The organism is Pseudoalteromonas sp. 2CM39R (genome assembly GCF_023161845.1).
In genome coordinates, this window is sequence record NZ_JALNTM010000003.1 from 634,386 (window position 1) to 692,056 (window position 57,671).

At 40.0% G+C, this 57,671-nt stretch carries 47 protein-coding genes (2 of these 47 cut by a window edge); 20 read left to right on the forward strand and 27 right to left on the reverse strand.

All coding sequences use genetic code 11. The annotated features are described in order from the left end of the window. Positions 1-148, forward strand: the 3' portion of a protein-coding gene (locus MTF66_RS10075; protein ID WP_138621661.1) for an NADP-dependent oxidoreductase. The gene continues 881 nt to the left of window position 1, outside the view; only the last 148 of its 1,029 coding nucleotides appear in the window; the start codon falls outside the window, past its left edge; it ends in the stop codon at positions 146-148. Positions 149-196: 48 nt separating this feature from the next. Further along, a complete protein-coding gene (locus tag MTF66_RS10080; RefSeq protein ID WP_138605766.1) occupies positions 197-814 on the forward strand; it encodes a glutathione S-transferase family protein in 618 nt (205 codons plus the stop codon). Positions 815-863: 49 nt separating this feature from the next. Here MTF66_RS10080 and MTF66_RS10085 read toward each other — a convergent pair whose 3' ends face one another. The 4 genes from MTF66_RS10085 to MTF66_RS10100 form a co-directional block, all read right to left on the reverse strand. Next, positions 864-2,399, reverse strand: a complete 1,536-nt coding sequence (locus MTF66_RS10085) for an HD domain-containing phosphohydrolase (RefSeq protein WP_010389475.1) — start codon at positions 2,397-2,399, stop codon at positions 864-866. A 19-nt stretch (positions 2,400-2,418) separates the two neighbouring features. After that, positions 2,419-4,533, reverse strand: a complete 2,115-nt coding sequence (locus tag MTF66_RS10090) for an ATP-binding protein (RefSeq protein ID WP_248527144.1) — start codon at positions 4,531-4,533, stop codon at positions 2,419-2,421. Positions 4,534-4,736: 203 nt separating this feature from the next. Continuing rightward, positions 4,737-5,405: a response regulator gene (locus tag MTF66_RS10095; RefSeq protein WP_138621659.1), complete on the reverse strand. Its 669-nt coding sequence runs from the start codon at positions 5,403-5,405 to the stop codon at positions 4,737-4,739. After that, a complete protein-coding gene (locus tag MTF66_RS10100) occupies positions 5,398-6,723 on the reverse strand; it encodes a DUF4118 domain-containing protein (RefSeq protein ID WP_138621657.1) in 1,326 nt (441 codons plus the stop codon). The genes MTF66_RS10095 and MTF66_RS10100 overlap by 8 nt, the downstream gene beginning before the upstream one ends. A 281-nt stretch (positions 6,724-7,004) precedes the next feature. Between MTF66_RS10100 and MTF66_RS10105 the strand changes: the two genes are divergently transcribed. Both MTF66_RS10105 and MTF66_RS10110 read left to right on the forward strand, forming a co-directional pair. Next, positions 7,005-7,658 (forward strand): TrkA family potassium uptake protein, encoded by a 654-nt coding sequence (locus MTF66_RS10105; protein WP_054201435.1) that lies wholly within the window; start codon positions 7,005-7,007, stop codon positions 7,656-7,658. Between the two features lie 2 nt (positions 7,659-7,660). Beyond that, on the forward strand, positions 7,661-9,025 hold the full coding sequence (locus MTF66_RS10110; RefSeq protein WP_138621655.1) for a TrkH family potassium uptake protein: 1,365 nt from the start codon (positions 7,661-7,663) through the stop codon (positions 9,023-9,025). A gap of 31 nt (positions 9,026-9,056) precedes the next feature. Here the strand turns inward: MTF66_RS10110 and MTF66_RS10115 are convergent, their stop codons facing one another. The 4 genes from MTF66_RS10115 to MTF66_RS10130 form a co-directional block, all read right to left on the reverse strand. After that, positions 9,057-9,359, reverse strand: a complete 303-nt coding sequence (locus MTF66_RS10115; RefSeq protein ID WP_171043253.1) for a YkgJ family cysteine cluster protein — start codon at positions 9,357-9,359, stop codon at positions 9,057-9,059. A gap of 154 nt (positions 9,360-9,513) precedes the next feature. Continuing rightward, positions 9,514-9,921, reverse strand: a complete 408-nt coding sequence (locus MTF66_RS10120; protein WP_075170061.1) for a substrate-binding domain-containing protein — start codon at positions 9,919-9,921, stop codon at positions 9,514-9,516. 11 nt (positions 9,922-9,932) lie between these two features. Further along, positions 9,933-11,006, reverse strand: a complete 1,074-nt coding sequence (locus MTF66_RS10125) for a porin (protein ID WP_138621653.1) — start codon at positions 11,004-11,006, stop codon at positions 9,933-9,935. Positions 11,007-11,112: 106 nt separating this feature from the next. After that, positions 11,113-13,053 (reverse strand): ATP-dependent DNA helicase RecQ, encoded by a 1,941-nt coding sequence (locus MTF66_RS10130; protein WP_138621651.1) that lies wholly within the window; start codon positions 13,051-13,053, stop codon positions 11,113-11,115. A gap of 234 nt (positions 13,054-13,287) precedes the next feature. On the opposite strand from MTF66_RS10130, the gene MTF66_RS10135 reads away from it, so the two are divergent. Further along, positions 13,288-14,592: an NAD(P)/FAD-dependent oxidoreductase gene (locus MTF66_RS10135; protein WP_138621649.1), complete on the forward strand. Its 1,305-nt coding sequence runs from the start codon at positions 13,288-13,290 to the stop codon at positions 14,590-14,592. Between the two features lie 195 nt (positions 14,593-14,787). Then, on the forward strand, positions 14,788-16,287 hold the full coding sequence (locus MTF66_RS10140; RefSeq protein WP_248527145.1) for a DUF2235 domain-containing protein: 1,500 nt from the start codon (positions 14,788-14,790) through the stop codon (positions 16,285-16,287). 68 nt (positions 16,288-16,355) lie between these two features. Here MTF66_RS10140 and nagP read toward each other — a convergent pair whose 3' ends face one another. The 5 genes from nagP to MTF66_RS10165 form a co-directional block, all read right to left on the reverse strand. Next, a complete protein-coding gene (gene nagP / locus MTF66_RS10145) occupies positions 16,356-17,651 on the reverse strand; it encodes an N-acetylglucosamine MFS transporter NagP (protein ID WP_138621645.1) in 1,296 nt (431 codons plus the stop codon). Positions 17,652-17,683: 32 nt separating this feature from the next. Continuing rightward, positions 17,684-18,811, reverse strand: a complete 1,128-nt coding sequence (nagA, locus tag MTF66_RS10150; protein WP_138621643.1) for an N-acetylglucosamine-6-phosphate deacetylase — start codon at positions 18,809-18,811, stop codon at positions 17,684-17,686. Beyond that, positions 18,812-19,810: a glucosamine-6-phosphate deaminase NagB-II gene (gene nagB-II / locus MTF66_RS10155; RefSeq protein WP_248527147.1), complete on the reverse strand. Its 999-nt coding sequence runs from the start codon at positions 19,808-19,810 to the stop codon at positions 18,812-18,814. Further along, a complete protein-coding gene (gene nagK, locus MTF66_RS10160; RefSeq protein WP_075170065.1) occupies positions 19,810-20,721 on the reverse strand; it encodes an N-acetylglucosamine kinase in 912 nt (303 codons plus the stop codon). The genes nagB-II and nagK overlap by 1 nt, the downstream gene beginning before the upstream one ends. A 163-nt stretch (positions 20,722-20,884) precedes the next feature. Beyond that, the gene (locus tag MTF66_RS10165; RefSeq protein ID WP_248527148.1) at positions 20,885-23,575 is read right to left on the reverse strand and encodes a family 20 glycosylhydrolase; all 2,691 of its coding nucleotides are present in this window, start codon (positions 23,573-23,575) and stop codon (positions 20,885-20,887) included. Positions 23,576-24,146: 571 nt separating this feature from the next. Between MTF66_RS10165 and MTF66_RS10170 the strand changes: the two genes are divergently transcribed. Beyond that, entirely contained in the window at positions 24,147-25,163 is a 1,017-nt protein-coding gene (locus MTF66_RS10170) for a LacI family DNA-binding transcriptional regulator (RefSeq protein ID WP_054201446.1), read from the forward strand. A gap of 112 nt (positions 25,164-25,275) precedes the next feature. Here MTF66_RS10170 and eat read toward each other — a convergent pair whose 3' ends face one another. From eat to MTF66_RS10185, 3 genes are read right to left on the reverse strand one after another with little or no spacing between them, the layout of a single operon-like run. Next, positions 25,276-26,688 carry an ethanolamine permease gene (eat, locus tag MTF66_RS10175; RefSeq protein ID WP_138621637.1) on the reverse strand — a complete coding sequence of 471 codons (1,413 nt, stop codon included), beginning with the start codon at positions 26,686-26,688 and terminating at the stop codon, positions 25,276-25,278. A 37-nt stretch (positions 26,689-26,725) separates the two neighbouring features. Beyond that, positions 26,726-27,598 (reverse strand): ethanolamine ammonia-lyase subunit EutC, encoded by an 873-nt coding sequence (gene eutC / locus MTF66_RS10180; protein ID WP_055011564.1) that lies wholly within the window; start codon positions 27,596-27,598, stop codon positions 26,726-26,728. Beyond that, positions 27,595-29,001: an ethanolamine ammonia-lyase subunit EutB gene (locus tag MTF66_RS10185; protein WP_138621635.1), complete on the reverse strand. Its 1,407-nt coding sequence runs from the start codon at positions 28,999-29,001 to the stop codon at positions 27,595-27,597. The genes eutC and MTF66_RS10185 overlap by 4 nt, the downstream gene beginning before the upstream one ends. A gap of 221 nt (positions 29,002-29,222) precedes the next feature. On the opposite strand from MTF66_RS10185, the gene MTF66_RS10190 reads away from it, so the two are divergent. Further along, positions 29,223-30,206, forward strand: a complete 984-nt coding sequence (locus MTF66_RS10190; protein WP_109875070.1) for a helix-turn-helix domain-containing protein — start codon at positions 29,223-29,225, stop codon at positions 30,204-30,206. A 331-nt stretch (positions 30,207-30,537) separates the two neighbouring features. On the opposite strand, the gene arfA is transcribed toward MTF66_RS10190, so the two are convergent. The 4 genes from arfA to MTF66_RS10210 all read right to left on the reverse strand — a co-directional run bounded on the left by arfA (position 30,538) and on the right by MTF66_RS10210 (position 37,044). Next, complete coding sequence (arfA, locus tag MTF66_RS10195) at positions 30,538-30,738, reverse strand: alternative ribosome rescue factor ArfA (protein ID WP_010389506.1); 201 nt, start codon at positions 30,736-30,738, stop codon at positions 30,538-30,540. A 175-nt stretch (positions 30,739-30,913) separates the two neighbouring features. Continuing rightward, positions 30,914-33,442, reverse strand: coding sequence for a TonB-dependent siderophore receptor (locus tag MTF66_RS10200; RefSeq protein ID WP_248527149.1), 2,529 nt, complete (start codon positions 33,440-33,442; stop codon positions 30,914-30,916). A 438-nt stretch (positions 33,443-33,880) separates the two neighbouring features. Beyond that, positions 33,881-35,038 carry an HDOD domain-containing protein gene (locus tag MTF66_RS10205; protein WP_055011569.1) on the reverse strand — a complete coding sequence of 386 codons (1,158 nt, stop codon included), beginning with the start codon at positions 35,036-35,038 and terminating at the stop codon, positions 33,881-33,883. Then, positions 35,035-37,044 carry an EAL domain-containing protein gene (locus MTF66_RS10210; RefSeq protein WP_138570282.1) on the reverse strand — a complete coding sequence of 670 codons (2,010 nt, stop codon included), beginning with the start codon at positions 37,042-37,044 and terminating at the stop codon, positions 35,035-35,037. The genes MTF66_RS10205 and MTF66_RS10210 overlap by 4 nt, the downstream gene beginning before the upstream one ends. Before the next feature lie 363 nt (positions 37,045-37,407). On the opposite strand from MTF66_RS10210, the gene MTF66_RS10215 reads away from it, so the two are divergent. The 4 genes from MTF66_RS10215 (at position 37,408) to hemH (ending at position 42,673) form a co-directional block, all read left to right on the forward strand. Further along, a complete protein-coding gene (locus MTF66_RS10215; protein ID WP_138570283.1) occupies positions 37,408-38,592 on the forward strand; it encodes an FIST signal transduction protein in 1,185 nt (394 codons plus the stop codon). Next, positions 38,589-39,998, forward strand: a complete 1,410-nt coding sequence (locus MTF66_RS10220) for a sensor histidine kinase (RefSeq protein WP_248527151.1) — start codon at positions 38,589-38,591, stop codon at positions 39,996-39,998. Before MTF66_RS10215 ends, MTF66_RS10220 begins: the two co-directional genes overlap by 4 nt. A gap of 239 nt (positions 39,999-40,237) precedes the next feature. After that, on the forward strand, positions 40,238-41,575 hold the full coding sequence (locus MTF66_RS10225) for an HD domain-containing phosphohydrolase (protein ID WP_248527152.1): 1,338 nt from the start codon (positions 40,238-40,240) through the stop codon (positions 41,573-41,575). A 78-nt stretch (positions 41,576-41,653) separates the two neighbouring features. Continuing rightward, positions 41,654-42,673 (forward strand): ferrochelatase, encoded by a 1,020-nt coding sequence (gene hemH, locus MTF66_RS10230; RefSeq protein ID WP_248527153.1) that lies wholly within the window; start codon positions 41,654-41,656, stop codon positions 42,671-42,673. A gap of 145 nt (positions 42,674-42,818) precedes the next feature. On the opposite strand, the gene MTF66_RS10235 is transcribed toward hemH, so the two are convergent. Further along, complete coding sequence (locus MTF66_RS10235; RefSeq protein WP_010389519.1) at positions 42,819-43,976, reverse strand: benzoate/H(+) symporter BenE family transporter; 1,158 nt, start codon at positions 43,974-43,976, stop codon at positions 42,819-42,821. Between the two features lie 368 nt (positions 43,977-44,344). Here MTF66_RS10235 and MTF66_RS10240 point away from each other — a divergent pair, with 368 nt between their 5' ends. Both MTF66_RS10240 and MTF66_RS10245 read left to right on the forward strand, forming a co-directional pair. Then, complete coding sequence (locus tag MTF66_RS10240) at positions 44,345-45,058, forward strand: hypothetical protein (protein WP_248527154.1); 714 nt, start codon at positions 44,345-44,347, stop codon at positions 45,056-45,058. A gap of 65 nt (positions 45,059-45,123) precedes the next feature. After that, positions 45,124-45,867 (forward strand): M12 family metallo-peptidase, encoded by a 744-nt coding sequence (locus tag MTF66_RS10245; RefSeq protein WP_010389522.1) that lies wholly within the window; start codon positions 45,124-45,126, stop codon positions 45,865-45,867. A 93-nt stretch (positions 45,868-45,960) separates the two neighbouring features. Here MTF66_RS10245 and MTF66_RS10250 read toward each other — a convergent pair whose 3' ends face one another. Then, on the reverse strand, positions 45,961-47,175 hold the full coding sequence (locus tag MTF66_RS10250) for an alkaline phosphatase family protein (RefSeq protein ID WP_248527155.1): 1,215 nt from the start codon (positions 47,173-47,175) through the stop codon (positions 45,961-45,963). Positions 47,176-47,328: 153 nt separating this feature from the next. Here MTF66_RS10250 and dgt point away from each other — a divergent pair, with 153 nt between their 5' ends. Both dgt and MTF66_RS10260 read left to right on the forward strand, forming a co-directional pair. Then, the gene (dgt, locus tag MTF66_RS10255) at positions 47,329-48,792 is read left to right on the forward strand and encodes a dGTPase (protein ID WP_010389524.1); all 1,464 of its coding nucleotides are present in this window, start codon (positions 47,329-47,331) and stop codon (positions 48,790-48,792) included. Between the two features lie 93 nt (positions 48,793-48,885). Next, positions 48,886-50,376, forward strand: a complete 1,491-nt coding sequence (locus MTF66_RS10260) for a hypothetical protein (RefSeq protein WP_248527156.1) — start codon at positions 48,886-48,888, stop codon at positions 50,374-50,376. 112 nt (positions 50,377-50,488) lie between these two features. Here MTF66_RS10260 and MTF66_RS10265 read toward each other — a convergent pair whose 3' ends face one another. Beyond that, a complete protein-coding gene (locus tag MTF66_RS10265; protein ID WP_171039104.1) occupies positions 50,489-50,653 on the reverse strand; it encodes a hypothetical protein in 165 nt (54 codons plus the stop codon). 67 nt (positions 50,654-50,720) lie between these two features. Here MTF66_RS10265 and MTF66_RS10270 point away from each other — a divergent pair, with 67 nt between their 5' ends. Then, the gene (locus tag MTF66_RS10270; protein WP_248527157.1) at positions 50,721-51,569 is read left to right on the forward strand and encodes an ABC transporter substrate-binding protein; all 849 of its coding nucleotides are present in this window, start codon (positions 50,721-50,723) and stop codon (positions 51,567-51,569) included. Positions 51,570-52,076: 507 nt separating this feature from the next. Here the strand turns inward: MTF66_RS10270 and MTF66_RS10275 are convergent. After that, complete coding sequence (locus MTF66_RS10275) at positions 52,077-52,361, reverse strand: putative quinol monooxygenase (protein WP_248527158.1); 285 nt, start codon at positions 52,359-52,361, stop codon at positions 52,077-52,079. Between the two features lie 2 nt (positions 52,362-52,363). Continuing rightward, entirely contained in the window at positions 52,364-52,579 is a 216-nt protein-coding gene (locus tag MTF66_RS10280) for a DUF2798 domain-containing protein (protein WP_138595457.1), read from the reverse strand. Between the two features lie 81 nt (positions 52,580-52,660). On the opposite strand from MTF66_RS10280, the gene MTF66_RS10285 reads away from it, so the two are divergent. Both MTF66_RS10285 and MTF66_RS10290 read left to right on the forward strand, forming a co-directional pair. Then, the gene (locus MTF66_RS10285) at positions 52,661-53,521 is read left to right on the forward strand and encodes a LysR family transcriptional regulator (RefSeq protein ID WP_282454062.1); all 861 of its coding nucleotides are present in this window, start codon (positions 52,661-52,663) and stop codon (positions 53,519-53,521) included. Positions 53,522-53,674: 153 nt separating this feature from the next. Further along, positions 53,675-54,025, forward strand: a complete 351-nt coding sequence (locus MTF66_RS10290; protein WP_248527160.1) for a hypothetical protein — start codon at positions 53,675-53,677, stop codon at positions 54,023-54,025. 344 nt (positions 54,026-54,369) lie between these two features. Here MTF66_RS10290 and MTF66_RS10295 read toward each other — a convergent pair whose 3' ends face one another. Beyond that, complete coding sequence (locus MTF66_RS10295) at positions 54,370-55,245, reverse strand: nuclease-related domain-containing protein (protein ID WP_055011583.1); 876 nt, start codon at positions 55,243-55,245, stop codon at positions 54,370-54,372. 406 nt (positions 55,246-55,651) lie between these two features. On the opposite strand from MTF66_RS10295, the gene MTF66_RS10300 reads away from it, so the two are divergent. Then, positions 55,652-57,181, forward strand: a complete 1,530-nt coding sequence (locus MTF66_RS10300; protein ID WP_248527161.1) for a DNA cytosine methyltransferase — start codon at positions 55,652-55,654, stop codon at positions 57,179-57,181. 41 nt (positions 57,182-57,222) lie between these two features. On the opposite strand, the gene MTF66_RS38590 is transcribed toward MTF66_RS10300, so the two are convergent. Further along, positions 57,223-57,671, reverse strand: partial view of a restriction endonuclease gene (locus tag MTF66_RS38590; RefSeq protein ID WP_248527162.1) — the 3' portion only. The gene runs 412 nt beyond the window's last position; only the last 449 of its 861 coding nucleotides appear in the window; its start codon lies off the right edge, out of view; it ends in the stop codon at positions 57,223-57,225.

Below are 57,671 nucleotides of genomic sequence, written 5' to 3' on the forward strand. Positions count from 1 at the left end.
AGACATGCAAAAGTGGCTACAAGACGGAAAAGTTCAATACCGCGAACATCTTGTAGATGGTTTCGAAAAAACCATCGGCGCATTTAACGACATGATCAGCGGGAAGAACTTTGGTAAAACCGTAGTAAAGATTAACAGCCCACTATAATAACATTCAGGCTGTGTTGTAATTCAACACAGCTCAATAAGGAAGAAAATGATTAAACTACACCATTTAAATAAATCTCGCTCTAAACGTATTATTTGGTTATTAGAAGAGCTTGAGGTTGATTACGAAATTGTTGCCTACCAGCGCAATACTGAAACTTTTTTAGCCCCTGATGAGCTTAAAAATGTGCATCCACTGGGTAAATCGCCAGTTATAGAAGATGATGGCTTAGTGATCGCCGAGTCTGGCGCCATCACAGATTACCTGATCACTAAATATGGCAAAGGTAAGTTTGCACCAGCCACAGGTACTGCAGAATTTGTAGACTATCAACAATGGCTTCACTTTGCAGAAAGCTCTGCAATTTTACCTCTTCTGCTAAAAATGTTTGTCCAGAAAGATGGTGCTAAAACGCAATTTTTAGAGGGCTATGCCGATGCTGAAACCGCTAAAGTAATTAGCTACTTTAACAGCCGCCTTGAAGGCAAACGTTATTTAGTGGGCGATACTCTCACTGGTGCCGATTTTATGATGTCGTTTATTGTTGAAATCGTTAAAAACGCTGGCCAACTAGGGCACTTTAAAAACCTAGTTAAATACGATGAGCAATTACAATCTCACGAAAAGTTTCATACTGCCAACGAGCTTGAAGCTAAATACGATTAATTTTATGTTCGCTTTGATTGTGGCTAACGCAATCAGAGCGACAACCTCGTTACTCAGGCCTGTCTAAATAAATTTGTTTAAACGCATTAAAATTCAATTCAAATAATTCAACCAACGTCGGATCGAAATGATTACCTGCGCCTTTAATTATTTCCGCCTTTGCTTCATCCATGCTCCAAGGCTCTTTGTAACAACGACGACAACATAACGCATCAAATACATCAGCAATCGCAGTAATTCGCCCCTCTAAACTGATCTCTTGCTGTTTTTTTGCGTGTGGATAACCAGCTCCATCCCAACGTTCGTGATGATCAATTGCAATGTTAGCAGCCATATCAATTACAGGATTAGCTGTTCCTTTGAGGATTTCCCAGCCTTTTGTGGTGTGCTGTTTCATAATTTCCCATTCATCAGCATCCAATTTAGCTGGCTTATTTAAAATTAAATCTGGAACTCCCACCTTTCCTACATCGTGTAACTGTGCTGCTAAACTAATTTTATCGCAGTATGATTGATTTTGATTATTTAGCTGCGCTAATAGTTTTGCATATAAACCAACCCTGATTACATGTGAGCCGGTTTCTTTGGAGCGTGACTCCATCGCTCCTCCCATTAGTGAAATAGCCAGTTGCTGGGTTTCTTCAATTGAATTAGCTAATAAGAGGCTTTCAAAGGTCAGTACTACATTACCCAAAAATAAATCTACTAGCTGTTGAGCTTCTTTTTTTACCGGCTGCAGCGACTGAAACGCTAAGATGGAATCTAAACCTTTTTGCGAATGATGAAAATAAACATAATGATCTTCTGCTATAAAATTCTGCTTAGTTTGCTTTGCCCTTAAAAAATACTCTTGATGTTTTTGTGGAATACTGTCAATTCCATTGCCCGTGAATAAATGTATGCCAGAAAGCTCTCCCTCAATCATCTGCAGCTTTTCATCTAACTGGCAAATACCAAAGACCTTAGGCGCATCAATATACAAATTGGCGGAGCTCATATTCAGTACTAGTTTTAGCTCTTCCATTACAACAGAGGTAAACTCAACCAAGTCACCAATTTGGGTAATAGTAGAAATTGCTATTATTAGCCTTTTTAAGTTGTGCCGATGGTTTTGTAGCATACAAATATCGCGATAGGCGCGCAAAGAGGTATAAAAAATCAATTCAAGATCTTGGCTTTGCAGTTGGCTCTTCGCTTTATAACCATCAATATCATAATCGCGAATAACACTGCGCTCTGGCGCAACCCCTGGCTGACCTGTGCGTAAAATAATTCGGCTATATACATTTTGTAAGTCTTGGCGAACAAATCTTGCAAAATCTAATCCTGCATGCTCAGTTTCCATTACTACATCTAATAAAATTAATGCATAGCGCTCTGAGCTTTGTAGTTTCTCTCTGGCCTCTGCCGCACTGTAGACACTATGTAATTCAATAGGTCGTTGCTCAAATTCAAAGCGCTTCATTGCAAGTTGAGTTACTTGATGTACAGATTCATCATCATCAACCACTAAGATTTTCCATGGTTCAACATGCTTGCTGTCGACCGCTTGTTTTACAACTTCATCATCTTGTAACCAATCCATAAACACACTCTACTAGTTATTAATTCGGTAGCGTTAAGGGGAATTGAATAAAAAAATAAACTCCCGTTGATTGTTTTTCCTTTATAAAAATTTGCCCCTTTAAGCGATGTACAACAAGGTTGTACACAATGTTCATTCCTAAACCACTGCCACCACCTGCTCTATTTGTGGTGTAAAAAGGATCAAATACTTTTTTTTCTGCCTCTTCAGTCATGCCTCTTCCGTTATCTTGATAATGAATGCAAACAGAATCTGAGTAGTCTATATGAACACTTATTTGCCCTTTTTGGCTGCCATTTTTAAAACCATGAATAATTGAATTCATTACTAAATTAGTGAAGATTTGTGCTAAAGCACCAGGATCAGAATACACTTCAGGCTCAGGCTCTTTCGCACTAATAGTAATGTCAACGGGTGTTGCTTTGAGGGTATGGTAAAGGCTTTTTTGCACCTCATTTAAATAACTACTTATATATAAATTACGTAATTCTTCGGTTGTTTGATCAACCGCAACACGTTTAAAACTGCTTATTAAACCTGCGGCGCGCTGCATATTTTTTAGTAAAATGTCACAACTTAAATCAACTTCACTAATAAACTCACTAAACTGCGTTTTACTCAAGGAGCCAGAAGCCACCTTGTTTTTAGTTTCAATCAGCATTTCTCTTAAATGCGACGTCGCAGTTACGCAAACACCTAGCGGCGTATTCACCTCATGGGCTACACCACTAACTAAACTTCCAAGTGACGACATTTTTTCTGCTTCAACAAGCTCTTGCTGAGTCCGACGAAGCTCTATGGTTTGCTCAACTAGAGCCTGCTCTGCCTCGTGGCGTTTACTCGACATTAAATTAATAGAATCACTTAAACGATCATAAGGACCGCGCTTTGAAACTGTTTTAGAAAAATCACCTGCTGCAATCGCAGAGCAAACCTGATCAATATCTTTACTGGCTTTAATTAAACGCTCAAAACTTCTAAACATAGTGCCAAGCTCATCATTTTGAGTCATATATTTTTGAACATGAATGGATAAATCGCCATTAGCTAACTGTTCAACAGATTTAATAGCAATATTAATACGCTTAGTTGTTCGGTTAATAAAATACCAAAAGAGTAAAAAAACCAGTAATACACTTGCAAAAGCCGCTGCCAGTAATGGTTTAAATTGCGCTTGAATAGGCCCAATAATATCGGCTTCAGAGCGGCGCACTATCACTGTCCAATTACCAGTGGCAACCTTGGCTTTATCAAAATAGAAAACCCCGGAATCAAAAGGATCGTTCGCAGATAGTATCTCTCTTTCTTGCCCCTGTAACTTTAGCTGTTTGGCTATACTTGCGTAATCTGTATCTAAAATGGCCTTCGTTTTTAATCCTGAATGATTTAATGTCGTTGCAATCACGTTGTCGCGCTGACTGAGTAACAAAACATCTATTTTTAATTGCTGCTTTATGGTTTGCAAGAATTCAGTGATGTCAGCGAGCGCTCTATCTACGCTTGCCATACCGACAAATTTATCATTAATGATAATGGGCGAACTTTGTTCAACCAGCATTCTTCCCTCGTAAACATAGGGCTCAGTGATCATCGTCTCTGTATTGCCATCACGTAAAAACTGTTGGCGTACTCCCTCATAATAAAGACTAGATTCCATGTCCACCAAGGGCTCAAGTAACAAGCGTTCAGAATCATTAAAGTCACGGTGCCAATAAGGTAAAAAACGACCGGTTTGATTTACATAAACTCCTTCTTTTAATGACGGAGCATTAATATAGGCTTGATCTTGATTATCGGCATTAGGCTCATAACCAAAAGAAGCCCCCACGAATGAAGGATTCATTTTAAGCACTGCACGAACAAAATTAATACTTGCCTCTCTATCACCAAACAACCCATTTTGCTGTGCTAAGGCCATAATTTCGGTAGTGCGTACTGCCAATTGCGTCTCTTCATTTACTTTTGCAGAAATAGTATCGGCGGTCTGACTCAAGTTAAGCTTTGCTTGCATAACAGCCTGATTAAGGCTGGTTGAATACCAGTAACTCAAAATACCCGCGATGATGAGCATAACGGGCAATGCCAAATACAGCAGCATTTTTCCTTGCAAAGAATGTATGAGTGTTAGTCGCATAATTTTAGGCTTAAACAAGCAAGCCAATGTCCTGAGGATTTGAAGTAGTAAGCTTAAAAATTAGACTATAAAAACTTTCTAGGCAAATGAATTGTGTAGAAATAAATGTGAAAGCAGGGTATTAAAATACCAGCTGCCTAGTAGATAAGATTGTTAAATAGGGTATGGTTTAAAGACAAAAACACTCTGCAAAACTTTTATTTTTAATCGGCCAATCGATAACCCACAGCTGGTTCAGTTAAGATATATTTTGGACTAGCGGGGTTAGCCTCTAATTTTTGTCTGAGCTGTGCCACATGGACTCGTACGTATTCAGGACGGTCTATGTACTGCGCTCCCCAAATATGGCTTAAGATTGCATTATGGGTAAGTACTGTATTTTTATTTTGAAACAGTAATAATAATATTGCGTACTCTTTTTTAGTGAGTTTTATCTCATTTCCAGAAGAGGTTACTCTGTGCTTTTGTGGATCTATTTTTATATTCCCGCAGGTAAATGCCACACTCGGCTGGCTCTGGTTACGTAATAAAACCCGAATCCGGGCTAGCAACTCATTGGCGCTAAACGGTTTGGTAATATAGTCATTTGCCCCATTATCAAGCGCAGTGACCTTTTCAACTTCGCCATCTCGAGCTGATAGCACTAAAACAGGTAAGGCACTCCATTGTCGAAACTCAATTAACCAGTCTTGACCATCCATATCTAGCAGGCCTAAGTCTAACAATACAAGATCGTAACTTTGCTCACTTAAACGTGCAAAACCATCTAACCCTTTATCACAAATACTTAGCTCGTAACCACTGGCTTGCAACAAGGTTTTTAAAAAGCTTTGTAGAGGGGGAGAATCTTCTAATATCAAGATTTTAGTCATTACTTTTTTCCCAGATTAACTTTGCGTGCGCCATATTTGCTTCGTTATTAATTGTTAATGTAAATGTGCCCTGGTGAAATTTAGCAACCACATCACAAATAATGCTGCCTAACCCAACGCCTTCATCGTTACTTGTTTGCCCTTTAATTACCAAGTTATTAGTTAGAAGTAACTGATAAACTACCTTTTGCTGATTAGTACTTTGCGTAAATTCAACGCTCACCTTTTTATCACCATAACGCCATGCATTTTCGAGCATATTAGCCAGCGCAATTTCTAACAAAGTCACATCCCCTTTGCATGTTGTCTGAGCGTCTATATTGGTATTTATGATAAAATCAGTGAGTTGCTGCTGTCTTCTAGCTTTAGCTTCACTAAGTAGTGCTTGTAAGTTTATTGTTTGCCAACTTAGATTTTCACCCATTTTATTAACTCGGCTTAACTCCATTACTTTATCAAAGTGCTCATTTAGTATTTTACTTTGCTCATAAATATTACTCGCTTGCTCTTTTATCACGCTGTCACTGAGGGTAATCTCATCATCTGCAAGCATGCTCGATGCGCCCATAATAGTCGCCAGTGGTGTGCGTAAATCGTGAGACAAACTGCGTAAAAGTGCATTTTTAGCGCGCTCTAATTCCGCTTGCACCGAAATAGCAGCCGACTGTTGGCGTAATAACGTTTTTTCATGTACCTGATAAAGAAGCGAAATAGCGGTGTCCGCAAAGGATTTTTGCCCTTGCGTTAACCGTTTAGTAAAATTAAACCCGCCCCAGCTAGGGTTAACTTCACTAAGCAATATAAAATCACTATTGCCCTGCGATGCTGCAGGTGTAAATGTACAAGATGCGTTTAAATGCTTGCTGATCCGCTGCACAAAGTGCTTTTTTTGTTCATCCAGCGTATCTAGGCTGTTTAAGTCTTTGGCCAGTTCGTACAAGGTGCGACTATTACTTGCATGTAATTGCACATCCCTAACTTTAGTACTGAGCTCCCCTGCCAATTGGCTGATCACAAAACCAACAATCAGCATAACCATAAAGGTTACTAAATATTCTATGTTTTCAATATGAAAAGTAAAATTAGGGGCAACAAAAAACCAATCTGTACACGCCACACTCACTAAGGTGGTCAGTATGGCAAGACGACGATTACTGCGCACAGCAACCCAAGTCACCCACAATAACTGAAGCATCACGATATCGGTGGTAGTAAACCAATTACGTACAGGGTAAATGGCAATAACCACAATTAATGGCATTATTACTGCCAAAAACAATGCGTTATACCAACGTGGTTTAGCCTCTGCCTGATTCATTAATTATTCCTCTAACATTTGAGAACCTAGATTACTGCCTTTTCGATATTGCCTCTATAAAGTTTTTATAAAGTTTTTTATCTGATTCGTTAAATCTTTATAAAGCTTTTAACGCCTACCTACATTGTTACTTTAATAACTCATATTCTAACTTCAGCAGAAGGAGTAATACGTATGTTGGGTTGGATAAAAATAGTGATGCTCACAGCCTATGTATTAACTGTTTATTGACCAGATGAACTTTACCACTTCTCTCTTTTAACTTTAATTTAGGTATCAACATGGCACATTTTACAGTGATCGGATTGGGTCGATTTGGCATTGCAGCAAGCCTTGAGTTAATTCATTTAGGGCATACAGTCACTGGGGTTGATAGTAACCCTAAACTAGCTGAAAAATATGTTGAGCATTTATCAGAAACCGTTGTTTGCGACTCCACTGATGAAGCCGCACTTAAAGAGCTTGATTTAGCGAGCAGTCAGGCCGTTTTAGTGGCAATAGGAGAAGACATGCAATCGAGCATTCTGTGCACCCTTGCATTAAAAAACCTAGCTGTTAAGCAAATATGGGTAAAAGCGAGCACTAAAGCCCATCACACAATTATTTCTAAATTAGGTGTAACACGCATTATTCATCCTGAAGAAGAAATGGGCGTGCGAGTTGCACAAGCGCTTAATTACCCTGTAGTGAACGACTATATTTCCCTAGGCAATGGCATATACGTTGTTGAAGTAAGTATAAAAGCGCACTTACATAAAACAAAACTAGGGCATTTACTAAAAGAAATGAAACGCACTGTAGACCCATTATTGGTTAAGCGCGCCAAGCAAACGTTTGCCAAACTTGATGATGACTTTGAGTTACTTACCTACGACACCTTACTGTTATCAGGTAGCCGAGTCGAATTAAACTATCTAGCTCCAAGGCTTTTATAATCATGGTTTTATGGCATCCCCTCAAAACGCCTATTGAGCGAAAAGTCAGTGGGCATAAAAAACTCAATGCGGCTCCACCGCTTGTTCTCTGCTGTAGTTTTTTAATATTAATAACGCTAGGGGCGTTGGCGTTAAAACTACCTTTTGCAACCTATGGGCCTATTTCATGGATACAAAGTGCGTTTACAGCAACCTCTGCGGTGACTGTAACTGGATTAGTTGTAGTCGATACTGGTTCAGTGTTTACTCCTTTTGGACAAGGCGTTATTGCGCTATTAATTCAACTAGGTGGTCTGGGTTTAATGACCTTTGCGGTTGTAACTTTAATGGCACTGGGTAATAAAGTTGGCTTTATTCAAAAAACAGTGACTAAAGCTGCTTTTAATCAAACAGATACATCTACTTTGGTAAATACCGCTAAGTCTGTTTTGCTGTTTGCGCTAATCGTTGAATCTGTAGGCATTATTATTTTAACGCTGTATTGGCTACCCGAAATGGGCTTACAAAAAAGCTTTTTTCATGCACTTTTTTATACTATTAGCGCTTTTAACAATGCAGGGTTTGCATTAAGTCCTAACAGCTTAATACAGTATGTAGAAGACCCCGTTGTAAATTTAACAATTACCTGTTTGTTTATTATTGGTGGCCTTGGCTTTACCGTATTAACAGATTTATATAAGTCAAAGCGTTGGGCTAAGCTCAGTCCCTACAGTAAATTAATGCTGATCAGCACTGTTATTATTAACGTTATTGCATTGTTGCTTATTTACGCAATTGAATACGATAATCCAAAAACACTGCAGCCGTTATCTGAAGTAGGTAAATGGCTAGCAGCTTGGTTTCAAGCCGTTACTCCCCGTACTGCGGGGTTTAATACCATTGCTATTGAAGAATTAAAAAATGCCAGTACCGCTTTAACTATGATGCTTATGTTTATCGGTGGCGGCTCTTTGAGTACAGCAAGTGGCATAAAGGTCGTTACATTTATCGTTTTAATACTAGCAACCTATAGCTACTTAAGACGTGACAAAGGCGTCACCGTGTTACGCCGAGAAATAGACAAAGATTCAGTGTATAAAGCATTAGCCTTAACCGTTATTTCAGCGGGAGTCACTTGGTTGGCTATTTTTACATTACTGGTCGTTGAAGATGCACCTTTTTTAGATGTTGCTTTTGAAGCGGTATCGGCACTGGGTACTGTAGGGCTTTCACGCGGTTTAACGTCATCGTTATCACCGCTGGGGGAGTTTATCATTATGTTTTTAATGTTTATGGGCAGAATAGGCCCGCTCACTCTCGCCTACTTTTTAGCAAGTCCACGCACTAAAAAACTAAGATACCCAAGCGCGCAACTCTCTATTGGTTAACAACACTAACGCGGGTAAATCAGCCCGCATTTTAAATACCCGCGTATTCACGTTCGGTAATACACTCATCAGACGCCATTTCGAATTCTCGACACGTTAATGGGCGATTTTCGTAAATAGTACACATTAACGTATTTCTATCGAGTGCTTGGCACCAACCATCGTCGCCGCGCTTCATTACTTCGCTGCCCCATTTATCGTAATCAATATACTGAAAAGGGACACCGGTATCACTAACAATACGCACTTCTAATTGGCAACAACACGCTTGGCAATTAGCACAAGTGACGGCGGTTGTATCGATATTTTCAACAGCAATGATTGAGTTTGACATACAGACTTTTGATAAATGGTATACAACCTATAGGATACACGAGCGAGGCAGCGGTGACAGTAAAATAACTGTCAGATTTTAAATATCGTCATAATGTAATTAACCAATTACTAAAAAAGCGTGCTGGTTAATCAGCACGCTTATTAGTTGTAGATTAAAAAGTGAAAACCACTTTAACGTTATCCGATACTGCTGATGAAGAAACAAAGCCAATGGTGTCAGGGTTCGCTGCGACCATTTTGATTACTTCACTGTCATTTTCTAACTCTTTAGGCGGTGTGCCCTTTCCTGTAAAAATCAGTTTTGACCAATATGCTTTTAACTGAGAAGACGTTTTATTGAGTAATTTACTATTAAATTGCTCGGTTGCAGCACTGCTTGGTTCTTGAGATATTGGAATGATCTTATTGCCATTGCTAAATGACTTTTCTTTTCCTGTATAAATTCGACTAATAACAGACTCATCAAAACTACTTTCATTTGAAGGATGCACGATAATAGCAAATTCTGCATAGGCGAAGTTAGTAAACAAGAATATTACACATAATATTAATTTTTTCATTTTACTTCTCCTTAAAATACAACATCGACACCAAGGGTGATTGCTTTACTATCACCGGCCACAGCTAAATCAAACGAATCATCTTTGACTCTATCGTATTGCACTTTAAATGCCGCTGACGGATGAAAATCCCACCTCACACCAACAGCAAATGTATTATGCTGCTCTGTATCACCCTCACCTTCTTGTTCAAAGTCTGAAAACATGACATAGGGTGTAATTGAATCAAAACGATAGCCCGCACTGATCATATAAGTATCGAGATTACCATCTAGGTCTAAGCGGTTCAGTTCACTTAAAACAAAAAAATCACCAAAATCAAGGTTTGCAGCTAAGCCATAAAATTTACCATCTCTGCTGTCTTTACCATCCCACAAAACGGGTTCACCCGCGCGAAAACGCTTGTTGGTATATTGCATGTGGGTCACTCTTAGTTCGAGCCAGTCACGATTAAGTAACAGTACGCCGCCTAACATATCTTCCCAAATTTCTCTTGTCGGCTCTTGAAAGAAGAAGTCTGATAACAGTTTGTTATCGTCATCATCTTCTTTACCGGTATAAACATTTGCAGATACTCCCCAGTCACCTACAGAGCCTGAGTAAAGTAAATTAACCCCCTCGTAGTTAAATACTTGCCATGTATAATTGTCAGCAGGGGCCCGCATCCATACATATGCATAACCTACATCGAAAAAGTCTGAGTAGTAAAATAGTGGTAAACGCTTCTTACCAGCTTGAACAGTCCAATTATCGTTAATATCGTAAGAAATATAAGCCCATTCAAAATTTGCCTCAAAGTCGTTAACTCCTCTGGCAACTAGCTGACCAGTTACAGAAAGGCCTTCACCTAAGTCCCCTGATACCTGTAATCCAATCAAAGACTCTGGCGAAAAGGATAAATCTTCAGTGTAGGCACTTACATTTGGATAGTCCGCTAGAAAGGTTGGTTCAACGCCATATTGCGGTACACCGGTGCCACTAAGCACTTTACCCGCATTAATACTCGCGAAACCTGAAATATTAATTTCAGCATAACTACTTGCTGATACAAATACCCCCAATAGTATAATTTTTTGCAGTTTCATTGATCACCTCATTATTATAATGGCCGTCATAGCCAAATTGAGTATAGTAAAGCGAGAAAAAGAAACAAAAAATTAACACTTTTTATTTTATACTGATTTTTTAATATTAATTAGGCGCCGACCTTGATAGCAATATTGCTTTAATTTCGCTGTAGCGCTGTTGCTCACACAATGCAAAACCACTTAGTTGGCGTACTTTATTGCGTGCAAATAGCGGCACACTCATTCCCGCCAAAAACCGACATTGGGTTTCAATGCCAACATTATGCACCCCTTTCGTTGCCATATGTGCCAAAAACTCATCCACCTTTTGATATATAAGCGCTGTATCAATCTTTGCAGGAGTGATTGAGTATTCAAGTTTGACCGCATGTCCACGGCACACACTACAATGCCCACATTGCTGTGGCGCATTCGCATCATCAAAGTAACGGGCTAAGTTATAGCTTAAGCAAGATTGCAGCTCAAAAAAGCGCACCAAAGCAGCAATCCGTTTTATTTCTGCTTGCTCTTTATCGGTAAAATAATCATGTAACTGCTGGGCAAGTGCAGGGTTATTAATCACCTCGCTATGCACTTTGTACACTTGAGTAATACGTTTGGTTTCAAGGGTGATAAGGTTTTTTTCTGCTAAGTAATCAAGTGCGGCTACCACACGTTTACGGTCAACCTGTGCGGCTTGCGTTAGAGAGTCAAAGTTAAGTGTACCCCATATTTTTTTAAAGTCGGTATGGCTAAATATTTGCGTTAAAAAAGCTTGGCGCTGCTGATCAAACTGATTAAGCAACTCATTTTTATCCACTAGAAATTTATACTTAAAATCGGCGTAGTACGCATATTGCGGGGTTATTGCACCTTGCATTTCCAATTGTACCAGTAAGGTTTTAAGGGCAAGCTGGCGAATATTACTTTCGCTAGAAAGACTATATTCTTGCATTTCCCATTGCTGTTGAGCTTGGCGAATATCGTTAATAACATATTCAATACCGCTGAGCTCTGGGGTATCGCCGTACACAAAGTTTTCGACTGTATTTAAGCCATCTAGATTAGCCAGCGTATAACAATTCGATGGGTTGCCATCACGTCCTGCACGGCCAATTTCTTGGCTGTAGTTTTCAATTGATTTAGGTAAATCGTAGTGAATTACAAAACGAATGTCTGATTTATCAACCCCCATGCCAAAGGCAATAGTGGCGACCACTACATTTATTTTTCCTGCCATAAAATCATCTTGAATTTGCCCGCGTAGGGTGTCTTCAAGCCCTGCATGATACGCCACCGCTTGCAGGCCCTGTGCGCTTAACATATTGGCCACTTGCTCAGCACTTTGCTGCAGCGTGACATACACAATACCGGGGCCGGTTTGCGCACGGACAATTTCAGTAAGCTCAGTATTTTTATCAGCCGTTTTAACACTCAGCACATTTAAATCTAAATTAGCGCGATAAAACCCCGTTTGCACAATGCATTGTGGATCAATAGCAAATCGCTCTGCCATATCGCGTTTAACTTTTTTAGTAGCGGTGGCGGTTAATAGTAGCACTAACGGAATATTTAGCTCTTCACGGTAACGCGGTAACTTTAAGTAATCGGGTCTAAAGTTATGACCCCACTCAGAAATACAATGCGCTTCGTCTACCACCAACATAGAAAGTGCCACTTGGCTAATAAACTCTCTAAAACGTTCGTTTTTAAAGCGCTCAACTGACACCATTAACACTTTAATTTTACCACTGCGCACGTCGTTCATTACCGTACTGCTTTGCATTTGATCTTGGCTTGAATCAAGGCTTGCGGCATAAATGCCTTTACTGTTTAAAAAACTTATTTGATCTTTCATCAACGCTAATAATGGCGATACCACCAAGGTTAAATGCGGTAAATGTAACGCAGTAAGTTGATAGCACAAGGATTTACCCGATCCAGTTGGGAATATAGCCAGTGATGATTGGCCATTTAGCAATTGCTCTATGGTTTGTTGTTGCCCTGCTCTAAACTGATTAAAACCAAAATGTTGCTCAAGAGACTGAACTAGCGAGGTACTCATAAAAGCGTCCTTTTTATGTCGGTGCCCATAAATACTGTAAATGCGCAGTAGATGAAATATTTGCATATCAGTATACAGCATATCGTTGGATTTATTGCTGACATATCCTTCAATTAGGCGCACACTATAGTCTTATAAAAGCATGCTTTGCCAAAATAATTTTTTGATACCCAAGTCATTTTAAAAATCAACGTACAGAAATTGCTTCGGTATATTATTTTTAAGGGCATAGTCATGGACAAAACCATACCAAAAATTGTCATCATAGGCGGTGGCGCTGGTGGGCTGGAGCTAGCAACTCAATTAGGGCACAAATTAGGAAAGAAACAACACGCAAATATATTACTCATTGATAAAAATCGCACTCATATATGGAAACCGTTATTGCATGAAGTAGCAACCGGCTCTATTGATGCCGATTTAGATGGCGTTGTATACTCAGCGCATGCGGCCAAGCACCACTATAACTTCCAACTTGGTACCTTTTGTAACCTCGATAACAATAATAAAACCATTACCTTAAGCCCTCTATATGACGAGTTAGGGCATCAAATATTACCTAAACGAACCGTTCACTATGATCATTTAGTTATTGCCATTGGTAGTGTCAGTAACGACTTCAACACCCCGGGTATTAGAGACCATTGCTTTTACCTTGATTCAAACCAACAAGCCGAGCGTTTTCAACACGCCTTACTAGATAACTTTACTCGCCTTCATCAAGACGACGACCCATTGCATTCATTAAACATTGCTATTGTTGGCGGTGGGGCAACTGGCGTTGAGCTCTCAGCTGAGTTGTATCATGTTTCTGATTTACTCAAAATATACGGTTTAACCAATATGTCGGCGAAACGCTTGCACATACATTTGATTGAAGCGGGTCCCAGAATTTTACCTGCGTTGTCTGAGCGAATTGCCAGCTCAGCTAAACGTGAATTATTAAGATTAGGGGTTACCGTACGAGAAAACACCCAAGTTAAACAAGCAACCGAGCATGGTTTTATCACTAATAATGACGAGCAAATAAATGCGGATATTATGGTGTGGGCAGCAGGGGTAAAAGCCCCTGACTTCATTAAAGAGCTAGACATATTTGAGCTGACACGTAGCAATCAAATAAAAGTGAATGATTACTTACAAAGTAGCCTAGACCCTCAAATCTATGTGCTTGGTGATTGCTGCGCGTTTACCCAAGACGATGGGACTCAAGTGCCGCCACGCGCACAATCGGCTCATCAAATGGCGCAATGCGTTGAAAAAAATCTAATTGCTACACTACGTGAGCAGCCCCTGAAAAAGTTTGAATATAATGACCATGGCTCACTGGTAAATTTATCGCGATACAGTACGGTGGGCAGCTTGATGGGTAACCTAACCAGTAGTAGCTTTTTTATTGAAGGTAAAATTGCCCGCTTTATGTATATTTCACTATATAGAATGCATCAGCGCGCTATCCACGGCAGTGCCAAAACCTTTGCTTTGTGGATCAGCGAAAAGGTGCTGCGTGTTGTTCGCCCAAAAATGAAACTACACTAAATAACCTGAACTCCGGATAATAAACATAAATATCATTTTGATTAAATATGTTAGTAAATCTCTTAACTAGATTTCAGGTTAAATAGCTACATCAGTCGCGGTAATAAATAAGATTAAACAAATATTTATTACCGCCGTCTTTAATTTTTCACAATTCCCATATAAATTTACATAAACCACTCACGGAATTTAGTAATGACCTTTAAAACGCTTATTTTTAATTTTGATGGTACCGGCAGTGAACCCCGCGACGCAGATCAGTTCAGTACAGAGCATTTTAAAGAAGACGCCAGTATTTCTAATATTCTAAAACTACACTTATTGCTCGGCGGTAAACTTGATGATTCACCCACTACCCCATTTTCACAGCAACTAAGCTTTTATTACCAAGGCATAGGCACCAAAGGCAGTCGTTTAAAACGAATTTTAAATCAAACACTTGCCCCACGTTCTGAAGATGTGGCCAGCATTTTGACTCAGGCTATCACAGATTTTAAGCAGCATTATCAAAGTGGCGATACTGTTCTACTTACCGGTTTTAGCAGAGGCGCTGCATTAGCAAGGCGTTTTGCTAAATGCCTAGAGCCATTAATAAATGAGCAAGTATATTTGTGTGTTTTTGACACCGTGGCCTCAATTGGCCTGTCAAAGATAAATAAAGCGACCCGTGGCGCAGAGCATGTGGTTTTTGAAAACCATACTATTGCCAATAATGTAGTTGGGGCCCTGCATTGTGTTGCGCTTGATGAGAAACGACGGGCCTTTGAGCCCACATTAATGAATCAACAAGCTAACATTACCGAGCTGTGGTTTGCAGGAGCCCACTCCGATGTAGGAGGAGGCTACTATCGCGATGGGCTTGCCGATATTTGCCTGCGTTATGCGCTTGAGTGGCTCATTGCTCAGCCGCTATCGGTTTCGTTATTAACCAGTCATGACATAGACTATGAAAACCTTTTACCTGAGAGTAATTTGGTTGCCCAAGACGATGTGACTGTTATTCCCGATCCACTGGCGCTAAGTCATCAACAAAATTACTTTTGGTTAAACCCATTTTTCAAGCTGGTTGATAGGCAGTGCTGTGTATTAATTAACGATGAAATTAGCCACAACGCTCCATTAATACATCACAGTGTTGCACAGCGAATTAATAAACTAACCAGCTATCGCCCTGAATCGTTAAAAAATATACATTATAAAATGATTTACAGCGATGACAGTACACTAAACTTTATGGGGCTAAGTGCTCATATAGTGCTCGCCAATCAAAATATGAGCTTACTGAGTGTTAATCAAAGCAAAGATGTGATGGTGTACGCTAGTGAAGCCTACAATGCTACCGGCTTAATGCTTGCCCAAGATGCAACGTATCGCTTTACTCCTTACCCTAACCAATTTTGGTATGACGATGGTGTAAAGTGCCCTCCTTCTGGCTGGCATCGCGATAATGTGCAACTCGGCGTTAAAGAAATCCCTATGGCATTACTTGAGCCATTTAGGCGTTTAGCCACGGCGCAGTGGTTTAGCTTAATAGGAACAATTGGCCAAAGCGATGACCATGCATTTGAAATTGCCGAAGGCGTTGAAATAACCATTAAAAAATCAGGAGAATTTTGTCCATTTGCTAATGATTTAAGTCGTTTTTATGGGGCGAATGCTGGCAGAATAAAGCTCAAGGTAACACGCTTAAGCTGATAAAGTGCCCTAATAATCAGTGCACTTTATACTGCAAAGTGCACTGAGCTAGGGATAGCTGGTGGATGTTATTGCTTTTTCATTTTATGCCCTTTCACGGCATAAAATAATATAAATAAGTAACAAGGTAACAATACAGAGTAGCCAGTTTGTAGCGAGGTAAAGCCGCTCAGTAAGCCCCATAACACCGGACCAAATGCACCTCCCGCTATACCCATTACTAACAGTGCTGAGCCTGTGCTGGTTAGTTTGCCTAAACCCGATAACGCAAGTGGGAAAACCGCCGGCCAAACAATGGCGTTTGCTAAGCCTAAAAAGGCAATTAGCAGTAAAGCATCTGGTAAATTAGCGCCTCCTAAAGGCACCAGTATGGCATTGGCAATAACATACGACTGCGCATCAATAAACAAAATGCACAGGGTGATCACAATACCCAATACAGCCGATGCTGTTAAGGCCGCTTGCTGAGAGATAAATTTAGGGATAAGTAAAATACCTAAAATATAACCAAACACCATAAACATCATAGTGTATGAAGTCATTACCCCATAGTTTTCAATACCCAGCGATAGTGCAAAAGTACCTATGGTATCGCCAGCAATAACCTCTACCGCAACATACAAAAAGATAGCAATAGCACCTAACACCAAGTTTGGATGAGAGAGTGTTTCACGAATTTCACCTTTGTCGTTTATTGCTTCTACTTCATCATTGATAAGCTCAGGCAGCGGAGACTTTTTAACCGCAAAAGCTAATACACCAATAAATAAGGCCATGCCTAAGTAAGGTAAAATAAGACCATTTGCCATATCATCAACTTGCTCTTGGCTTAGCTCTGTGCCTACCGTACCGGTAAAGTTACTTAAAATTAAGGCGGTAAAAACCATCGGTGAGATAACTCCTGCGCCTTTATTTAAAATCCCCATAATACTAATACGTACAGCAGCCGATTCTTCTGGCCCTAAACGTACTACATACGGATTAACCGCGGTTTGTAATAAGGTTTGCCCTGCGCCCATTACCAACTGCGCTAGTAAAAACAAAGGAAAAAACTGCGACATAGCAGCAGGAATAAACATTAAGCCTGCTAACATCATACAGCCCATCCCCAATGCCATACCGTTTTTGTAGCCGACCTTTTTGATCAATACTGCCGAGGGCAGCGCAGTAAATGTGACCGCAATATAAAAGGAAAATAAAATTAACGACCCTTGAAATGGGGTTAATTGTAAAATTTGACTTAAGTAAGGCATTAACGAGCCATTAAGCCAAGTAGCAAAGCCCAGTATAAAAAATAATACCGCAACAATGGCCATGGGGACCACGCTACTATTTTTGGACGTATCCATAACATTGGTTGTCATGTTATTTTCCTTTATTTATATTTATTATGTTGTTAACAAACCCGAGCGCCGCCAATCCACGTGCTAATGACTTGTTGTTGTGTGTTTAATTGTACAAAATCTGCTGGACTACCCAGTATTAATCGCCCGTGTGTGGCAGGCAACTTTAAATACTGAGCAGGATATAAACTCGCCATTTTAAGCGCTTGCGCTAATGGCTGTTTTAAATAAATCACAGTGTTTCTAACTGCGGTTGCCATATCAAGCGCAGAGCCGGCCAACTCGCCTGTTGTAGAGGTGAGTTTACCATTCTCTAAGCTGACAGTTCGGTCAAAAAAAGCAAACTGAGTGTCATCTGTTCCCACTGGTGGCATCGCATCAGTAACTAAGAACACGTGCCCTATGGGTTTTGCTTTTAATGCCAGTTGGCATGCTGCGTAATCAACATGATGGCCATCAACAATTAAGCCACAATAAGTATCATCATTTAATAATGCACAGCCAACCACTCCCGGCTCACGCCCTTGTAGTGGTGACATAGCATTATACAAATGCGTAAATCCGGTTGCCCCAGCATCAACGCCCTGTTGAGCCTGTTCAAAGCTTGCATTGGTATGACCTAGACAAACCTGAATCCCTAAATCGCGCATTTTGGTAATATCGCTTGGTAGTACATTTTCAGGCGCTAAGGTGACTACGACTTTACCTAAATCTTGACGAGATAACACCTGCCACTCTTGTTCAGAAATAGGACGAATAAAATCAGCGCTGTGAGCCCCCTTTTTTGCCACTGATAAGTGCGGCCCTTCAAAGTGAATACCAATAATACCTGGCGTTTTTTGAGCTATCGCCTTAGCAATTACATCGGCTGCTTGGCGCATTACTTCTACGGTGTCAGTAATTAACGTTGGCAGCATAGCAGTTGTACCGTATTTGGCATGTGCTAGCAGTATTTTTTTAACCCCTGCAACACTGCTAGTACGGTTAAACAACTCACCGCCACCGCCATTAACTTGTAGATCAATAAAGCCAGGTGCGACTAAACCCGTTAGGTGCTCATCTGCCTGCTGTACGTTATCATCTATTGCCGTAATAATACCCGCATCAACGCTCAGCACTTTGTCGTTAACAAAGTGCTCGCCATCAAAAAACTGGGCTACATGAATTCGTTTAACTGACATTTATAATGTCCTTGTTACTTTTTTAAGCCCCTTTGGCTCATCAGGATTAAAACCACGGCTTAATGCCACTTTTGCCACATCAAGGTAAAAACGCTGTAATACTAAAAATGGCGCTAATCGCGGGTGTACTTTAATACCTTGTTGATTAAGACTAATCACTTGTGCACCACGTTTTTTGACCTCAGCAATTTGCTGCTGATGTGACTCTTTGGTTTCATCTTCAACCAAACAATCTAAAATCACTAACCCTTGCTCAACTAAAGTCACCGGACCATGTAAAAACTCCGCACTACTAAATGACTCAGCATGAATAGCACACACCTCTTTAAGCTTAAGTGCCATTTCTTTTGAGATAGAAAACCCTAAACCACGTGCCAACACCACCATATTCTTAATATTTGCAAACTCAGTAGGTTGTAACTGAGTTGGCGAATCTATAATGGCATTAAGCGCGCTAGGTAACTCGTCAAGCCCTTGTAATAATGACTCATTTTGAGTCCAATTAGCAACAATATGTACTAGGGCTGATAACGTTGCCAAATAGCTTTTTGTTGCCGCCACCGAAATTTCATCGCCGGCTTTAAGAGGAACAAAATCATCGACTATGTCTTGTAGAGGTGACGCTTCATCGTTAACCAGCGCAATACAATAAGCGCCTGCCTCTTTCGCCATTTTTGCCTGGGCAAGAATGTCTGGGCTGCGTCCTGATTGAGAAATTACAATCACAACAGCGCCTTCAAGCTTTAATGTTTTACCATATACACTCGCCACTGATGGCGCTGCAGAACTGACCGGTACACCCGCTTCAATTTCAATTAAATACTTACCAAAAACACCAGCATGATCTGATGAACCGCGACCAATCATCATAACCACCTTAGGGCCCATATCGCGAAGCTTATGACCAATTTTTTCCACTAAAGGTTGGTTGGCAATAATTTGCTTTTCAATAACATTTGGCGTTTGCGCCGCTTCTTTTTCCATTAGTGTGTTAAACATCATAACTCCTGGCTGCTGTAATTAACGTGCTGTTGTTTAGCGTAAAGTACAGACCCCATTTCTGGTGACGATAATGGGGCTGATAAAATAGCTTGTATGTCTGGGTCTAACCATGTTGTCATCACGGTTGATAAGCCACCAATAAACGAAAGCCTTGGTGGGTTTTTATCTAATAATTGTCGTGCAATGTCGCTTAAATAAGCGCCACCTTCTTTTAAAATGGCAATTGCTGTGGCATCGTTCGCCTGTGCTGATTGAAAAACACAACCTGCAAGTTGCGCAAAAAAGGCTGCAGGCTTATTGGCAATCACTTCAACAAGTTGCATTGCATCGCTGACTTCTAAATACTTCATTAACAAGTTAGTAAGCGCACCACTTGGGATTAATTTATCTAGGCTAAGCAGCACATACTGACAAGCAGTAAAGCCAATCCATGCACCACTGCCTTTGTCACCATGTGGAAAGCCATGACCACCAATCATAAACGATTGGCCATTAACGTATGAAAATCCACACGAACCAGTGCCAGCAATCATCACTGCGCCATCCTCGCCCTGATGAGCGCCCATACAAGCAATAAGTAAATCAGTAGTTAAGTGCATGGCTTTAAATGGGTGTTGCCATTGTGTCATTTGATTATGCAAACTTGGTAAGTTAACCCCTGCTAGGCCAACCCCTGCAATAAGCTCAGATAAAGGCATATCTTTAAGCCCTGCATCTTGTAATGCTAAACGCGCTGATTGCTCAATAGAATGAGTTGCTTGATTAAAACCATGTAACGGGTTACCTGGGCCTGCCACACCGGTGCCGACTATGTTATTACAGCTATTGACGATAATTGCTTTACATTTAGTGCCGCCGCCATCGATCCCCACAAAGAGTTGATTGTTTTTAATATTGTTGGTGATCATTTTTGCCTCTTAAGTTGTTCGACCGTTTTGCAAAACACTAAAATAAAGCCGGACTGTCATACTGTATGAATCTTATACTAGCACAAATGACAGCGTTGTCATTATTTTTATTTACAAATAAATAACTTCTTCAATCGTCAATAATTTAACGGAAAAACGCACCTTAACGGTGCGTTACTTTAAGCTTTCTGCTTACACGACTAGCTGATGGAGTCTTAGATCGAACCCATACATCTTGTGTTACTTTGACAGGTTGTGTGTAGGTTTTCCATTGCTCATCACCTTGTTTGTATTCAATCACTAAACCAGGGTAAGCAATATTGGCGTACAACATACTATTCTCAATTTTAGCACCTGCATTTGCAAGACGATAATGCACATCAGCACGTTCTAACTTGGCAAATTCTTTTAGCCCCATGGTAGCAGCAAAAGTTTGCCATTGCTGATCGCGCTGCTGTTTTAATTCAGGGCTAAAGCGATTTGTTTGTTGGCTGTAAACAAAGCCATTGTGATCATACGGTACCGCCCAATCTGCTTTATGCCAAGCGCGCTGTGCCAGCGATAATAATCGTGGGAATAGCTTATATTCAGCCATATTATTGGTACGCGTATTTTCGCTCCATAATTGACCCTGAATACCCACAAAACGTTTATCTTTAGCTAAAGGCGCGGATACGACCTTGCCTTGCTCATCATGCTGTAATGTGTCATCAGCTACATAAGGCTTATCTTCTCTATCAAGCCAAAACTCAGCATGAATAGGCAAATTATCTGGCATAAACTGAAATATTTTCTCAGTATTTATGTGCCTTGAAGCCCAGTAATAACCATGCTCTTGTGGGTCTGCCTCATACGGAAAGTCAAAATACAGCACATCTGGCGACGAAAGCACTGCTTGCCAATTTCTATTGGCAAATTCATGTGCACGCTGATGGCCATTCCACATTAATAAATCCCAAATATTACCTTGCACAACCTCTGGCATATTCTCTGGGTTAGTATGCGATAAGCCATCGCTCCATGCTGCGGTTTCAATATTCATATCAGCCAACATATTAGCGATACGTTCAATAAAATAACTGCCCAGCTGACCTGCTTCGGTAATTTCTAACTTATTTTGTTTAATAAAATCAGCACAAGCAGGTGAATCGACCCATGCCCCGGCGGTTTCATCGGCACCTATGTGATAACGAGTTAGCGGATGCTGTGCCTCACTATGAATACTTTTTACTTGTTCCATTACTTCACGGATAAACGCATAGGATGAGTCTAAACACACATTAATGGTATTGTCGTTGTAGTGCTGTACCGACGAATACACCGTTGTATCAAGCGGGTCATAAAGTAAAAACTGTTCGGCTTTTTGTTTATCGCCTTGTTGTATATATTTATTATAACGCGCTTGCATGGATTTAATCGCAGCGCGAGAATGTCCTGGCATATCAAGCGATGGGATCACCTGAATGTGACGCGCACTCGCCGCTTTAAGTATTTCTTGGTAATCAGCTACCGAATAATAGCCGTTTGCTGCACTTGAAGTTTCAAGCCCTGCGCCTAGCTGTGGCATTAAACATTGCTGCTCGCTTTGATCAAAACAACGCTTTGCACCTATATCTGTAAGCTCAGGCAGTGATGGAATTTCTAAACGCCAGCCTTCATCATCACCTAAGTGTAAATGTAGCTTGTTAAGTTTATAAGCAGCCATTTGATCAAGTAACTTTAAAATGAAGCCTTTATCACGAAAGTTTCGCGCTACATCAACCAATACCCCTCTAAACTGATAATGCGGTGCATCAATAACCTCTCCCACAGGTAATATATTACTGTTAACCTGATATAAGCTCGCTAAACTTTGCAGAGCATAAAAAACACCCGTTTCGTCAACTGCATCGATTACAACCTCATCGGCTTGAATTGCTAATTTATAACTACCATTAAGCTGATCTTTTTTAACAGTGGAATTAAGTGTGACCTTAATTGCCGCTGCATCATCGCTTAAATTAATACCTAGTAGTTCCAGTCGCTCGATTGCAGCTAATACACTTGATTTATTAACTTCTGCATAATTAATATTAAGCCCTTGGCTAATATCAAGCGTTTGAGTTTGACTAAACTCGCTAACGCGTGGGGTGGGTATAATTTGCTGAGCAATGACATTACTCACTTGATTTTGCGAGGTTAAATAAGCTGAAAAGTCATACTTTTCATTACGCTCAAACAAGCGCTCAGCAGTAAGCCACTGTGTTTTGTCGCCCGCAGTACGTTTAAACTGACGAGTGTAATCGGTATAAGGTTCTACATGAGGTAATAGCTCTAAGCCCGTCTCTGGGTCAATTTTAGGCTTTGTACTTTCAATCACTTTAGCGGTGTCATTGTTATTCACCACGATATAGTTAGGAATAGCGTCGCTTTGCGATAATGACCAAAAATGCGCATAAAAAGTAATCGTTTTAGTCTCACCGGCTTTAAAGCCAGTAAACCCATCTTTAAGCTCAATGACATGAATATCACCATTAACGTGTTTAATAGTAAATTCATCGCTAATCGACTTTTGTATTGGCGTAATTTGACTAAAGTAAATTTTCCATTGGTCAACGTTAATCGCCGAGTTGGCAGTTAAATGTAAATTCGCTTTAAAACAGTGACCGTTTTCAATATCTGGATCGCACTGTGCTGATGGGCGGTTATCAACTTGCTGATATTTTATTTGTAATGTTTTAGCAAGTAACTCCACCGCACTATCGTTTGCAGGGCTTAGCTGAACCGATGCCGTATTTTGTCCTTCAAAATTGCCCTGACATGCACTTAAACCTAGTGCTAAGCAGCATGCTGTCAGTAATGATTTAATCTTCATTCGCTACTCTCCCTTTATTATTAACTTAGTCACTCAAGCATCTCTTTCAAATGCTAAAAATTAAATCGATTTTTGAATGCATTTATTCTTAGTGCGGTTAGTTTATGATGTACCATCAGCTAAAAAATATTTTATGCTTTAAATTAATCACTATTCATATCTAGTAATTGCTACCTTAGCCAAACAATCCACTACGTAGGTTCTAAATAATAATTAACATTGCGCTTTAATTTATGACAACGCTGTCATTAAGCTATTAATGTATCCTTTTTTTTCTTTTATAGCTACACAGAAGGGCAAAAAAGATACAAAAAATTTACAAGTGTGAGCTTAATATTCTTTTAAACCATTGTATTTAAATTAAATTTAAATATTACTAAATTATTACCTAAAACTTTATCTACCATTCTCACAAGAAAGGCGTATAAATTAACTGTTAATATTCAATGATGTCTTTATAATTTAGTCGTCAAATAATAAAAACCGAGTACTGTTAACTACTCTTGCTGTAGTCGTTAGCCGATAAAGATAAATTAGTACCTAAAATGATATATAAAGGTCTATTAAGCCTATGAGAACAACAATAAACGACGTGGCAAAAGATGCCGGGGTATCAATAAAAACGGTATCAAGAGTAATAAATAACGAAACCTCGGTCCGTGACAATACCCGTGAAAGAGTTATGGCATCAGTCGAAAAGTTGAACTTCCAGCCAAACTTAGCAGCAAGAAGTCTTGCAGGAACAAAAGCTTACAGCATAGCTTACATATACGACAATCCTAATGCGTACTACATTATCGACATGCAAAATGGTATTTTAGATGCGTGCAAAAAGCAGGGGTTTGAACTACTTATTCACCCATGTGATGCCAAAGAAGCGCATATTTTTGATGAAATTACTAATATGATCAAACGCACTCGTATCGCGGGAATCTTACTCACCCCGCCCTTTTCTGAAATGCCTGAGTTTGTTGAAAAGCTAACTCAACTAGACCTAAAAGTTGTGCGTATTTTATCAGGGCACGACGCGCCTGACTCATTAACACCCTGTATTATGATTGACGATAATCTCGCCTCAAAGTCAATTACTGAGCATCTAATTAATAACGGCCACACGCGCATTGGCTTTTTAGCCGGTGGCAGCGAGCATAACTCGACCAAAGAGCGCTTGGAAGGTTACAAAGCAGCGCTAACCCAATACGACATTACTATAGATCCAAGCTTAATTATTGATGGCGAATATTCATTTGAGTCGGGGGTTGAGGGCGCTAAAACACTCATTAGCCAAACAAATAGGCCAACCGCTATTGTCTCATGTAATGATGAAATAGCCGCCGGTGCGTTATTTGCAGCCAGATTAATGAACATTGATATACCCAGCGAGCTTTCTATAACAGGATTTGAAGATAGCCCATTCTCTCGTCAAACATGGCCAAAACTCACCACGGCTCATCAGCCTAATAATAAAATTGCCGAAGATGCGGCCAGCTTGTTAATAGCCCAAATTCGTAATGGCAATGACCGCGATATTATAAAACTATACACTCCTGAGCTCGTCGTTAGAGACTCTACCGCACGTCCTAGTTAGCTTTTATTAGGTTAACCATATAATTTACTTCTGCGCGGTAAGTTAAAACTTACCGCGCCAGCGCAAACTCTTCGAATATTAAAGCCACATGAGATATTTCAGTAAATGAAAATTACCCCTCACTTATCGCTGTATTTAAACCAGCCTCAGCATCAGCCAGCATAGCAAACTCCTCATCTGCACTTTTGGCCACTAAGTGTTTAGAGCTAAAGCCAAAGTAATACGCCGCACCGACTATAAACAGCACCATAGTGTATAAAAAAGCACGGGGGTCAAAGGCGTACACACCGGTCAGAGCAATCAAGGATAAACACAATGCTATGCTTGAAGTGACAATGCCGCCAGGCGTTTTATAAGGTCGAGGTAAGTCGGGTTGTTTTAAGCGCAACATTATATGACTCAGCGCCATTAACGCATACGATACTGTTGCACCAACCACCGCCATAGCTAACATTAAATCGCCCTCACCACTTAGTGAAGCTAAAAAACCAAATACAGCAGGTACAATAAGCGCTCGTGCTGGCACTTTACGCACTGTAGTAATTGATAACGAACGCGGTAAATATCCTGCACGCGATAACGCAAACACCAACCGACTATAGCCATAAATAATAGAGAAAAATGAAGCCACCAGCCCTGCTAATCCCAGTATATTAACCACGGTTGCTAAATCGCTATTGCCTGTTGCATTTAACGCATCTACCAACGGAACTGCACTTGCGCCCATTGCTGTTGCACCTGCTGCGCCGGGTACTAACACAACCACTAATAATGCGGTAAACAATAAAAATACCATGGCACCAATAATGCCTTTAGGTACATCTTTAGCCGGATCTTTTGCTTCTTCAGCCGCCAATGGCACGCCTTCAACCGCTAAAAACAACCACATAGCAAAAGGTAATGCAGCCCATATCCCATACCAACCCAAAGGTAAAAATTCATTCGCACCTGCGGCATCAGTTACTGCAACATCAAATAAATTGGTAGCATCAAAATTTGTAATTAAAACCACTGCCGTTGCAACAATAGCCAGTACCGCTAAACCGCTTATTACCATCATTACTTTTAGCGCTTCACCTACTCCAGCTAAATGAATACCTACAAACACCAAATAAAATAGTGCATAAACCCATGGGCCATTGAACCCCGTTAACGCCTCCACTGCAGAGCCAATAAATATCACAATGGCGGCCGGTGCTAACGCATATTCAATTAATACCGCAAGACCGGTTAAATAACCACCCGTTGGCCCCATTGCTTGACGAGCAAAACTATAACCCCCTCCAGCAGCAGGAATAGCAGCCGACATTTCAGCCAGCGATAACACCAAAGTTAAATACATAATCGCCATTAACACTGCAGCTATCGCGAAGCCGCCCCAGCCAGCTTCTGCAATACCAAAGTTCCACCCAGCAAAGTCACCTGAAATAACATACGATACCCCTAACCCTGCCAGCAATAACCAACCTGCAGTGCCACCTTTGAGCTGCCTTTTTGCTAAGTATTCTGAATTATTAGTAGACATAACATCCTCTTTATCGATTTTTTATTTTTAGTTACCGTTATTCCGCATTTAAAAAATGACGGCTCGATTGTTGATGCTCAATCACATCATCCTGTGTCCGATCTTTTAAGTTCACTCCTGTTAGTTTTAATGTTTTAGCTTCATTTAATAAGTAGGCTGCCCGTCTTGCCGCATCGATATAGGGCAAACCAGCAGGACGAATATTAGATATACAATTACGCAGCGAATCGTTAAGCCCTGTTTTAGGCTCCCAGGTTAAATAAAGTCCCAAGCTATCTGGTGAGCTAAGCCCAGGACGTTCACCAATGAGCACCATCACAATTTGGGCATTCAATAACTCACCAATATCATCACCAATGGCTACTCGCCCTTGTTCAACTAAGGTGATTGGAGCAAAAGTAAGTGGCTTATTAACGCTCAACTGTGAAAGTAATTCAGTTATAAAAGGAGCTGCATTTTTTTGAACCGCCAACGATGACAAACCATCAGCGACTACAATTGCTAAGTCGTATTTTTCTTGGGTGCTTTGCTGTTGCTCAGCAACAAAATCAAGTAATAATTGACGACTATTCTCATTTAGCTTTCGACCTAAATCTGGTCGTTGTAAATAAGTAACTCTATCAACCGCTTGGCTATGTAAATGCAATACACGCGCATTAGCTGCATTAACAGTCGCTAACTTTGCTTTCATTTCATTGATATCAAGTGGAAAATTGACTGCATCGCGCGCTTGCGCATGCGACAGTTGAAACGCCAGCATTTCAGAGGTTGGTAAACTAATACCCGCTCGACCAAGTCCTATGCGGGCATCAGTAAACTGGCGTAAGTCACGCCATGGGTTGTGTACCACATTGCCATTATTTTTATGATCAGTATTAGCAAGGTCATTTGATTTAAAATCAGCAGTCATGAACGACCTCCCGCCAGTGCATCTAACGGCTTAGCAAATGCAGCGGGAAGACTGTGCGATAAAGTAACATCGCTACTGTTTTTCATAATGTTCATGTTAGTAAGCCACTTTTCAAATTCTGGCGCGGGACGAGAGCCTAGAACTCGGCGCACGTATAACGCATCATGAAATGAGGTAGTTTGGTAATTGAGCATAATGTCATCGGAGCCCGGAATCCCCATCACAAACGAGCACCCAGCTACACCAAGCAGCGTAAGTAAATTATCCATATCATTTTGGTCAGCCTCGGCATGATTGGTGTAACACACGTCACATCCCATCGGAATACCCAGTAATTTGGCACAAAAATGATCCTCAAGCCCCGCGCGGGTAATTTCTTTGCCATCAAATAAATACTCCGGGCCTATAAATCCCACCACCGTATTAACTAATAGCGGATTAAATTTTCGTGCAACGGCATACGCGCGAGTTTCGCAGGTTTGCTGATCAAGCCCGTGATGAGCATTAGCCGAAAGCGAGCTGCCTTGCCCTGTTTCAAAATACATCACATTATTGCCTACCGTGCCACGCTTTAAACTCAGCGCGGCATCTTGTGCCTCAGCTAAAGTATTTAAACTAAAACCAAAACTCGAATTGGTGGCTTCTGTTCCACCAATAGACTGAAACACTAAATCAACTGGCGCCCCCGCTTCTATGCATTCAATCGTATTAGTGACATGGGTAAGCACACAGCTTTGGGTAGGAATTTCATATTTTTGAATCACCTCATCCATCAATGTCATCAATTTAATAGCCTGCGCCACGTTGTCGGTTGCGGGGTTTATACCTATCACCGCATCACCATTACCGTACAGCAACCCATCTAAAATACAGGCGGCAATGCCGTTAATATCATCTGTTGGGTGATTAGGTTGTAAACGCGTGGATAAATGCCCAGGTAAACCAATGGTGTTTCTAAATGCACTGGTTACATGGCATTTTTTAGCAATAAGGATAAGATCCTGATTACGCATTATTTTGCTAACAGCCGCAGCCATTTCCGGAGTGATCCCCTGTCTTACACTTGCAAGTACCGAGGGAGTTGCAAAGTCACTTAACAACCAATTACGAAAATCTCCCACGGTTAAATGAGCAACCGCCATAAATGCACTAGCATCGTGTTCGTCCATAATTAAGCGAGTTATTTCATCGTCTTCATAAGCAATCAGTGCCTCATTTAAAAATGCCTTCAACGGAATATCCGCTAAGGTCATTTGGGCAACCGCTCGCTCTTGCGCTGATTGTGCAATAACACCCGCTAACCTGTCACCTGAGCGATGAGGAGTGGCTTTTGCCATTACTTGCGCCAAATTTTTAAAATTATACACCTGCGTGCCCAGTGTATATCGGTACCTTTGCCCCATGATCTACTCCACATAACAACTAGTTCAAACCTTGGTACAGGTTTTGCTGACCTATAAGCTATAAATCAATTTTGTTTAGTTTCAAGAGAGCTTAATTCATACCAAGACACTATCGAATTTTGGCAAATCATCATTTTTAGCTTTATTTCATATAGTTAACTATAGTTACAGGTGGTAACTTAATCTTAATAAAAATAAAAAAAGCAAAGAGTAACGCCATTATGACGCAGCAAGATTTAGCTAGCGCACCACAAAAGAGCATGGTGCATACCCAAGATATAGATGAGCAGGCGCATAACCTAACGCAGTGGCAGCAAAAATATGATCAGCTCAGTGATGGGCGATTTTTTGGGTGTATAGAAAGCGTGGATTATTCTAATATTCATGCATTTGAAGAATACACAGAGCGTGCTCTTCACCAACAATGCGCAATAGCGCCACGATCTATTTGGCTTGGGATCCCAAAGCAGTCGCAGCAGAGCAAAATTAATGGCTTAAATGTGGCAAGTAATCAATTTATGTGTCGCACTAGTGAGAGTAACTTTGAGCTTATTACACCTGAGCAGTTTAATATTTATGGTTTAGTAATAGACACGCAATCGTTAGAACATATGGCTCAGATACAGGGGATGCACTTAAAAAATATAACGTCTTCAGGTACTGAGCGACTGACAACATGCAACGCCATGCTAAAAAGTGCCCGGGGTATAATAAACAGTATGGTTAGCAACAACGCTTTTGGCCTAAATGCCGATTTACAGCAAGACATGCTTAATATGCTGGCATTACATTTACTAAACGAACAGATCCCATGTCAACGCATCGCTCCCAGTTATAAACACCGCAAAGCGGTTGTTGATAAAGTAAAAGATTATATAAAAGCGCATCCACAAAACACGGTAACAATTACTCAATTATGCGAACTCACCTTTGTGAGCAGGCGTACCTTACAATATAGTTTTGAGAGTATTTTAGGGATAAACCCACTGCGGTTTTTACGTTTAACCCGATTAAATAATGTTAGAAGAGAGCTAAAATTAGCAAAGCAAGATAAACCCATTTCTGTGGTTGCTGCCAATTGGGGGTTTTGGCATGCAGGGCAATTTACCAAAGACTACACGCAATTATTTGGTGAGAACCCTTCGCAAACAGTGATAAACCATGCTTCTTATTTGGCAAATTCTAAATCGATAATACATGGATAACGAGGATACGGGTTTCGGGTGGCGAGCTACGAGCTGCGGGAGTCGCTGCGCTGAAAGAATAGATTTAAGGGCTGATATGACTAGATGCTAGACTGTTTGCACAAGCTCGCTACTCGTCACCCGTTGCCTTCTCATTTACTCCTCATTCACTTCTCTTTGTGCCAACATGTTTTAAGTGATTAATTAAAAAAGAGATCATGAGACGCTGCGCGGAAAGAGAAGGCTAAAGGTGCTAGGTTGTGTTCGCTGCTCGTGACTCGAAACCCGAAGCTCTTAGCTCGAAGTCAGCCTTATTTCGGTAAGTTCAAAAGCCCTATTTGATCGGTGCTAATTAAGCCGCGATTAAATAGGACTCTTGTCCTGCATGTTTGTTGTTACGTTTAAACGAACCTTTACCTTTTTTAGCTTTAACCACTTGCGGTTTAAATACTTTAGAGGTTACCAGTGCCGCCAATGCGTTGTGCTTTATCACTCCTCGACCGGTGTCTACTGCGGATTTATTAACCGCTTTTGCTTTGCCTTTTTTAGCCATTTGTTTTTTCCTATTAGTAAAATGAGGGGGATACATATCCCACACTGATATTGATGGCGATTGTATGCTTAATTTTCAAGCATGCAACCATTTTTAATGTCTTTTTCAATTTTTTCAAGCATAAAAAAAGCGCCGTTTAAAACGGCGCCTTTGCTGGTTTAACTTAACCTAAAAATTAAAAACTAAAGCTTAGTTTTGCATAGTAACTACGGCCATCAAAACCGTATGGTACTGCACGTAACGGGTATTTAAATGCCCCATTTGAGATAGCATTTAGTACTTCATCATCACCTAGCTCATCCGGTGTTTCATCAAATACGTTGTCTGCTCCAACCGATAACGAAAACATCTCATTAATTTCATAGCTTACGTTTAAATCTACGAGTACTGCAGTCTCTACGGTACTCGTCGCTTTAAACGAGCCATCTGTTGCAAGCTCAATATGGTCATTACCAAAGTACTTCACATCGGTTTCGCCAAAGTAATTAAAGCGGATCATTGCGCTGTAGGCATCACGCTCATAATCAAAGGTAAGCGTTGCACGTTTACCCGGTTGTCCGTCGGTTAAAAAGCTACTTTGAATGTCATCAAGCGCTACACTTTTTGGAATGCCCGGTGCTGCATTCACACTATCAATTTTAGTTTCGTTTAAATTACCCGCAAACGTAGCAGAAAAATTACCGTCATATAAATCAGTGCGGTATGACGCAATAATGTCCACACCTTGAGTGGTTGAATTCACTGAGTTTGAAAAGTAATTCGCCTGCACCGCACCCGTTGCTTGCAGAGCAGCAACCGCCTCAGGGCTAAACGCCACATCATCAGCCGATAACAAGCTGCCTAATGTAATACGGTCTTCAATTTCTACACGGTAAAAATCCACCGTTAACGATAAATCACTGGTCACATCGTAAACAAAACCGGCACTGTAGTTAGTTGATGTTTCAAGCTTTAATGTATCAACGCCTAAAGCAGCAGGAAATGCAGAGCCCGTTGTCGCTGTAAACGACTGGCTTAACGTGCCGTCAGACCCTAAGTTAGTGGTAAACGCAGTGTAACCACTTTGCTGTAATGATGGCGCTCTAAAGCCCGTTGATAACGCACCACGTATTGCAAAATCATCATTAAATTCATAACGTGTTGCTACTTTACCTATGATATCGTCACCCGCATTCGAAAAATCTTCATAGCGAAGTGCACCGCTCACATTCCATGCATCGCTTAACATGGTTTCTGCATCTACATATACTGCGTAGCTATCACGATCGCTTTTATTTGAAGCTTCAGGACGAAGGCCGTTATAAGCTTGAAAACCACATTGTGCAAATTGACTCGGATCGTTCACCGATGGGTATGATGTATCCGTGTTGGCTGTGCCACACGCGTATGATGCTTCTTCACCTGGTACAATTTCATAGTTTTCTTTACGGTATTCAGCGCCAATTGAAACATAAACAGGCTCACTGCGACCAATATCAATAATTCCGTTTATATCTGCATTAAACGTTGTTTGATCAAATCTAAATCCACCCGAATAACCCTCTTTTGGGCCAGCATTCGCGGCTACATCGGCATCGCTTGCACCCGGATTATTAAATAAATACTCCGCCGCGTATGACGCATTTAAAGTATTTCGTGAGGTAAAATCGTATTGGTTTTCACCGTAAACAGCAGAAACATCGTAGGTCCAATCAGGGTTAATTTCACCTTTAAAACCAACAGCTACCGAAATATCTTGTGCTTCATTGTCGATTTGCGGTAAAAAACCGTCGCTGTAAACTTGCGTTACGTTTTTAGACGCTTCATTAAAATTACGGTAAAAGCCGTTGCCTAGTGCCGTGCGCTCAGAGTAACCACCAAATGAGTAAAGCTCTCCTTCACCCATTGGCAACGCCATATTGTAAAATACCGAAGTGAATTCACTCTCTGCATTACCTTGTCCCCAACGTACTTCGTCCGATAAAGTACCTGGTGCAACATTAAGTGACCCACCCGTATCTCGCTCTGCGCGGTTAGTTTTATCTGCATCGCGGTACTCAAGCGATAAATTAATAAAACCGCCTTCATTACCTAATTCAAAGCCACGGTTTAAACCGGCTGAAATTGTTTCTCCATCTCCTTCTGCCGTTTCGCCATATTGTACGTACCCGGTGGTTAAATCTGTTGAGTTATTAAGTGATAAGTTGATAACCCCTGCAATTGCATCTGAGCCATACTGCGCCGCCGCACCATCACGCAACACCTCAACCCCTTTTAAAGCAATAAGCGGGATCGCATTCATATCAGTACCCGCAGAGCCGCCGCCCACAGTACTTGTTAAACCAAAAATAGATTGATTATGACGGCGCTTACCGTTGACTAAAACCAAGGTTTGATCTGGTTGTAAGCCGCGTAATGTAGCAGGGCGAAATAAATCAGAACCATCAGAAACCTGTGTTCGTGAGAAGTTAAATGACGGCGCCGTTGCCTGTAAGCTCTGCCCAAGCTCGGTAAAGCCGCCTTTGTTTAAATCATCTGCGTCAATTAAATCAATAGGTGATGACGACTCAGTGGCAGTTCGGTTTGAAACTCGCGATCCTAAAACAGATATTTGTTCGATATTTTTTTCAGCTTTAGCTGACGCTTCTTGTGCATTAACCATACTTGGCGCACTGAAGGCAAAAGCAACCGCTACAGCCAAGGTGTTTAAACGATATGTTGACATAATGATGACCCTGTTTTGTGTATTCTTATAATGTGTGTGGGGTATATTCGTGTATCCCCTTGCCAACATCCTAGCAACATACACAAACAAAAAGAAACAAAAACTTTATAAAATTAGCATAAAAATGCAAATAACTTTAAAAACAGGAAAATAACACCTTTAAGAGCTCAAAATACAACCAAAGCAGCAATTTAATATCACACCACCAAAAGTTAATACGATGTTAAATATAAAGTTATATTTATAAGAACTAAAAACAACGTGGTTGTACGTTTTTTAAACCAAACTGGTGATAAAACGTACTTATAATGATCTTTTATGCGGTTTTTATTAGACTAAAGTAGATAATAAAGATAAGAAGGAGAACTCAGAGGAAATTATAAATAGGTGGCTTTGTAATACTGCCCGTTTTTAAACGTTATTTTATACAGAGTCTATTTAAGAGGTATAACTCTGCCAATCAAATTCACTAATAACATGGCAAAGTAATGGGTCTACGCCTTTTGAGTCACAGTATGCACGTAATTGCATGGGAGTTTGTTCATCAAAAATAATTTGCCAAACAATATACAACATATGATTAAACAGAGTTAACTCATTATCATCAGTACCAGCTAAATCATGGCAACTCATCAGTAAGTTACATATTTTCGTGTCGTATCCCCATAACTTTAAAACGTAGGCCGAAATAAAATTGGCACTCACGTATCCATTGTTGATGGTTTGCGCATGTTCATCTGGCGGTTCACTTTCGCCTTGAGACAGTAAAATAATTTTGCCAACAAAACTCAATAACGCCACTGAAAATAATAGTTCTTGATCATGTAAGTTAAAACCTGCTTGCTTTGCAAAACGCTTAACACAACTAGCGTAATTCGCCGCTATATTTAATTGCTTTTCATGCACATCAACAGGAATAGACGATTCAAAATTTTTGGCAACCAATAAAGAAGTGGTGATAGCCATTAATATAGTGGTTCCGAGCCTCGACACAGCTTCATCAATTGACGAGGTAGGCCTTATAAAGCCAAGATAAGCAGAGTTTGCAAGTTGCAACAATTTAGCGGTTATTATTGGCTCTTGAGAGACAACATGGCTAATATCATGTAAATCAAATTCATCGCTTTGTACTAAGTCTCTGAGTTCTTTTAAAATAAGAGGGTAAACAGGGAAGCTGATCATTGCCCCTAACTGCCTGCGCACATTAAAAGCAAAAGGTAACGACTTTAACGCCGCTACATTGTCAAAAAGCGCGGTTATATCTGCTTCATTAAACGGCTTAGCAAGGTAAGCATGCACAACATTAGGTTGTCGCATCATGGTACTCAGTGTCATATCACCAGTAAGTAATGCTCTGACTGGGTAGGGGTTTTGTGAAGAGCATTGCTCTAAAACATCCAATCCATTCATTTGCGGCATTAAATAATCACTTAATACTAAATCTAAGTCTTGCTTAGTGTTTAGCAGCTGCCAAAATTCATCAATATCAGAGGTTGTCATTATATCAACCTCTGGATAGGCTCGATGAATAGTCCTTTGTAATACTTTTAATAAAAAAGCATCATCGTCTAGTATGACGACCGTTATCGAACTCATTGCGCACCTTGAGAATTAAAATGGTTTAAATAATTACAAAAATCATCCTGCTCTAAAGGCTCACTGTAGTAATAGCCTTGTATGTAGTCACACCCTAACTTTTTAATTAATTCACATTGATAGGCTGTTTCTACCCCCTCAGCAACAACTTTTAAATTTAGATCATGCGACATACGCGTAATATTACGAACCATACTTTGCATCGCTAAAGACGATTCAATATCAGTAATAAGGGTTCTATCTAGTTTAACGCCATCTACAGGTAGCTTAGAAAGATAGCCAAGTGATGAGTAACCTACACCAAAGTCATCAATTAATAGCTTAAACCCCAACGATCTTAGCCTTATTAATTGCTGTTCGCAGTTAGTAAAATCTTCGATTAGATAAGTTTCTGTTAACTCAAAAACTAACTGTGACGGCTCTAAACTATTGCTGCTTAAACACTCGAGCATGTAGTCAATCCAATCCGGATCATCTTTTAATTGCCTAGCAGACAAGTTAATTGCTAATACACCCACCCCTGTTTTGTTGTCTGCCCAGTATTTTAGTGTTTTACAGCTTTGAGAAATAACCCAGCGCCCTATTGAGATAATTTGACCATCGCATTCAGCAATCGGGATAAAATGAGCTGGTGCTACCCAGCCATGTTTACTCGGCTCATACCAGCGAATTAACACCTCAGCAATAAATATTTGGCCTGTTTTAGTATCAACCTTTGGTTGAAAGCGTAATGAAAGCTCATCTTTATTTACCGCTGTTAATAATAAACGGCTTAAATCAAAGTTCTTTTTATAATCTGCGACCAGCTGAGGGTCAAAGCGAGAACAAATACGCTGCTGCTCACCTACTTGGTAATTCATCGTCAACTGCATTTGATTAACGAGCTCTTTTCCCTCTAAACTATCCTCAGGAAACAAACCATACACACCATAAAGCTGCACATGGGCATCGGTATATTTACTAGGAAGTGCTTTTTTCAGATCATTCATCGCCTTATTTAGAACGGTTAAAATTTCACTATCAGATTTAATTTCAGGAACAAATAATACAAACCTATCGGCGCTCTTATGAAGAACTTTGACCGCTTTTTCTGATACGCCTTTTAGCACCTCCAAAACCAATTTTATAAGGTGGCTGCCATCTTCGCCCCCTAGCAAATCATTAATTAATTGAAATTGCGAAATACCTATATAAACCAAGGCATAACATTCTTTGTTCGCTTCACACAGCGTTAAATGATGATAAAAGTCAGACTCGTTGGTTACTACCGACTGTGTTCTGGTAAGTTGAAAAATACTACTCAAGCTGTTTGAGTTAATTGATAGCTTCAAAAGTTGGAAAGAATCATCATTTAAACAACGCTCTATCATAATTTCTTCGCTTTTCGCTAGATCAGAGGCGCGTGCATAGTTAATAAAAAGTGTACTGCTTTGCTTGTCAATAAAAGCCTGGCTTACCGCTTTATTTTGAGCTGTATCTAAATGGGCGAGGTGTTTGTTTTCGTATAAATGAATATCAGGAATGATTTCAGCGGCAGGCGCGTTAAAACGATTAATAATGCCGTTATTGTCTATTTCTATTAGGCCAGACATGCTGCCCATTAATAACTGATCTCTTACTCTTTTAGCTCGGCGCTGTTCATATTTTACTTGCGCCTCGCTAATGTTTTCAAGTAATTCACTATCGACCCATGGTTTTTCTAAAAAACGAAATACCAATCCCTGATTCAATAACTCAACTACAGACTTAAAATCAGCATATCCACTTAGCACTAAGTTTACGCAATCGGGCCAGCGACTTTTAACCTGCCGTAATAAATCAGCGCCGTTCATTTCTGGCATTCTAAAGTCAGTAATGATTATCTCAACTTGATTAGCCGCTAATATTTCAAGCGCCTCAAAACCAGAGGATGCCGTCAGCACATCATAACCAGAACGAGCAAGTACTCGCTTTAAAGATTTCAATACATTGAGTTCATCGTCTACTAATAAAATTCGCAAAGCCACTATCTACACCTCAAAATGGGGTTGTACTCTTGCTAACTTGATTGTTCTTCTAAGTACCCTTTGCTAAGCAACCAAAAATGTTCACATCAGCACAAGTATGTTGTATCTAACTACATACGCAATAATGCCACTTAGCTGTAACTGTCTATCTAACTGATACCTTTTCAGATCACCTATATTGGTTTAAGGTTTCTATCATTAATAAGTGATTGCAATCACTAGATACAACTTAAACAAAAATGATACTGTCTAAAAATAAGCCATCCAGTTCACTTTATATAATAATAGTCTAGAATAAATTCTAAGTGATTATTTTTAGTTAAAAACATCCAGCGTTGTGGCTATTATTACCAAGGGGCATCTATGTTCGCCATTGAAACTTTTCACACTCACGGCAGCGATATAGATAAATTTATCAAACCTGTAAGTCAGTTTACAAACAACAGTCCCGATTTACTGCTCGGGTTTGCTACAACCGATACCATTAAATATCTTTATAATAGCCAGCCCAACTTGATAAAAAACACTCAAAATTGCTTAATCATCTCTTCCTGTCTTGGCTCATCAACCGAAAAAAATTTATCGTTAAATGAGCAAAGTATTAGTTTATTCTCTATCAAAGACTCAACGGGTCATTATGGAATTGCAAGTTGTAATGCAACCGATAATCTAAGAGAAAATGCTGCTCAAACCGTACTCGAAGCCATTGCTAATGCAGGCCAAACTGGACTCGCCCCAAAAATGGTCTGGTGTTTTCAAGTTCCAGGTAATGAGGAGTTGGTATTACAAGGAATTCAAGATGCTATCGGGCAGCGTATACCTGTTTTTGGAGGAAGTTGTGCCGACAACGACATTTCAGCAAAGTGGTGCTTTAGCGATACTAAAAATGTATACCAACAAGGCTTTATTATTGCAGTGTTATACCCCTCGGTAGAAACATTCGGCTTTTATAGTTCAGGCTATGATAAAACCGACCAGCTGGGTACAGTTACAAACGTTGATGGTCGCATATTAAATACTATCGATAACCAGCCCGCCTTTGATGTTTATAATCAGTGGCGAAAAAACATAGGGTTTGAACAGTTAAAAGCGGGAAATATACTTGCCCAATCAACGATGACCCCACTGGCAAGAGCCCTTTCCTCTGATGATGATATTCCTAGGCTGCTGCTAAGCCACCCAGCGGTAGCTGAAAATGGCACGCTAGAATTATTTTCAAATTTAAGCGTTGGCGATACTGTTTATCTTGCTTCGGGAAGCCCTGAACAATTAATAAAACGAGGCGATATGGTCGTTTCTTCACTGACCAAACTGGCTGACTTACATGCAATAAAAAATATAAAGGGCGCTATTATTATTTTTTGTGGCGGCTGCATGTTATCTATTCAAAGTGCAATGCAAGAAGTAAAACACTCTATTGCAGCACAATTACCCAACACACCGTTTATTATGGGCTTTACCTTTGGAGAACTTGGCACATTTAGCGACTCAACTAGTAAGCACGGTAACTTAATGATCTCATGCGAAATATTTGGTGATTCTGTATGACTACCAACGAAATACTATTAGAAAAACTGCATTTATTACAGGTTCATAATTTAGCACTTGAAGAAAACCGTGCCCTTAACAGCCTGATTTTAGACGGCCTAGATGCAATCTTAAAAAACGACAGCACAGAAACCTTACTCACTGAGTTTTTTAATATTTTGCAACAAGCGATCTCTTTTTCTGCGGCTATTTTAATTAAAATAAATCCCAGTGATGAATTATCTACATTAGTTACAGCATCGCACCCTCATAGCGATGCAATAATTACCCAGCTTACAGTGCTCGATAAACCGAATAGAAACATTAAAAATGTATTTAACTTACACCAACTTCCTAATTGGCAAGTAACCGATCCTTTTTGGAATTCGCAGCATGCAATGCTCACCACTCCAGTAAGTACCAGCACAGAGAGCTACCAGCTCTATATTTTTTCTGAAACAATTGGCGCGTTTAATCAGCACGATATTACTTTAATGCAACGCTTTGTCAGTTTTGCAGGGAATACGATTTCACAATTTGAAAAACGAAACTTACTTGTAAAACAAAAAGAAATGGAGGAAAAACAAAGCAACATTGAACAAGTGCTAATCAACTCTGAAAAAATGGCTTCGTTAGGGCAAATGGCGGCAGGCGTAGCACACGAAATAAATAACCCTTTAAGCTACATTGTTAGTAATATCCAAAATTTGGCTTACAACCTTGAGCAATTTAGTCATTTAATTAACACACTCAAAGCAGAAAAAGCCATAACGCAGCAAACATTAGTAGATACACTACAGCATTACCAATTTGATGAATTACAAACAGACTCAAGCGATATCATTGCTGAAATGACTGAAGGGGCTGATCGAGTTAAGGAGATTGTTCAAGGGTTAAGGCAATTTGCTCATCCGGATCAAACCCAAATTGGCGATATTGATATAACCGAGCTCATTGATAACACATTACGTGTTGCCTGGAACGAAATTAAATATAACGCCAACGTTGAAAAACACTACAACACAGAACCCGTTATCATCACAGGGCGTTCAACCCAGCTCTCTCAGGTATTTTTAAATTTATTTTTTAACGCCGCTCAAGCCATTTGCGACAAGGTTGGAGTGATCAGTATTACCACTAAAGCCGATAAAAAAAATGCCTATATAACTATTGCCGATAATGGCAGTGGAATTGATGAGAACAAATTAAATAAAATTTTTGACCCTTTCTATACTACAAAACCAATAGGCCAAGGCACAGGGTTAGGGCTGGCTATAAGCAAAGCAATTATAGAGCAGCATAGTGGTCAAATTCGAGTTGAAAGCCAGTTAAACCAAGGTACTGTTTTTTATATTACCTTACCTAAAAAACCCAAACTAACTGACGATGTACTCACTATTTTAAATGCTAACAAACCGATTGAATAAGCTCTATTTACAGCACTGATTTTGTGTAAGTAAGCTGTAATAATCATCGTTAACTTTAAGAGTAATATAGTTAAAATATTTGCAAACCAAGGTACTGCGCTATGGTATTTAATCCTATCCGCTGTGATTTACGTACTGCTAAAGTACAGTATCTTGATACGGCTTAAATAAATCAGTTGTTTACAAGCAAAACTTAGACTAACTTTAGCCATTTAATACACTTTCTTATTGGTAAAAAAATGACGGACATTGACCCATTAGAGCAATTAAATCAACAACCACCGAGTATTTTATGCTTAGATGATGAAGCCAATGTGCTTAAATCTTTAGTTCGTTTATTACGCCAATATAAATTTGATGTGAGTGTTTCAACCAGTGGCCAAGATGCACTTGAAAAAATGCATGCAAAGGAATTTGACGTCGTTATTAGTGATATGCGTATGCCACATATGAGTGGGGCGGAGTTTTTAGCTAAAGCGAGAAAAATCGCTCCCGATAGCCAGCGTATTTTATTAACTGGTTTTTCTGATCTAGAGTCAACAATAAGTGCGGTTAACGAAGGAGGCATTCATGCCTATGTGCAAAAACCTTGGCAAAATGATCACTTAATTAGCGTTATCCAATCGGGTGTAGAAAAGTTTAGACTAAAAAAACAAAATGAAATTTTACAACTTCAAGTAAATCAACAAAATCAGCAGCTAAAAGAACTTAATACTAATTTAGAACAACTCGTCGACAAGCGAACAAAACAAATTAGAAGCGTGCTGAAAAAACTTGAAGTCGCTAATGAAAGTGAAAAACGAGAGCATCAATCTACTGTTGAACTGCTTTATAATTTTATTAATGCAAATCCCTATCTCGATGGTAAAAGAGCCGAGAACATTGCCGGCACATGCACGCAAATAGCACGTTACCTTAATGTATCGCAAAGAAGTATCACGCTTGCGCCTATTGCAGGGTATTTAGCTCAAATTGGTTTACTTGCGATGGACCCTGAGCTTTACAACAAACCTATTAACGAGCTCAATGAAGTACAGCGCAAAACGTTTTACACCCACCCGAGTATTTCACAATTAATGCTCATGCCTGCGACTCATTTAAGTGATGTTTCTGATGCAATTTATCATCAATTCGAACGCTACAACGGCCAAGGAATACCCAAAGGACTTGCTAAAAACGATATCCCCATTGGGGCTATGGTGCTCAGCGTTGCTCGTGATTATTGGGAGCATTATGAGCAAAGCGACCCATTATTAACTACAAAAATGCGTCATGAGGTGGCACTTAATAATATTAAGCTTGGCAGTGACAGCTTATATCACCCAAAAATAGTAAAATCGCTTGAGGCAAGTCATGCACAGCTTATGGCCTCAGACACGTCTATTGGCTCAATTAAAGTAATTTGCGCTCAAGAACTTGAAGAGAGTATGACACTGGCAAACTCACTGCACAGCCATACAGGTATTATGCTTTTACCCAAAGGGCATGTTTTCAATTCAAAATCGATTGTTAAGCTACAACAACTCGAAGCCAAAAAGCCGACTCCGTTTAGAATTATGGTTAAAACGGCTAAATGATTGATCTAAAATGCTCTTTTATTCGTTATACTAAGCCATAATAGTTACTTTCAAATATATTGCTTGAAGGAGCACACAGTGTCGCGATTTTCTGCCGTTACCGATAATCCCCACGACGGGCGTTTTAACCAAAAAACAGGTATTTTATTAACCAACTTAGGTAGCCCCGATGCCCCCACAGCAAGCGCGTTACGTGTTTACTTACGTGAGTTTTTGTCAGATCCGCGTATTGTAGAAATACCACGTATAGTGTGGATGATCATTCTTCACGGCATCATTTTGCGTATTCGCCCAAAACGCTCAGCTAAATTATATAAAAGTATATGGACCGAAAATGGCTCGCCGCTTACTCACATTACACGCCAGCAAAGCCTTAAATTAAATGCTTTATTAAAACACCATGGCTATACCAACACCGAAGTGGTTATGGCGATGCGCTATGGTAATCCATCAATCGAAGCGGGCCTTGAAGAGCTTAGAGACAAAGGTTTAACCCGTATTATTGTGCTGCCGCTTTACCCGCAGTATTCAAGCCCAACTACAGGCTCCACATTTGATGCGGTTGCCAATGTATTAAAAAAATGGCGCTGGGTGCCAGAGCTGCACTTTGTAAATGGGTATCACAAAAACCCAACCTACCTAGAATCACTCGCTAACAGCATTAGCGAAGATTTAGAAAAACACGGAATGCCACAAAGAATGGTGTTTTCATATCACGGTATGCCTAAACAGTTTTTAGATAATGGCGACCCATATCACTGCCTATGCCAACAAACCACGCGTTTAGTGGTTGAAAAACTAGGGCTAGACAAAGATAAAGTGATTACTACTTTTCAAAGTCGCTTTGGTAAAGCTGAATGGTTAAAACCATACACAGATGCAACTCTTGAGAGCTTACCTAGCGAAGGAATTAAAGATATCGCAATTATCAGCCCTGCATTTAGCGCCGACTGCCTTGAAACACTTGAAGAATTAGAAGGTGAAAACCGAGAAATTTTTGAAGAAGCTGGCGGCGAAAAATACCGATACATTGCAGCCCTAAATGATCGTGACGATCACATCGACGCCATGTTTGATGTGTTAAAGCCAATGCTATAAAAAAGAGAGCAGCGGTTAGGTTTTAGCTCTCAGCGTTCAGCTGGAGATTAGCCAAGTGCGGTGAAAGCTTGTAGGCGCGAGTATATCTCGCGCTTTCTCTTGTATCACTTTCTGATAGCTGACAACTTATAACTCAAAGCTTCGCTTAGCGCTTACGTGTCACTATTAATGTGATTGCTCCGGCAATTATTCCCCAACAAGCAGAGCCCACCGACCATAAAGTTAAATCTGAGGCCGTGACTAAAAAAGTAATAATGGCCGCTTCAGTATATTCAGCACTATGCAAAGACTGCTGCAAACTATTGGCAATAGTGCCAAACAAAGCAATACCCGCCAGCGCCAATACTAAGGCCTGTGGCAGGCTTGCCACAATTGCCACTAACATAGCCGCACATAACGCCATAATTATGTAAAACACGCCACCAGCAATACTTGCCCAATAACGCTTATCAGGGTCTTTATCGGCCTCTTCGCTCATACAAATAGCCGCTGTTATGGCTGCTAGATTAATAGAGTAGGTACCAAAGGGAGCCGTCACACAATTTATTAACCCGGTCACAGTTAATGACGATGATATAGGCGCCTTATAATTATGTGCTTTCAAAATAGCGAAGCCGGGTAAGTTTTGTGAGGTCATAGTTACTATATATAAAGGAATACTTATACTTACAAATGCCTGCAAACTAAAGCTTGGTGCAATATAAGTAAAACTACTGGCTTGCCAATGCACGGTACTGGTATCGATATTGCCCATATACCACGCTAAAAATATACCCGCTAGCAACACACTTAGCATCGCAAAACGGGCAAAAAAGCGCTTACCAATAAAGTACACCACCACCATTAAACCAATAACTAATGGCATATCGTTCATAAAGTTAAACACATCAATGCCAAATGTGACTAATACCCCCGCTAACATGGCACAAGCCAGTTCACTGGGAATACGGTTCATGATTTTTTCAAACCACCCCGTTATCCCCGACACCAGCACCAATAAGGCTGAGAGCATAAATGCACCTATCGCTTCAGGTAGGCTATAGCCTTGGGCGCTTGAAATTAGTAATGCAGCCCCAGTGGTAGACCATGCAATTAAAATAGGCACTTTATAATAAAACGACAACACAATAGAGGTACTGCCCATTACCAAGCCCAGCATTAATATCCAGCTTGCCACTAATTCAGGTGTGCCACCTAAAGTGATCACCACTTGGTAAATCAATGCTATTGAACTTGAAAAACCAATAATAACGGCAACAAGTCCCGCCATAGTGCGACTAAGTAACTGATCAGTCCCTGCCATAATTCCCTCATTAAGAAACCCTAATGTTACAACATACTTTGCCTATTTATACTTTGCAATTTTGAATAATGAATAATGAATAATGATCACGTTGCTAAAAAATTTTATTGGTCAGTTTTGTCTTTCAAAATCATTGCAATTTAAAAAACACATACGTACCTAAAAACATGCCACAGGGTGCGTCATTACTACAAAAAACCACACTTATTAAATCAAAAACAAATACCTAAAAAAGGTAAAGCAAATACTTACAATAAGTTACAAAAACACCCATTAACACTTTATGGTTACAATTTAAATTTGATCTCATCCTATTTTTAATATAAAACTTAACAATTAGTTCACCAATAACCCTAAAAGAGAAACAGATGAAACGTTACATTGTTTTAATTATCGCTATTCCTTTGTCTGTATTTGCCATATATACGCTGCTTAATAATCAGAATAAAACCGATGAGGTAGAAGCCCCCATAGCTATTGATATCGTTCCTGTTGATTCTGAATTTGCAAAACAAACACGTAAGCCATTACCAATCGATATGAGTAAAGATCCTATAAAAGGCGCCCCTTCAAAAGCAAAGTTAGCAGTTATTGAAAACTCATTTGACGCAATCAATAAACCTTCAACCAAGGCCAAAGAAATACTTAAAGCGGCAAAAGTACTGCCTACCGATTTACAAAATGAAGCCTATATAGAATTTGATCTAGCAGCGCTTAAAACCCTTGAAACAGGGGATAATTTTGACCTAGCTATACCGCAAACCGCAGAAACCTACAGCGCTGAAATAACGAATGTTACCAATGCCAGTAACGGTGATAAAAGCATTGTTGGCCAAGTGATTGGCGCTAATGGAGCGTTGCATACCACTATATTAACCGTTGGTAATGACGCGGTTTATGGTCAATTTACTGCCCCTAGTGGCAATTATGTTTTTGAAAGCAAAGGCCAATACGGCTGGATTGCAGCAAAACGCGATTTATATAAAAACCATATAGAACACCAAGTAGGTGAACCCGCACCAAAAAATACTGACGGTGGAGATCCTTTTGCGCCCAGTGATGAAGAATCACCCTCAATTTAATTTTTAACCTCAACCAAGATGACTCAGCAGTAAAACTGCAATTACAAAAGAAAGGAAATACGACTATGAAAAAAATAATATCAACAGCCGCTATTGCAACGGCATTATGTGCCGCTAGCACAGTGTCAGCAGAAACAATTGATATTGGTATTTTATATACCGACCAATCAGCTGCCGCTACCAGCAATATTAATACTAAAATTAATCAGCTTATTGCTTTTAGTAACCAAGTATATAGTCAAAATGGCGTTGATATAACACTGCGTTTAGTCGGTTCTCAAAACTTAGGCAACCATGCAATAACCCCTTCAGAAGATTGGCTTAACGCTGTGACAAATAGCAGCTACGTAGATGGTTTACGTAATGATTGGAAAGCCGACATGGTAGCCGTATTAGGCACAGGCCAAAGTGCAGGCAGCGGTTTAATCTCTTGTGGACTAGCATGGGTTGGTCAAGGTACGAATGGCAATTTATACAGCTCAATGAGTAACCGTATGTATTCAATAACAGCCGTTGATTGTGGAGCTACAACGTTCGTACACGAACTAGGTCATAACCAAGGTTTGGCGCATTCTCGTAAGCAAGGCGATACGGCCGGTGGCGTATATGTTGATGGTATGGGCCACGGTGTACAAAATGAATTTGCCAGTATTATGGCTTACCCGCATGTGTTTGGTAGTGCAACTCAGTACGATTATTTCTCTAACCCAAATTGGAGCGTAAACGGCATTTCATTTGGTGTAACCAACCAAGCATATGCTATTCGTACTGTAACCGACACAAAAACCAGTATTGCTAACTTTAAATAAACCCAATTCTAAGAATTAGCATTAAATAAATGGGTAAATTATTACCCATTTACACCAATTAAGTTTCCCTTGCGGAGCGCCTCGGCGCTCTTTTTAATGATTAACTGCTTTTATTGCAGGCATTAACGTTTTGCCATCGCTATCTACTTTACTCATTAGCTTTAACCCCATTACCTTGGCAAGTACAGGGTAAATATCTAAATTATTCACCAGCTCAATACTTACCCCTTTTTTAAACGCAGGACCTGTTGCTACAAAGGTGGCTGCCATATCATCACTATAAGCATAGCCATGTGTACCTAAATAAGGCGCTTTAGTACCGTTACTAAATACCGCAGGCGCATTGGTTTGCACCACAATATCGCCCACTCTACTCCCGCTATTATAATGGTAGCCTTCAAGCTGTTCGCTACTTAAAACACTATAACGCCCCTTAGCCGCTTTTTGTAAACGTGCTTTATACGCGTCAATATCCGCATTTTTAGCATCGCTTTTAGTATAAATAAGTAAACGAGGACCGGTATTCACAATAATAAAATTATCATCTTTAGGTAAACTGCTAACAATAATGCTTTGCTCAGGATCAACCTGTGCCATGCCATGATCAGAAACAATTACTAAATTAATATCCTGAGATAATTTGCTCAAGCGAGTGCGTAATTGCCCCACTAAAGCATCTAACTTATGAACAGCGTCACGTGTTTGTACTGCATCTGGGCCAAACTCATGCCCCATACTATCAACCAGCGAAAAGTAACTGGCTACAAAACGTGGGCGCTGCGCTTGAGGCAAACTTAACCATTGTACAATTTGGTCAATTCTGTCTTGGTAGTCACCTTGTTTAGAATAATGAAAATAGTAGTCTGGCGTCATACCATTAAAGCGCGCATCCGACTCAGGCCAAAAATACACCGCCGATTTAAGCCCATGCATTTTTACTAAATTCCATAATGGAGTACCACGTACCCAGGTACTGTCTTTTTGGCCTTTACCCATGCTGTAGCATTGATTATTGCGCGCTTTGTCACAAAATTTATTGTCAACAATACCGTGGTTAACGGGTAGTAAACCAGTAATCACCGAAATATGATTTGGAAACGTTTTAGTAGGGTAAACTGGCTGCATTTTTTGTGCTCTAACCCCTTGCTCAGCCATTGCTTTTAAATTGGGTGCACCGTGCTTTTCAATATAATCCCAACGCAAGCCATCAATTGAAATCATCACTACAGTTTGCTCTTTGGCTGCAAACGCATTACTCATCCCTAATAAAAGGCAAAAACAGACTGCCTTTGTGATCCACAACTTCATTTTAAACACCTATAGATGTATGTTAATTTTATAAAAAATAATACTAAAGCAAGTTGTTACTTTATGATACATGCTGATAGATTAAAGATGGCTCACTAAAAAATATAACTGTGCACTTAATAAGAGCCCAACGTGCAAAATAAAAGGATTGCCATGATCGACTTCAGCAGCAAAATCACCCCAGCGCGTATGCAGCGCACGACGGCCAATTTACAAATGGCGCTTGAGAGCGATCGTGGCCGAATTATTAATAGTGCAGCCATTCGTCGGCTGCAACAAAAAACCCAAGTATTTCCGCTTGAACGCAATGCAGCCGTGCGCTCGCGCCTTACTCACTCATTAGAAGTACAACAAGTTGGTCGATTTATTGTGCAGCGTGTTTTTGCCAACTTAAATTACCAACAGCAAAAAGAATATGGTTTATCAGGCTTAGAACGCCCGCTAGAAACCCTAGTAGAGATGGCCTGCCTAATGCACGATATTGGTAACCCGCCATTTGGTCACTTTGGCGAGGCCGCCATTAATAATTGGTTTAATGCTAACTTGGCCAGTATTACGCCTGAGCGTTGCCAAACAGCCAATAGCAGTATAGGCGTTATTTTTAAACATTTAGCGCAAGATATTTGCAGTTTTGAAGGCAACGCCCAAGGCATACGTATTATTCACTCATTGCTCAGCCTAAATTTAACCTACAGCCAAAGTGCGGCAATTTTAAAGTACACCCGCCCTGCCAGCTTAGCGAAGCAAGATATCCCACAAAATAAAAACTACATTATGAAAAAAGTGGGCTACTACTACAGTGAAAAAAGCTTTGTAGAGGCACTGCAAACTGAGCTCAAAATGGAGCCGAATTGCCGCCACCCAGCCAGTTACATAATGGAAGCCGCTGACGATATTTCTTATTGCTTGGCTGACATAGAAGATGCGGTAGAAAAAGACATAATCACCACACAGTTATTATGCGAGCAACTAAAAAAACAGTATCAAAAAGCGTTAATTAACTTAGCCTTAAACGACACCCAACATCAAAGCTTTGTTGATGATGCAATTAATTACGCTATTGAACGCGCGCAAGCACAGCCCTTTAATTTTAATAGTGAATTTTTTATTTATTTGCGTGTATCGTTACTGCACCCATTAGTAAATCATGCTGCTAAACGCTTTATTGAAAACATAGAGCCAATTTATCATGGTGACTTTAACCATGCATTATTAGAAGACCGCAGCTACCTGCATGCAGTAACCCAAGCCCTAAAACAAGTGGCACTTGAGCATGTATTTTCTCATAAAGAGGTCGAAAAGCTCGAACTACAAGGCTACCGTATTATTAACGGCCTACTAGAATGCTATAAACCGTTACTGCAATTAACTAGCGACGACTTTAAACGCGCACTACATGGCGACAACCGTTTATTAATAGAATCGAGATTAGTTAAAAAACTCTCTAAAAAACACTTAAGTAGCTATCAGCACGCTATAAATGCCATGCAAGAAGAGCCCGACCACTTTGCAGCTTATGAGTTTTATTACAGATGTAGACTCATTCAAGACTACATAAGCGGCATGACTGACCAATTTGCTTACGACGAGTACCGCAGCTTAATGGTGATTGACTAATTTAGGCTTAGCGCGCGAAATTGCTAAGCCCTAGATAATTTTTTACTTTACGCTTAAAATTAGTGCATTGATGCTTAACCGCTTTTGAGTTTTATGAAACCGTTACTGAGTTGCTTACTTTTTTGTTTTACTTTGTTTTATAGTGCCAGCAGTGTCGCTTATAACGAAGCAATGTGCATTCTTATAAAACAAGAAATGCAGCAATATAGTAACGACAAAACTAGCCGTAAGTACCGTAACGCCGCTCGCGACTACAAAAAAAACTGCAGTAACCCGGCACGTACTCAACCAGCAGCAAAGCCTAAAGCGCAACCCATTATTGAACAACCCATCCCTGAGATTACAAAACCGCAAGTAACTGAGCCTGTTTCATCTGTTGTAAATATCCCTATTGCAGAGAGTCAAACCCAGTCATCACTTACACAGCAAAGCGCAAAATCAAACGTTGAACAAACAGTAGCAACAGCGTCTGAGCCAGATATTGAGCAAAGTATTAAACATACTCAAAGTACAACTGTTCCAGCATCAGCAATTACCGAGCCTAATGAGCTGCAAAGCAACAAAACAACAAACGATGAACAAACTGATGCTGCAACAAATGATCAGCCTAGCATTGATACAACCACGCAAAACAACACAACTCCAGCAGTTACAAAATCAACAGTAGAGCCTTTACAAACGGCCATGCCGGTTACCGTAAATGCCACAGAGCAAGTTAACGGTGTTGCCTCATCAATCCCTAAAAAATCAAATATGTTGTCGCTAGTATTACCCAGTGTGGCGCTACTCTTAGTGGTAATAATTGGGGTTGTTGTATTAATGCGCCTACGCCATGTTAAGCAAAATAACGAGCCTGCCGATACCAGTATGCCACTAGCTGCTCCCCCTACTAAGTGCGATGACAAGCAAAGTAGTACTGCTATTGATGAATCTAAGACTCTTGATACCAGCAAAAGCGAGCCAAAAACAACAACCGAAAGTGCCGAGCCAAACGCAAACGAAGTGAGCACAGCTAAAGTAAAGCAAATCCCGAATACCGCAGAGTTTGAAGCCGCCGCTAAAGCCACTTTAGAACGGATAAAAAATGCCACCGAGCATGCAGAGCCACAAGTAAGAGACTTTGATCCCGAAGCCAAACCAATCAAAAAACAGCGCAAGCCGGTTAATCAGCCTAGCGAACCTGTACCAACGACTAAAAAAGAAGCACCTATTGCAGCTGAGCCCATTTCGCCTCAACAACCAAAGGCAGACTTACATTCGCCTAAACAACCGCGCTCACCGTTAACGCCACCTACCGAGCACGACTTTAAAGAGCCTGAAATACGCACCTTCGATCCCAACGCCCCCTTACCCACTAAAAAAAGTGCGATAAAACCAGAACAAGTAAAGGTATCGCCAGTTGAACCCACTAAGCCTGATATACCGCCACAAAGCAGTAACCCATTTGCTAACTTATCGCTTGATGAAAGTTGGGATCCAAATTCACTACAAAAACCGAAAGTGGAAGAAAAGCAACGCGCCCCTAAATCACAAGCACTAATTGAAGCTGAAGAGCGCGCAAAAAACATGCAAACAAAAGAATAATAGAGTACGCTGTACTTATTAAAAGGTGGCTTTAAATCTAATACCAATTCGCTTAATCAAGTGGTCTGTTTTGAGGCAGGAAAAATGTGTTGATAGCTAGGCAAAAAATTTGCTATTTAGTTGTTCTCAGCAATTGCTCCTGCATTGCTCTACCTTCTGCATCCATGCAGTCGTAATGAGAGTTTTTTAACGCAGGTAGCGACACGTTTAGCCCCGTAAAATGATTAAGTATTATTGCCGACTGATCTAGCTTAAGCGTGCATTCAGTTTCACTCACTACAATAGCCTACTTTTTGAACAGCACCAGTCACAACCTAATGGCTAAGAAGGAGTAAACTATACATATGCATGTGATGTTATCAGCTAAATTAAGATACCTTATTTTTACCGCATCTTTTTGTCTGATGGCTTTAGTGAGTGATTACAGTAACGCAATTGAAGCAATTCAACCCAAAAACGAACAGCCCACACATACCACTACTTTAAATATAAGTACCGGCGAATGGCCCCCTTTTTTAAGTAAATCATTACCTCATCAAGGTGTGATTGCCCATTTAATCACCGACTTATTTGCACAAGCCAATATTAAGGTTAACTTTACCTTTTTACCCTGGCCGCGTGCTTACCACGACACCATTAATGATAAATACGCAGCCACCGCCGTATGGATGTTTGAACAACAACGTACTGAGGATTATTTTTACAGTGAGCCAGTGTTAAACGAGCGTTTTGTATTTTTTTATCACAAAAAACGCCCTTTTGATTGGCAAAACCTAAACGATTTAAAAGGCTTATTACTCGGTGGTGGGCTTGCTTACAGCTATGGCGAAGAGTTTGATAAAGCACTACAAGCGGGTCTATTTGATATGTCGCGAGTAAGTACCACAGAGCAAAACTTTAAACGCTTAGCTATGGGCAGAATAGACGCCTTTGCCGAGGAAAAAAGCGTAGGCTATTACACCTTGGCCAGTAAGTTACCTAACCTATTTAGCTCTATTAACCATCACCCCAAAGCTTTACTCATAAACCAAAGCTTTATGATGTTCCCTAAAAATAACAAATACAGTAAACAGCGGCTTGAAATTTTTAATCAGCAATTACTTAAATTTAAACAAAACGGCCGCTATCAAGCCTACTTTGATGCGTTAGATAATGGCGCTTATCAACCCACAAATAACGCCCTGGCCGACTGACCTGGCACGGGTTGCGAGCTACGAGCTAGGTTTTAGGCTTTAGGTTTTAGCACAAGCTCGCTGCTCGTCACTCGAAGTCCGCAGCCTTTACCACCGTAGGCGTTAAGCTTGCTGACGCGAAAAGCACCGCTTTTAAATTACGTTACTTTCACGCATTATTCGCCTCAAAAAATGAGGCGAATATCGCACTTAATTGCCTCATTGTGTTAATTGGTAAGTTGAAATCGTAGAAACCAGTTTTAGCTGTGATTATTTTAAACGCCAATTTCGGTTTCGAGCAGCAAGCGACTGGCAACGAACACAACCTAGCACCTTTAACCTAGAACCTTTTACCTGTTCTCACCGCGTGCAGCTTGCTGACGCGAAAAGCGTAGCTTTTAATACTCAAAGCCCGCTCCCCGCAACCCGCCGCTCGTCACCTTTATTTATACATGTCGCGTTAGCGAGTGCCGACCGTCCGAGGACACACACTCCCCACTCCAATGAGGTACACACGATAAATTAAACTTACTCAATCGCGACTAATTTATTTACTTCTACCGGTTTTGCTAACGCCGTTTCATAAAATGCAAACACCTCTTTTACATAGGGCTGTGAATAATGCGTATCCAAAGCAGCTTGCGACGTAAATTGTTCGACTAAAAACAAGCATGTTTGCTCACTATTGCTGTATAGCTCAAATCGAATACAGCCAACCTCAGACTGTGTAGGCTTTAAAATTTGCTGTAAACGCCCTTTACAGTCATCAAATAATGAAGCTTGAGGGGTTATTTTTGCCACTATATTAATCATCTTTAATCCTTATTAATTAATTTAATAACCACAGCACGAATTGGCGGTGCTACAGTAAAGGCCACTAAAAAAGCTGCAGGCCAGGCATTAATAAATGCAGTTAGCCAACTTTGCACAAAGGTATCGCTTAAACCTAAATTTACGTAGGTCACCCATGCAGATAGTAAAAACGACATCATGAACGAAAATGCCAATGTAAATATAAAATGAATTTTCATCTTTCCTCCTTGGCGTTACTATATTCAAAAGCTTGGGGCTTCCATACTCACAAAAATGCAAACTAAGATTGAGAAACAGAAATGCTTGATGACATTCATTTATTTATAGAGGTAGCTAGGCGTAAAAGTATGAGCCAAACGGCAAAAGACTTAGGCTTAAATTTATCGACGCTATCGCGACGTATTCAAGCACTTGAAACCAAATTAACAGAGCCATTATTGCAGCGTACAGCACGAGGAATCGTGCTAACAGCAAAAGGAGAGCAGCTCTATACATCGCTTGCAGATTCAATGTTAGCGCTTAATAATCAAATAACCGCCCTTAATTGTGATAGCAATAGCAGCAATACTTTTTATTTATTATGCCCACAGAACATCATTGCAGATCTGCTTATGCCTGCGCTAAATACATTTATAAAAGATAATCCTTCGCTCAATTTTCACATATCACCGAGTAATGCTAATAGTCAGTTGAGCCAACAACGCTTTGACCTCGCTATTCGCATTGGCCAACAACAAGACTCAAGTTATTATCAAAAACGCTTAGGCGCTATTGCGGTTAAGTTGGTCAGCAAAAAAGATGCACCACAAACTCGCCTAATTTTACCTTACACTCAAACTCAGTTACCAACAGGCATGCTTAACAAACTAACAGAACTCTACAGCGATATAAGTTATTGCTTTGATATAACAATAGCCCGAAAAATGGTTGAAGAAGGAAATGGGGTTGGTTTATTACCTATGAGTGAAATTAGTTGTATTACTGACAAACAGGCTTTTGACTATATTGAATTACAGCCTGCTTTTGCAAACAGGCCTATTTATGCTCTATGGCATAACACACGCCAGCCAAGTAAAACGGCAAGTCAGTTAATTACCTTAATACAGGGCGTAATTGAGCAAACGCTATGCTTACAGGGCGATATTGTTGAGTTAGGTTAAGGGGTTATTTATGCTGTAAGGTGCAGCTTTTGTGTTGTCGGTTTAAGTTTCTACCCGGCTTGATTTTATAGCAAGTATAAAAGTGAACAAATTTATGAAAAAGACTTTTGAAAATATATACGACAGACAACCTCTAACAAAAGAAGTTTTCTAATGCCCATACTAGAAATACTATTATACAGCAGCATCTTTTTCTTTTTTTATCTTATGATAATGGCTGTTTTATTCCCGCGTATTTCAATTAAATACATTGATAATAAAATGATACAAGATGGAATTAGCTCCCCAAGCTGGGATAAAGGAATCGGAGAAAGTGCGCCACTTTACGCTATGGCTATTTTTTGTGAAAGGGCACGAAAACCAACACCACTATTTGATGGCAGCCATGTTGCAAAGTATGCAAGACCAATAGACAAGTTTTTAGCTTTATTGCACCTCATTTCTACTACAGGCTTTTTGTTGAGTATATTTTCTATGATGATTTTAGAGGCTTTTTTTTACTAGGCCTACAAATTATTTGTAGATGTCGCGTTGGCGACGACAACCAAGGGGCGGATACCGCCGACCGCCCCTTGGAACCCCACGGCGCCCCGAGGGTCACACTACTTCTTTAATTTAAATTAATAATATGAACGTAAACGCGATGAAACACGTCCGTGTGTAAGCATCGCTTAACGCGCATTGCCTAAAAGGATTTAGGTACTTGGAATTTGTCGGGAACAAAATTCCGCCATGCTGCTATTACTCATCATTAATTCAATTTCGGGTGTGATCACGGGGAATTGTCTTGGCAGCGGCGTTTAAGTTTTTTGTAGGCGTTTAGCTTACTGTCAATAAAAGCTAGGCTTTTAAATTGCTTTACTTTCATGCAATGAGCGCTGTACTACCTGATAACAAATAGCGCGTTGTTGCTCTTGGTTTAAATTTACTTGTCGCATCGAAAGAATCGTTTTCACTAATTGTTTATGTGAAACAATCGGAAAGAGTGGGCGCTGCTTTAGTTCAACAAACCAACCAGGAAAGCACAAAACAGGGAAAACTTGAGTATTAAAACCCGTTGCTTCATATAACCATTTGTTCACCCAGTCTGCTTGATTTTGAGTTTGCTCTAATGGCTTACTTTCAAACCAAGAGGGAAATGCTAAATGATTATTCTCAAATTTAACCTTGTAATTTTTATCGTCTTTTATTCGCTTGTGTCTGCCTTTAGTTTCAATAGCAAAAATGCCATTTGCCCCAACAACTAAGTGATCAATGTTAAAACCATCAGCTTGTATATCATGAAATACTTGATATCCATGTGACTGTAATTCTATAAGTTCAGAGGCAACAGCAAGTTCAGCATCACGGCCGAGCTTTAGTTTTATTAAATAATTAGATTTAACCCACAGCTTTCTTGCTACATAAGCTAAACCTAAAATAATCAAAACAATTAGGAAGTAATTAAAATTACCGCTAGCAAAAACTTCAGCAATGCCTTTTATAGCAAAAGGCATTGTAACAATTAAAGCAGACAAGAAAATTAAACCTATAACATCAACAATATTATCATTGACTTGTTCACTTAGAGTTTGAGCTGCAACGCGTTTAAGCTTTTTCCGGTCGACCGGTAGCTTTGCATTTTTTTGATGAAGCCATATTCTAAAAAATAAAATACCTAGTAACGAGTAGACGCTACCAACAATAACTAAAAGGCTTAAACCTTGGTTTAATAAATCATCCATGACTAGTTCCTATAACAACAACTTGTACTTTATACATTAAAAACAGTTACATGTCGCGTTGGCGAAGGCAACCAAAGAGAAGTAACCGCCGACTTCTCTTTGGAATCTCTCGGCGCCCCGAGGATCACACTGTTTCCTCAATTTAATTAATAATATGAACGTAACCAGCGTAGATAGGCCATCCGTGGCCAAGCTACGCCTTTTGCAGCATCCATGCTGTAAATTACTCATCATTAATTCAATTTCGGGTGTGATCACGGGGGATTGTCTTGGCATTAGCCTTTAATTCATAATTATTAGCTGCTATTTTGGTCGGTCGTTCAATTTATCCTATATAACACTTTATAGGATAAATAAGGCCTGGTATGATTCATCGTCTTTTTATTTTGTAGTTGTTTAGTTAGTTATGGAAAACGGTGAAATTCTTGTCATTGATTTATTTGCAGGCCCTGGCGGGCTTGGCGAAGGAATTTCCGCAGCTAAAACAGAAGATGGCAAAACACCTTTTCAAATAGGTATTTCTGTTGAGAAAGATGTAAATGCACATCAAACCTTAACTACTCGTGCTTTTTTCAGATTACTTAAAGCTAAATCCCAACCATTAGATAATTATTACGATTATCTTCATGGGAAAATTACACGTGATGAGCTATTTGATAGTCATCCTGATATTGCAACAGAAGCCAACCAAGAGACTTTAAATGGTGCTAAAGAACTGGGCAAAGATAATAAGCTTATTCATAAGCGCATAAAAGAACTCGTAAAACAACACAAGGGTCCGAAAGTTCTAATAGGTGGCCCTCCTTGCCAAGCATATTCATTAGCTGGCCGCTCACGTAATGCCGGAAATAAAAGCTATATTGCAGAAGATGATGCTCGTCACTTTTTATACAAAGAATATTTACAGGTAATAAGCCTAGCTAAACCAGATATTTTTGTAATGGAGAATGTTCGCGGAATCCTAACAGCCAAAGTTAATGGACAAGTTATGTTTCCGCAAATATTAGAAGACTTGCGTAACCCTGGATCAGTAACTAAACAAAAAAAGATTCCAAAATATAAAATCTACTCATTAGTCGTTGATGCCGAAAACCCAGAAAATCCACAATACAAAGACTCTGCCGATTTCTTAATTCGGTGCGAACGATACGGTATACCTCAAGCAAGGCATCGTGTGATTTTACTGGGTGTGCGTGAGGATATTAAAGCTACTCCAAAAACATTAAAACTATGCGAATACCAAGTTACCGTTGAGCAAGCTATTAGTGACTTACCAAGTTTACGCAGTGGTTTTTCAAAACAAAAGGATAACGCAAAAGATTGGGAAGCAGCTGTTGCTAAAAATGCAGATAAATTAAAGCAGATTCTGACAAAGCAATTTGACCCAGAATCAGCAAATAGCTTAAATCTTCAGCCAAAAATCGGTTTATCTAGAATAGAAACTGCATTAAGTGACAAAACTCCAGACATGCCACAGTCATTGAAAGCCTGGTATATAGACCCTAACTTAAAAGTAGTACTAAACCATGAAACCAGAGGGCATATGGTTGATGATTTACTACGCTACGCATACTGCGCTGCATATGCTCAAATAGAAGGCTCATCACCTAAATCTCGTCACTTTCCGAAAGAATTAGCCCCAGCCCATGCAAATTGGGATACAGGCACACATGCAGACCGTTTTAGAGTGCAAGTTGCAGATAAGTATGCAACGACAGTAACGAGCCATATTTCAAAGGATGGCCACTACTTCGTACATTACGATCCACAGCAATGCAGAAGTTTAAGTGTTCGTGAAGCGGCCCGGCTACAAACATTCCCTGATAATTATATTTTCGAAGGAACGAGAACTAATCAGTATGTACAGGTAGGAAATGCTGTACCACCTTATTTGGCTAAAAAAATAGGAGAAATAGTTTTAGATTTATTACTTTAATTCGATAAAGTCACAAAGCTATGTATTTCTCATCATTGATATCAAATAGAATCGAACCATTTAGGCTTTATTATCACATGTTCTTTCATCTGCACTTCTACACCTAGCCGTAAGTCCCTTAACTGTTCGGCAAGATCGTTCCCGTCAATTAAATCTATTGGCGTAGCCCCGTCTCTTTGAGCTTCTTTTTTTGCATCTCGAGTAAACGTACCTGTAGTAATAAATAAACCTTTATCAGCTCTCCCCATCATAGCACCTCTAAAATCTCTAATGGCTGGTGATGATACTGAGCCCGTATATCTTTTACATTGAAATACGACGTGAAATGATAAAACGCCGCCAATTTTAAGAATACCTTTACCATCAATGCCTCCATCAGCAGACTTACCAGTGACTTCAACATTAGAGAAACCTAATTCTCGCAAAAATCGCTGACTAAGTCTTTCAAATGCGTCAGGTTCAATATTCTTTAATATGTCAACAAGTTCAT

What these genes read in the sequence shown, in the direction of transcription:
- MTF66_RS10080 (WP_138605766.1), top strand. Translation starts at nt 197, where the DNA reads ATGATTAAACTACACCATTTAAATAAATCTCGCTCTAAACGTATTATT.
- MTF66_RS10085 (WP_010389475.1), bottom strand. Translation starts at nt 2,399, where the DNA reads ATGGATTGGTTACAAGATGATGAAGTTGTAAAACAAGCGGTCGACAGC.
- MTF66_RS10090 (WP_248527144.1), bottom strand. Translation starts at nt 4,533, where the DNA reads ATGCGACTAACACTCATACATTCTTTGCAAGGAAAAATGCTGCTGTAT.
- MTF66_RS10095 (WP_138621659.1), bottom strand. Translation starts at nt 5,405, where the DNA reads ATGACTAAAATCTTGATATTAGAAGATTCTCCCCCTCTACAAAGCTTT.
- MTF66_RS10100 (WP_138621657.1), bottom strand. Translation starts at nt 6,723, where the DNA reads ATGAATCAGGCAGAGGCTAAACCACGTTGGTATAACGCATTGTTTTTG.
- MTF66_RS10105 (WP_054201435.1), top strand. Translation starts at nt 7,005, where the DNA reads ATGGCACATTTTACAGTGATCGGATTGGGTCGATTTGGCATTGCAGCA.
- MTF66_RS10110 (WP_138621655.1), top strand. Translation starts at nt 7,661, where the DNA reads ATGGTTTTATGGCATCCCCTCAAAACGCCTATTGAGCGAAAAGTCAGT.
- MTF66_RS10115 (WP_171043253.1), bottom strand. Translation starts at nt 9,359, where the DNA reads ATGTCAAACTCAATCATTGCTGTTGAAAATATCGATACAACCGCCGTC.
- MTF66_RS10120 (WP_075170061.1), bottom strand. Translation starts at nt 9,921, where the DNA reads ATGAAAAAATTAATATTATGTGTAATATTCTTGTTTACTAACTTCGCC.
- MTF66_RS10125 (WP_138621653.1), bottom strand. Translation starts at nt 11,006, where the DNA reads ATGAAACTGCAAAAAATTATACTATTGGGGGTATTTGTATCAGCAAGT.
- MTF66_RS10130 (WP_138621651.1), bottom strand. Translation starts at nt 13,053, where the DNA reads ATGAGTACCTCGCTAGTTCAGTCTCTTGAGCAACATTTTGGTTTTAAT.
- MTF66_RS10135 (WP_138621649.1), top strand. Translation starts at nt 13,288, where the DNA reads ATGGACAAAACCATACCAAAAATTGTCATCATAGGCGGTGGCGCTGGT.
- MTF66_RS10140 (WP_248527145.1), top strand. Translation starts at nt 14,788, where the DNA reads ATGACCTTTAAAACGCTTATTTTTAATTTTGATGGTACCGGCAGTGAA.
- nagP (WP_138621645.1), bottom strand. Translation starts at nt 17,651, where the DNA reads ATGACAACCAATGTTATGGATACGTCCAAAAATAGTAGCGTGGTCCCC.
- nagA (WP_138621643.1), bottom strand. Translation starts at nt 18,811, where the DNA reads ATGTCAGTTAAACGAATTCATGTAGCCCAGTTTTTTGATGGCGAGCAC.
- nagB-II (WP_248527147.1), bottom strand. Translation starts at nt 19,810, where the DNA reads ATGTTTAACACACTAATGGAAAAAGAAGCGGCGCAAACGCCAAATGTT.
- nagK (WP_075170065.1), bottom strand. Translation starts at nt 20,721, where the DNA reads ATGATCACCAACAATATTAAAAACAATCAACTCTTTGTGGGGATCGAT.
- MTF66_RS10165 (WP_248527148.1), bottom strand. Translation starts at nt 23,575, where the DNA reads ATGAAGATTAAATCATTACTGACAGCATGCTGCTTAGCACTAGGTTTA.
- MTF66_RS10170 (WP_054201446.1), top strand. Translation starts at nt 24,147, where the DNA reads ATGAGAACAACAATAAACGACGTGGCAAAAGATGCCGGGGTATCAATA.
- eat (WP_138621637.1), bottom strand. Translation starts at nt 26,688, where the DNA reads ATGTCTACTAATAATTCAGAATACTTAGCAAAAAGGCAGCTCAAAGGT.
- eutC (WP_055011564.1), bottom strand. Translation starts at nt 27,598, where the DNA reads ATGACTGCTGATTTTAAATCAAATGACCTTGCTAATACTGATCATAAA.
- MTF66_RS10185 (WP_138621635.1), bottom strand. Translation starts at nt 29,001, where the DNA reads ATGGGGCAAAGGTACCGATATACACTGGGCACGCAGGTGTATAATTTT.
- MTF66_RS10190 (WP_109875070.1), top strand. Translation starts at nt 29,223, where the DNA reads ATGACGCAGCAAGATTTAGCTAGCGCACCACAAAAGAGCATGGTGCAT.
- arfA (WP_010389506.1), bottom strand. Translation starts at nt 30,738, where the DNA reads ATGGCTAAAAAAGGCAAAGCAAAAGCGGTTAATAAATCCGCAGTAGAC.
- MTF66_RS10200 (WP_248527149.1), bottom strand. Translation starts at nt 33,442, where the DNA reads ATGTCAACATATCGTTTAAACACCTTGGCTGTAGCGGTTGCTTTTGCC.
- MTF66_RS10205 (WP_055011569.1), bottom strand. Translation starts at nt 35,038, where the DNA reads ATGAGTTCGATAACGGTCGTCATACTAGACGATGATGCTTTTTTATTA.
- MTF66_RS10215 (WP_138570283.1), top strand. Translation starts at nt 37,408, where the DNA reads ATGTTCGCCATTGAAACTTTTCACACTCACGGCAGCGATATAGATAAA.
- MTF66_RS10220 (WP_248527151.1), top strand. Translation starts at nt 38,589, where the DNA reads ATGACTACCAACGAAATACTATTAGAAAAACTGCATTTATTACAGGTT.
- MTF66_RS10225 (WP_248527152.1), top strand. Translation starts at nt 40,238, where the DNA reads ATGACGGACATTGACCCATTAGAGCAATTAAATCAACAACCACCGAGT.
- MTF66_RS10235 (WP_010389519.1), bottom strand. Translation starts at nt 43,976, where the DNA reads ATGGCAGGGACTGATCAGTTACTTAGTCGCACTATGGCGGGACTTGTT.
- MTF66_RS10240 (WP_248527154.1), top strand. Translation starts at nt 44,345, where the DNA reads ATGAAACGTTACATTGTTTTAATTATCGCTATTCCTTTGTCTGTATTT.
- MTF66_RS10245 (WP_010389522.1), top strand. Translation starts at nt 45,124, where the DNA reads ATGAAAAAAATAATATCAACAGCCGCTATTGCAACGGCATTATGTGCC.
- MTF66_RS10250 (WP_248527155.1), bottom strand. Translation starts at nt 47,175, where the DNA reads ATGAAGTTGTGGATCACAAAGGCAGTCTGTTTTTGCCTTTTATTAGGG.
- dgt (WP_010389524.1), top strand. Translation starts at nt 47,329, where the DNA reads ATGATCGACTTCAGCAGCAAAATCACCCCAGCGCGTATGCAGCGCACG.
- MTF66_RS10260 (WP_248527156.1), top strand. Translation starts at nt 48,886, where the DNA reads ATGAAACCGTTACTGAGTTGCTTACTTTTTTGTTTTACTTTGTTTTAT.
- MTF66_RS10270 (WP_248527157.1), top strand. Translation starts at nt 50,721, where the DNA reads ATGCATGTGATGTTATCAGCTAAATTAAGATACCTTATTTTTACCGCA.
- MTF66_RS10275 (WP_248527158.1), bottom strand. Translation starts at nt 52,361, where the DNA reads ATGATTAATATAGTGGCAAAAATAACCCCTCAAGCTTCATTATTTGAT.
- MTF66_RS10280 (WP_138595457.1), bottom strand. Translation starts at nt 52,579, where the DNA reads ATGAAAATTCATTTTATATTTACATTGGCATTTTCGTTCATGATGTCG.
- MTF66_RS10285 (WP_282454062.1), top strand. Translation starts at nt 52,661, where the DNA reads ATGCTTGATGACATTCATTTATTTATAGAGGTAGCTAGGCGTAAAAGT.
- MTF66_RS10290 (WP_248527160.1), top strand. Translation starts at nt 53,675, where the DNA reads ATGCCCATACTAGAAATACTATTATACAGCAGCATCTTTTTCTTTTTT.
- MTF66_RS10295 (WP_055011583.1), bottom strand. Translation starts at nt 55,245, where the DNA reads ATGGATGATTTATTAAACCAAGGTTTAAGCCTTTTAGTTATTGTTGGT.
- MTF66_RS10300 (WP_248527161.1), top strand. Translation starts at nt 55,652, where the DNA reads ATGGAAAACGGTGAAATTCTTGTCATTGATTTATTTGCAGGCCCTGGC.